The organism is Streptomyces sp. NPDC058877, from assembly GCF_042742855.1.
GTDB lineage: Bacteria > Actinomycetota > Actinomycetes > Streptomycetales > Streptomycetaceae > Streptomyces.
Map to the genome: position 1 here is coordinate 1 of NZ_JBHYMF010000022.1, position 57,671 is coordinate 57,671.

Below are 57,671 nucleotides of genomic sequence, written 5' to 3' on the forward strand. Positions count from 1 at the left end.
TCATCCTCGGACAACACCAGCTCGGCCATCGGCCGCCCCATCTTCGCCATGAAGACAGCCTACTAATTCAACGAACTAATGGCGCAGGACACTAGATGCAGGCCAAACAAGAGGCCGAGTTCCAAGAGTTCGTCAGAGCACGGTGGTCCCGTCTCGTGCGGACCGCGTATCTGCTCACGGGTGACGTGCACCACGCCGAAGACCTGACCCAGACGGCGCTGGCCAAGGCCTACCGCTCATGGCGGCGCGTCTCCCGCAGCGACAGTCCGGAGGCGTACGTCCGGCGGATGCTGGTCAACTGCAATAGCGACCGGTTCCGCAAGCGGCGGGTCGTGGAGGCCCTGACCGCGGCGCCGCCGGAGACGGCCGGGCACGAGGAGGCCGTCTTGCAGGCCGACGAGCGCACCGCCCTGATCACGGCGCTGGCCGGACTGCCGCCGAGGCAGCGGGCGGTGGTCGTCATGCGCTACTGGGAGGACCTGTCCGAGACCGAGGTGGCCGAGGTGCTCGGCTGCTCGCCCGGCACCGTCAAGAGCCAAGCCTCCAAGGCGCTGGCGAAGTTGCGTACGCATCCGGGGCTCGGGCGGAACGTGGACGAACCCGTCCGCAGCCGAGTGCCGTCCGGGCAGGAGGTCAGCAGATGAACGAGGAACCGAAGCAGCAACGGTCGGGAGCCGACGAGGACTTCGAGGAGCAGCTGCGCGAGCTGCTCGCCGAGGGCGCGAACACCATCCGGCCCGCGCCGGCGCCGTATCCGGCGATCCGCCAGCGGGGCGCGACGGAGCGGCGGTACCGAGCGGTGGCGGCCGGGGCGGTCCTGGTGATGCTGGCGGCGGTGCCGGTGGGGGCGTACGCGCTGGCCGGCGGGGACGCGGGCGGGGACACGGCGGGGCCGGCACCGGAGGTCAGCGCCACGCTGCGGACGCCGGCGACGCCCGCGCCGACGCCGTCCTCGTCGCCGTCGGGGCCCGCGCGGCCGACCACGGAGGACCAGCTCCTCGACGGGATCACCTTCGAGGAGGCCGTCGACGGCCTGGAGAAGTGCCTCGCGTACGACCGGTCGCACGCGGGCGGCCCGTCCGACGCATTCCGCACGGACCTGGGGACGGCAGAGGAGTACCGGATCATCCTGGCGATGAACAGCACCGGTGACTCCAACGCGCCCGGCAACGGCACGTACGTCGTCGCGGTGAAGGAACCGCCGAAACAGACCCGGCTGATCTGCAACATCAAGAACGGCAGGGCCGAGGGCCTCAACACCAGCACGGGCTCCGACGGCCCACCGGACGCCGGCCCCGTGAGGTCCGACATCAACGGCGGCAAGCTCCACCAGCAGTCGTTCCTCGACCGCGGCAACTGGAAGCTGCCGTTTCGATGGGGCGTCATCGGCACGGTCGAGCCGTCGGTGGCCCGGGTGACCGTCTCCTACGGCGGCGCCACCAGCCGGGCCGCCCTGGACCACGGCTGGTTCGTCGCCTCCGGCGTCCTGGAGCGACAGGTCACCAGGGCCCCGCACATCAAGGGGTACGACGCCGAGGGCACGTTGGTCTACGACTCCGACGAGGACAAGTACTACGCGAAGCAGTTGCCGTAACGCCGTCCGGCCGGGGCGCCACACGGGGGTTGGCGCTCCGGACCCGGGGTGCTCCCGGTGCGCCCGGACCCACCACCGCGCCACCGCGGCTGCCCGCTCCGCTGGTGCCGACCTCCCGCTCGTCGCCCCGACGCGGCTACGGGCCGGAGGCCAACCGGCGCCAGCAGGAGACCGATCCGATCGACGGCCCGGACGTCCTGCTCGACGCCGTCGTCGACCCCACCCGCTCACAGGTGCGCCCTGCCGGGCCAGAGGATCGGTCACTCCCAACCAGTGCCCTCCATGCACGCCAGGTCGGTGGCCGTCAGGGTGATCGCGCTCGTCTTCCCGTCCTCGGCGATCCCGTACTGTGCGCTCACGGACCAGCCGCGCTGCTTGAGGATCGCGTGGGCCTCGCCGATCACACCGTCCAGGTTCTCGCGCTCCCTCAGGCCTCCGGACTGCTGCCAGTCGCGTGCGCGCAGCTCGCCCACCACGGCCTTGAAGCGTTCGAAATCAAGCGGGGCCTTCTTGTCCCCGATGCCCCTGAAAGCGACGGAGCACGATGGCGGCGAGCCGGCTGGAGCGTCCTCGAACGGACGCGCGTACTCGTGGTCATGTGCCGGAACGCCCGCGCCCGCGGCCGAGCCTTCGAGATCGGTGCGTACGACCTCTTTCGGGAGCGGTCCATCGCCCTTGGGCCGTGGCGACGCTGACGCAGGAGCTGCGGTCCGCTCAGCGCCCGTGTCGCTCTCGCCGCAGCCCGCGGCCCCAAGCGCGATGACGGCCATCGCGACGACGGCCCGTCTCCTCCTGCCCACAGTGGTCCCCTCCCAGGTCACAGGGTCATGCGCCCTCGTGATCAGAGGAGGAGTGTGCCACGGTGCGTCGACGAGGAGTCCAGGGCTACCCGGCAGAGCCCTCCGTCGGCGGGGCGCCCCTTGGAAGGTGGGCCTGAGGGCCTTCCCGTCGGCGTCTCGCCGCAGGCGGCTCGTGAACCCGTCTCGGCAGAGGCGTTCCCATGAGGTGACCGCCCCGGCGGGCACCTTCTGGCTGATCATGAAACCCTGCTCCGAGCAGACGAGGCGGGGCCGTAGGGCTCCTACGAGCATGCCGATGACCAAGCGGGCGTCCCCGACGGAGTCGACGCAGTCAGGCAGCGTCATGGGGCTCGAAGCGCTGACGATCTCGACCTCGGACCACGGCTTCCGGGCCGTGGCGCACGCCCCGCTCCTCATGTGGCTGGCTGATCAGCAGGGCGGATGACCCGTCGACGCCGGCCTCAGTCAGAGGGCCCAGTTGGACTGGTTGCCCCGGTGAAGACGGGGAGTGGGGCCGTGCCGCGCCGGTACGGGTCGACTGCGGTGTAGGCCACTCCAGGTCGTGGCCGTCCAGTCCGAATGCCACCGAGCACGGCCGGGGGCTGTGGCTCATCGGGTGGTAGTGCCGGAGGCGTTGGGCGTTGGCCCAGTCCTGTGTGGAGATCACTGCTGAGCTTCCTCGTCCTCTGCGGAGTCGGAAACCCTGAAGCCGTACTTCCCGGGCGAAGCGGGAGGCTGTGTGGATGCGGATGGCGGACTCGACCACGGTGCCGTCCGCTGCACACGTCGTCCGGTGCGGTTCGACCACGGCTTCGCCGGGCGGCAGATGCAGGAGCTCCACTTCGTCCGCAGCGGGTGCGCGGACGAAGAGTGCCTCCTTCGTCGGTCGGGTTCGTAACCCGCGTCGTAGCGGACTCGGTTCGAAGCACCGAGTGAACCCAAGGGGGGGGATGCGCCCTCGCCCGACCGCGGGCTACTTCCGGCCTGGGGTCCACTTCATGCCGAGCCGGTAGGCGCGGGAGATCTTGTCCTGGACGCCGGGGCCGTCCGCCGGAGTGAACCAGCGCACCTCGCGGCCGATGACGAGTTCGCCTTTCTGGCGCTTGATAAGGGCGATGGCGCAGGCGTTCGCTTGCGGCGGGCATTCGTCCAGCACGACCCGGAAGCGGTCGCCGCGGTCGGAGGTCAGGGTCACCACGGCGTCGAGGCCGCGGAAGTCGCCGGAGCCTTCGTAGATGTAGACGAAGAGCAGGAGCTTCTGGAACTCGGCCTGGTGGTCCAGATTGATGACGAGGTTCTCTCCCGTCTCCCGGGCCCCGGTCCGGTCGTCCGAGTCGAGGGCGACGTAGGGGAAGCGGTCCACCGCGCCGAAGGCGTTGCCCAGTGCCTGCACCACGGTCTTGGAACCGTCGGTGCAGCGGATCATGCAGCCGAGGTCGAGGTCCACCGTCCTGGCCGAGGCCGCGCGCAGCGAGGCCCGGATCCGGCCGAACAGACCACGCGCCTCGCCGGCCGCCTGTCGGGCGGCGTCCTGCGGCGAGGTCCAGTTGAGATTGACCTTGATCAGCCCCGAGGTCACGCCGTGCTTGGCCAGAGAGACGGTGGGGGTGGCCTTCGTCAGGTCCACGGTGGCGGGCTGGGTCATGCGGCACCTTTCGTGGGGACGATCCAGGGAGCCGGGCTGGTTGCCGACCATACCGGCGGAGTGCGGGACGTCGCAGAGAATCGGTCGTTCGGTTCTCTGCACCTGTGTTACGACTGCCGGGACGGGCTGGAGGTCGTACACGCCGATGTTCCCGGCCGGTGAATCGGCCGCCGATGTTCGGCGAGAGGAGGGGCCGTCGGCCGGGCGGCGGAGCCGGCGGGACCCGGAGGACACGCGTGTCGGCGAAGCCGGTAACGACTCGCGGAGGGGGCGGCGCCGTACTGATCCCTGGGACACCGCCGATCGTACCGCTGGAGCTTTGGAATGGGCCGAGCGCGGCATCCGCGAGGCTGAGGCCTCGTCACCGTCGACACCGCTCTGGTCGCCCCCTCGCGGACCGATACGCATGAACTGGTCGGCTCGCCGACGCCGTCACCCTGCGCCGTGGCCACTTCACCGCCCTCCCCGCCCTGCTGACCTACCAGCAGCTTTGCGCTGCATCCGGGACCGCCGCATGGTGGTCGGCCGGGCGCGCGAAGACGCTGCCGCTTCTTCGCGCCGATGCCGATCAGGCAGGCCCGCGCGGTGGCCAGGCCCTTGTCGACGTCCTGCTGGACGACAAGGACATCAACGCCGTCTGGCGGGTAGCTCACGAGCGCGGCGCCCAAGACGGCCAGTGGCCTACCCTCGCCGACCAGTCCCGCCCGACCCGCCCCGAGGACCGCCCCTTCCATCCACCTCCGACTCGCAGCCCGCCTCACCCGCGAGACCGGGAACCTCGCCTACGAACAGCTCGGCAGCCCGCTCCTGAGCATCCGCGACTGCCACCGCCGCCTCGGCACGCCGGACGTCTTCATCACGTACGCCACCGGCCTGCGCGCCGCCCACAAGCGCAAGCGGAACCTGACGCGGCTGATGGACGAGCACGGGCTGCCGGGCACGTGACGGAGACGGTCGTGCCGCTGGGCGCCTCTGGGCAAGGCGGTACAGGACGGTCGAGGACCTGCATAGACTGCCTCCCGGTCCACGTACGTCCACCGCGCGGACGTGCGGGGTGCGGACCGCGAGGGGGAGGCGTGACGCCATGGAACCGCTGAGGGACGACGACCCGAAAGAGATCGGGGGCTTCGCCCTCGTGTGCCGGATCGGCTCCGGCGGTATGGGCCAGGTGTTCCTGGGCGAGTCCGCGGCCGGCCACCAGGCCGCCGTGAAGGTCATCAAGCCCTCCGTGCTCGACGAGGACACCCGGGCGCGCTTCCTGTCCGAAGTGGAGAGCCTGCGCACGGTCTACGGGCCTTTCGTCGCGGCCTTCGTCGGTGCGGACGCGAATGCCGACCAGCCCTGGCTGGCGGTGGAGTACGTCCCCGGGCCCGATCTGCGCACCCTGGTCGCCGACCGGGGGCCGCTGCCGCTCGCCGAGACGGCGAGTCTCGGCGCCCTGCTGGCGGAGGGGCTGGGAACGGTTCACGACGCGGGACTGCTCCATCGTGACCTGAAGCCGCAGAACATCCTGCTCTCCCCCTACGGCCCCAAGGTGATCGACTTCGGTCTCGCCGTACTCGCCGAGCGCCGCACCACCCTGACGGCCACCGGCTTCGTCGTCGGCAGCGTCCTCTGCATGCCTCCGGAGCAGGCCCGCGGCGAGCAGCAGCTGGACCGGTCCGCCGACGTGTACGCACTGGGTGCGGTGCTGCTCTTCGCCGCGACCGGGCACTACCCCTACGAGGGGCCGACGTGGCAGGCCGTCGCCCTGAAGATCGACGATCCGGCGACCGCACCCGATCTGACGGATGCTCCGCCGGAGCTCGTGCCGCTGATCACGGACATGCTGGCACTGGATCCGGACGCCCGGCCGAGTCTGCCCGAGGTCACCGACCGGCTGGTGGGCGTCATCCGCGACCAGGGGCTGACCGCCCTCCAGGCCAAACGCCGTCTCACCGACCTGACGCCCGAGATCAGTGTGCCCCAGCTTCCCGCACCGGCCCCGCAAGCTCCGAAGGAAGCCGCCGCACCCCCCTACACGCCTGCCGTCATCGACGAGGCGGCGGTCGAGGACGACGAGCAGGAGTCCCCGAGTACGTCCCCCGGAGCCGGGCAGCCCACCACGGAGCGGGATCGTGACGAGGAGGACCAGGACGCCGGCCCCGCCAGCCGCGGGGAGACCGCGTCCTCGCCGCCGGACACCCGCCCGCGCCCACGTGCCCGAGCAGCCGCCGTCCGGCCCACCGCGCCCCTGAGGATCGCCGAGGAGATCCGCGCCGCGTACGCCCGCGAGGCCGGCTTCTGAGCAGGCGCGGCCCAGGGGACCGATCCCGTACGTCCCCCTTCCTCCCCGTGACAGACTTGCCGTGGCGAGAGCGACGACACACGGAAGACGAAGGGGCCGCGAGTGACCGACCAGGGGGCGACGCAGGACGAGACCCGGTTCCCGCCGGGCGCACAGATCCTCGTGCGGGACGAGGAGTGGCTGGTCCGCAACACCACCACGACCGACCACGACGGGGAACGGATCGAGGCGGTCGGCGTCTCCGAGTTCGTGCGGGACGAGGAGGCCGTCTTCTTCAGCGGCATCGACACGGTGGAGCTCCTGGACCCGGAGAAGACCGTGCTCGTACCCGACACCTCCTCGTACTTCCGGCGCAGCCGTCTGTTCCTCGAAGCCGCCCTGCGCAAGACGCCGCTGCCGCAGACGGAGCGGGGCCTCGCCCTCGCCGACCGCTTCCTCCTGGACCCGCTCGTCTACCAGCAGCGTCCCGCCGAGCTCGCCCTGTCCCTGCGCAACCTCCGCCCCCGGGTCCTGATCGCCGACGTCGTCGGTCTCGGCAAGACCCTGGAGATCGGCCTGACCCTCGCGGAGCTCATCCGCCGGGGCCGGGGCGAGCGCATCCTGGTCGTGACCCCGCAGAGCATCCTGGAGCAGTTCCAGCACGAGCTGTGGACGCGTTTCTCCATCCCGCTCGTACGGCTCGACTCGCTCGGCATCCAGCGCGTCCAGCGCGAGCTTCCGGCGGGGCGGAACCCGTTCACGCACTACAAGCGCGTGATCATCTCCGTGGACACCCTCAAGAACATCGGGCAGTACCGGCACCACCTGGAGCGGATCCGCTGGGACGCCGTCGTCATCGACGAGTCCCACAACCTGATCAACCCGGGCAGCCAGCGCCGCGCACTCGCCGAGATCCTCGCACCGCGCACGGACGCCCTCCTGCTCGCCAGCGCCACCCCGCACAACGGCGACAAGCGGTCCTTCGCCGACCTGATCTCCCTGCTCGACCCGGCGGCCATCGCCGACCGCGACCGCTACGACCCGGCCCAGGACCTCGGGCACCTCTACATCCGCCGCACCAAGATCAGCCCCGAGGTCCGGGACGAGATGGGCACCGAGTGGCCGGACCGCGGCCCCACCGTCTCCCTGCCCTGCACGGCCACCGAGGCGGAGGAACGCGTCTTCGCCGAACTGGCCGAGCACTGGATCCCCGCCCCGCCCACGAGCACGGAGTTCGGCACGGCCGGCCAGGACCCCGTCTCGGTCGCCGTCGAACCGGTCTTCGCCTACAACCTGCTCAAGACGTTCCTCTCCTCGCACGTCGCCCTCGGCGAGACGGTCACCAACCGCATCGCCTCCCTCACCGAACGGGTCCGCAAGACCGAGGAGAAGGGGCTGCGACCCGACCCGGCCATCGCCGTCGAACAGGCCGCCCTCGCCCGCCTGAGGGAGATCGTCTCCACCATGGGCGACGGCACCACGCCCGGTGACTCCGCCAAGCTCGACGCCCTTATCGCCCAACTCCAGGAGATCGGTGTCGGCCCCCGCTCCACCACGCGAGCCGTGGTCTTCTCCGAACGCGTCCGCACCCTGACCTGGCTCGCCGAGGTCGTCCCCGCCCGCCTGGGCTTCCCGGTCGCGGCCGACGGCACCTCGAAGGCCGTGGCCGTGATGCACGGCGGCCTCAGCGACGAGGAGCAGGGCAAGGTCCTCGAGGCGTTCGGCCTCGCCGACACCCCCGTCCGGCTGCTGTTCACCGGTGACGTCGCCTCCGAGGGCGTGAACCTGCACCGCCAGTGCCACCACCTCGTCCACTACGACATCCCGTGGTCCTTGATCCGCATCGAGCAGCGCAACGGCCGCATCGACCGCTACGGGCAGAAGCACGAGCCGCGCTTCCACGCGCTGATCCTCACCACGGCCGTCCCCGGCGCCAAGGACGACCGCACGGTCGCCGAGAAGCTGCTCCGCCGCGAGGAGGAGGCGCACAAGCTGGACGGCACGGCCGAGGCCGTCTCAGGCCTCTACCGGGCGGAGGAGGAGGAACGCCGGCTCATCAAGGAGCTGGTCCGCGGCGGCACGGTCGAGGAGTTCCTGGACTCCGTATCCGCCGACGACACCGCACTGGCCGACCTGTTCGGCCAGGTGGACACGATCACCGAGCAGGAACTGCCCGCCCGCGCCGAGCTGATCTCCCTCTTCGACGGCGACACGGCCGACTTCGTCTCCACCGCCCTCGACGAGGTGTACCAGGAACGCGCCGAGGACCTGATCGGTCTGGCGTCGGGCACCGACGCCAAGGGCGGAGCCTACTTCTCGCTCTCCCCGGCCCAGGCGCCCGACCTGCTCCACCGCCTCAAGGCCCTGCCGCCCTCCTACCTCAGGGAGCAGCGCGTGGCCGAACGGATGCTGGTCACCTCCGACCGCACCCTCGCGCAGCGCAAGCTCACCGAGGCCAGGGACAGCAGTACCACGATGTGGCCGGACGTCTCCTTCCTCACCGACATCCACCCGGTGGTGGAGTGGCTGACCGACAAGGTCCTGGTCGAGTTCGGCCGGCAGGAGGCCCCGGTCATCACCACCCCGCACGTCGACGGACCGGTCTTCCTCGTCCAGGGCATCCACTCCAACGCCCTGGGCCGCCCGACCGTGGTCCGCTGGATGGCCGTGACCGGCATCCGGCCCGACGGCACCGGCACGCCCGAGGTACGCCCCATGGCCGACGCGCTGCGCGACGCGAAGGTCGGCCCGAGACTCGCCCGCACCGGAGACCCGCGGGACCTGGACCGGCTCCAGGCCCTCGTCCCGGCCGCCGTCGCCGCGGCCAGGGAACACCTTGACGCGGGCCGGGCCGCATGGGAGGAGCAGATCAGCGAGCCGCTCGCCGCCTACCGCGACCACGTCGCCCGGTGGCGCGCCGACTCGCTGCTGCCCGGGGTCACCGGCCGCCGCGAGCGCCTCGTCGAGGAGACCGCCGACGAACTGGCCCGGCTCCTCGACCAACTGCACACCACCGGCCGCCCCCTGCTGCGGGTCCTCGCCGTACTCGACCGCCCCGGCGCCCCGGACGCCTCCGCAGCCGAGCCGGCCATGCCCGAGGCCGGCCTGCCGGCCTCCGCTCCGGCCCCGGACACCGAACCGGAATCCGAACCCGACGCCGCCCACCCGTCCGACGCCCAGGCGGAGAACTGACGTGACGTACGACTCGCTGGTCAACCACGGCGACTACCTCTCGCCGCACTACCTCGCCGAGGTCCTCCCCAAGGACCTCAAGGCGAAGGACGGCCTCCTCACCCGCTGGGCGGCCTTCGAGGAGACCGAACGCCGACGCCACGCCGACGCCGTCGCCGACGCCGCCCGCCAGGGCCTCGGCCCCGACTCCGTACCGCCGCGCGTCCGCACCCCCCGCGAGGGCCTGCGGGCCCTGCACGGCCCCTACTTCGCGGGCCGCGCCGCACTCGCCCAGGACGCGGCGGCGCTCGCCGAACCCGACGCGCCCGAGCCCGAGGGCTGGCGCAAGCGCTACACCGAGAGCCACCTGGACACCCTGCGCGCCCTCGGCTACGCCGACGCCCACGAGCAGACCGTGACCGTCCACCGCGCCGACCGCGAGTACGCCGTCCAGGCCCTCCACGCCGAACCCGGCCTGCTGGCCGTCGCCTGCGGCTGGACCACCGAACCCGACGCCGCCCTCGACCCCGACGACGCCGGCCGCCTGCTCCACCCGGTGGAGACCGAGACCTCGGCGCCCGACCTGCTGGACGCCAAGGCCGTCACCGACTTCCTCTTCACCTGCGACACCCCCCCGCGCCACGTGCTCCTGCTCGTCGGCGGCGTCATCGTCCTCGCCGACCGTCTCGCCTGGCCCGAGGGCCGCTACCTGTCCGCCGACCTCGACGCCGCCCTGCACCGCCGTGACGACCGCCACGGCGGCGAACTCGACACCCTGGCGGCGCTCTTCGGCGCCGACGCGCTGCGCGTCCCCGCCGAGGGCGGCACCGCACCGCTCGCCGCCTTCCTCGACCGGTCGGGCAAGCACGCCGTCGGCGTCTCCACTGAACTCCGCGAGGGCCTGCGCCTGAGCGTCGAGTGGATCGCCAACGGGGTCCTGGACCGCCTGCGCGATCCCGAGAACGGCGTCACCCCCGCCGAACTCGACGACCCGGCCCGCCTCGCCAAGGAACTCAGCCGAGAGTCGCTGCGCTACCTGTACCGCATCCTGTTCCTGCTCTACGCGGAGGCCAGCCCCACCCTCGGTATCCTGCCCTCGGACTACCCCGAGTACGAGCAGGGCTACGGCCTCCAGCGCCTCGGCGACCTCGTCCTGCGCGACCTCGTCGGCGAGCGCTCCCGGCGCGGCTTCCACCTCTACGATTCGCTCGACCTGCTCTTCGAGAAGGTCGAGAACGGTCACCGCCGCTACGGCACCGAGCCCGAGGACCTCGCGGCACAGACCGCGGCCCGCGAGGCGGCGGAGGCCGAGAACGAGGCGGCGGCGCTGCTCGCCGCCGGCACCATCACCCAAGCCGAGTACACCGACCGGGTCCGCGAGGCCGACCGCGCCCGCCGCGCCGCCGCCCGCTCCACGAGCGCGGGCCTGCGCTTCGAGGCCCTGCGCTCCGAGCTGTTCACCAAGGAGGCCGTCCGCCTCATCTCGGACGACCAGATCGAGAACCGCGCGTACCAGGGCGGCGAGGGCGAGAAGCGCCGCCCCTTCCTGGACACCCGGCTGCGCAACGAGACCCTGCACAAGGTGCTGCGCCGTCTCATGCTCACCAAGGGCAGGGGACGGGAGCGCGGCGGCTTCATCTCGTACGCCCAGCTCGGCATCAACCAGCTCGGCGCCGTGTACGAGGGCCTGATGTCCTACACCGGCTTCATCGCCGAGGAGGAGCTGTACGAGGTCGCCAAGGGCGGCGACCCCTCGGGCGGCAGCTGGATGGTCCCCGCGTCCCGCGCCGGGGACTACGAGGACGCCGTCTTCGTCAAGCGGACGAACGAGGAGACCGGCCGCCCCGAGCGGGTGTCCCACCCCAAGGGCTCCTTCGTCTACCGGCTGGCCGGCCGCGACCGCCAGACCTCCGCCTCCTACTACACCCCCAAGTCCCTCACCGAGGTGACCGTCGAACTCGCCCTCCGGTACCGCCTGGACCAGGAGGGCACCACCACTCCGGCGAAGGAACTCCTGGAGTGGAAGATCTGCGAACCGGCCCTCGGCTCGGGCGCCTTCCTCAACGAGGCCATCGACCAGGTGGCCGCCGAGTACCTGCGGCGCCGCGAACGCGAGCTCGGCCGCCGGGTGGACCCCGAACTGCGGCAGATCGAGCTCCAGAAGGCCAAGGCGTACATCGCCCTGCACAACGCCTACGGCGTGGACCTCAACGCCACGGCGGTGGAACTCGCCGAGGTCTCCCTCTGGCTCAACTCCATGCACCCCGGCATGCGGGCCCCCTGGTTCGGCCTCCACCTGCGACGCGGCAACTCGCTCATCGGCGCCGGCCGCAAGGTCTACGCGCCCGACGTCCTGCCGGGTGGCGGGTGGCTGGCCAAGAAGAACACGCTCCCGCCGAAGGACCTGCCGTTCCGGGACGGCCCGCTCCCCGAGGGCGCGGTGCACCAGTTCCTGCTGCCCGCGATCGGCTGGGGCGCGGTCGCCGGCGAGTCCGAGGCGAAGAAGCTCGCCGAGAACGAGGCCAAGGCGCTGGGGAAGTGGCGCAAGGGCGTCCAGAAGGCCCCGAAGGCACCGAAGCCCTTCCAGGAGCGCGGCGACGAGCCCCCCGAGGCCCGGCAGAAGCGCCACGACCGCTGGCGCAAGGCGGCCGACAAGACCGAACTGCACCGCCTCCAGGGCGTGGCCCGGCGCGCCGAGTTCCTCTGGTCGCTCGTCGCCACCCGCCTCGAACTCTCCGAGCGGGCGGTGTCCCGCCGCATCGACGTGTGGGGCGCGGACTGGCTGGAGCAGTCGGCGGAGGCCGAGGACAAGCGGAAGGTCCTCGACGACCTGACCCGCCACGGCACGCCGTACTGGCGCCTGAAGACCGTCATGGACGCCTGGTGCGCCCTGTGGTTCTGGCCGCTGGACAAGGTCGGCGAACTCGACGGCACGGACCCGGTGTACGGCACGGGCGGGGCACTGGTCGACGAGTCGTCGGTGCCGGGGCTGCTGGGCGGCGGGCCGGCGGAGTCCATGGCTCGGGCCGAGCCGGTGGCGCCGGTGCGGCCGCCGTCCAGCGCCGCGCCGGGGGACCAGCTGTGGCGGATGGCCGGGCTGTTCGACGACCCGGACGGGGAACAGGGGGAACTGGGCGAGGACCTGGAGACCAGCTCGGTCAGGCGGAGCGCCCCGGCCTCCCGCAGGGCGCGCGGCGGTGGCCGGTCGCCGGAGCGGAAGACCGTGCCCCTCCAGAGCCTCGGTGACTGGCTGGACTTCCTGGAGGGCGTCCTCGGCACCGCCGACATGCCTGAGGAGTCGCTGCTCTCGGGCATCGAGAAGCTCGGCCCCGACGAGGCGCTGGAACTCCTTGCCGACGTGGAGGACCGCCTGGAGGGCTTCCTCGGCATGCGCCCGGCGACGCAGCTGCCGTTCCGCTACCCGTGGCTGAACACGGTCGAGGACATCGCGGGTACGACGGAGAAGGACATAAAGGCGGAGGACGGCCACGGCTTCTTCCACTGGGAGCTGCACTTCGCCCACGTGTTCCGGGGGCCGGGGGGCGGGTTCGACCTCCAGGTGGGGAACCCGCCTTGGGTGCGGCCGGAGTGGCTGGAGAGCCAGGTGCTGGCGGAGCTTGACCCCTGGTTCATGCTCGCCGAGCAGCCCTCGGCGACAGAGAGGAGAGAGAAGAAGGAGTCACTGCTGAGGGATGCCGGGTCACTCAGGTACTACCTGCGTGAGCTGGCAGCAATCAGCGGGGTCTCGGAGATGTTGGGGTCGCCTGCCGCGTATCCGGTTCTCGCTGGGACCCGCCCGGATCTGTATCGAGCTTTCATGAGCCGAGCCTGGAGCAACCTTGGCCAGGGTGGCATGGTTGGTCTCATCCATCCGGACACTCACTTCGGTGGGGTGAAGGACGGGCGGCTTCGCGGCGCGGCCTATCGGCACCTGCGGCTGCACGCTGGCTTCATCAATGTCGGAAACTGGGCCTTCGAAGCGAGCCGAAACACCGAGTTCGGTGTCCATATCTATGGAAGCCGTCACGAAGCGATCCGTTTTAGCAACCTCAGTCGCTTGTACGGGGTCGAGCCGCTGTTGGCGTCTCTGGACCACGACGGGGCGGGCGAGGTTCCTGGCATGAGGCACGCCGGTACCTGGGACTTGCGCCCGCATAAGGCGCGAGTGATTGAGGTCGACGGCTCCGTACTGGCGGAATGGCGACGGCTGACAGGGGACTCGGATATCCCTGAGTCGCAAGCTGCGTTGCTCCAGCCGACCACCACGCAGGAACAGGGAGCGATTGAGGCTCTTTCAGCTGTAGGTGTGAGGCTCGGGCAGCAGAAGCCGCCTGTCAGTCAGGGCTACAACGAAACGAACGGTAAGAAGGACGGGCTCATTGCCTGGTCCACGTCCCAGCCAGCCTCACTGTCCGAGTTGGTCCTCCAGGGGCCGCATTTCGGCATCGCTACGCCGATCAGCAAGCAGCCCAAGGTGCCGTGCAGGGGAAATCATGACTGGACCAGCTTCGATCTGACGGCGCTTCCAGCGGATGCTGTACCGCGAACGAACTACGTTCGGCCTGAGACGTGCTCGCTCAGGGAATTCGAACGCGCGCAGGACCGCTGGCTGGATCGATCGCGTCTGGAGACCGATTGGCAGCCGAGCGCTGAGGAGTGGGCGGCTCGCAGCAACGTGCTGACAGCGGACGAGCTCAAGTTGGATGAGGGGGAGCAGCGGGAGCTCCTGCGCCAGCGGTTGTGGTTCTTTCAGCCCTACACCCGGTTCTATCGGCTGGCGTGGCGCCGGATGATCCCGTTCAACACCGAGCGGAGTCTTTTCGCGAGCGTTGTTCCGCCTGGCCCAGCGCACGTGCACACCGTGCAGACCATGGCTTTGGGAGAAAACCGAGCCACCGCGCTTAACGCTGGTTTCTGGTTCTCATTGCCACTTGACTATCTGCTTCGCATCACAGGCCGCTCCGACCTCCAGGTCGCAGAAGCTCACAAGATGCCCTACGCCGACCCTGCCCACCCCCTCTCCAGCCCCCTCCTCCTCCGTACCCTCCGGCTCAACTGCCTGACCGACGCTTATGCGCCGCTCTGGGCCGAGCTGTACGACATGACGTGGCCGGGCTACGAGGACTGGGCGGTGGAGTGGCCAGACCTGGCGCCGCTCGCTGGCCGAATCAAGAAGACCTGGGAGTACGGCACCCCGCTCCGTACCGAGTACGAGCGCCGCGCCGCCCTCGTGGAGATCGACGCCTTGGTGGCGGTATGGCTCGGCATGAGTGCCGACGAGCTCATCGCCATCCATAAGGCGCGGTACGCGATCCTCGCGGACCGTGAATCGAACATGTGGTTCGACTTCAAGGGCCGGCAGTTGGCGCAGGACCCGTACGCCCACGGCCACGGCCAGACCAAGGAGCACTACGAGCACTTCCTCGCCTACCAGAAGAAGGAGCGGCCCGAGCCCTCCGAGGGCTACACCGCCCCCTTCTACAAGGCCAACCGTGAGGCGGAGATGCGTACGGCGCACGCGTACTTCTCCGCGCGGCTCCAGGAGGCCATCGGCAAGGGGAAGTGGACGCCTCCCACGGCGTGAACGACAGTGCCCCGCGCCGGGGTCCTCCTCTGGCGCGGGGCACTTGTCGTGAGGGTCAGCCCTGGGCTGCGTACGTGACGAAGTCGTTCCACACAGTGGGGGAGAGGGCGAGTTCAGGGCTCCGCTCGTCCTTGGAGTCTCGGACGTGGACCGCCTGAGTGCCCTTTGCCACCTCGACGCAGGCGTCACCGTCGGAACCGCTGTAGCTGCTCTTGAACCAAGCCCGTTCGTCGATGCTGCTCATAGCGCTCCTCGAAGTTGCTTCAGCAGGCTTCTTGAATCCTCGGAGGTGAGAGCCTGTGAACGCAGTTTCGCATACCGTTGGAGCATGATGCTGACCTCCTTCGGGTCCGAGATGAGCATGCCGCCACGCTGGCCTTCCGCGTAGCTGAACCATTTGTTGTCCGGAGACTCCAGGAGCATCAACGGCCCGTCGAACCCGGCGTGATCCGGCTGGTACCGAGGCATGATTTGCAACTCGACGTTGAACTGCAACGCCCGCTTCAGCAGGCTGTCGAGCAACTCCCGCGTCACGTCAGGGCCACCCGTGCCGCGCTCGATCAGCGCCTGCTCGATGATGAAGCTGAACGCGATCGGCGGCCTGCGCTCGAACAACTGCTGGCGTTCCAACCGCGCCGCTACCTGCTTGGCCACTTGCTCCTCGTCCTTCACTGGCGGCACGCTCTCGGTCACCGCTCGCGCGTAGCGCTCGGTCTGGAGCAGTCCGGGAATCACCCGGCACTCGTAGGTCCACAGGGTGACCGCGTGCGCCTCCAGCCGCGCCCACTGCCGGAACCAGCTCGCAAGCCCAGCCTGCCGTGACAGGTGCGGCGCCGCCTTCCGCAGCGCGCCGGTGTTACCGAGCACCGGTTCCGCGCGTTCCACGAAGTCGCGGTCCGCCATCCGCCGGCCCTGCTCGACCGAGGCGACCGTGTGTTTCGAGTAGCCGATCCGCACGCCGAACTCCTCCCGGCTCAGGCCCGCGTGTTCGCGTAAGGCCTGGACGACCGCGCCGAAGGTGCGCAGACTGTCCGAGGCGCCCGGCTCCGCGCCGCCCGCCGCCCCCGTACCGCCGTCCGTGCTCTCGTAAGCCACCGCCGGACACCTCCCGTGCCGCCCGCGCCGTACCGCTTCGACTCCGCCCATCGTCACGAACGGTGACGCGTACTGTCCATCGAACGTGCGCGTACGCTGACTCGGCGTACGCGCGGCGGCCCTGGTGGTCCGGCCCGTCGCGGCGGCACCTTGGGCACATGACAGCACCGTCCACCCCCGCCGCACACGCCGTGCCCGTCACCGTACGTGTGTTCGCCCAGCGCTTCAGCTCCACCCCGCGCGGCGCCCGGCTCGCCCGGCGGCTCGCTCTGCACCAGCTCGACGCCTGGGGCGTTCCGCACGGCAGCCCGACGTCCGACAGCGCCGCCGTGCTCGTCGCCGAACTCGCGGCCAACGCCGTCACCCACGGCCGGGTCCCCGGACGGGACTTCGAACTGGCCGTCAGGCTCCTCGGCCGGACCCTGCGCATCGAGGTCTCCGACACCCGGGGCGAGCGCCGCCCGCCCGCCCCGGGCGTGCCCCGTCCCGCGCCCCTCGCCGAGGACGGTTGGGGTCTGCTCCTGGTCGAGGCGCTCGCCGACCGGTGGGCCGTGCTCGACCGCGTTCCCGTCGGCAAGACCGTGGTCGCCGAGCTGGACCTGACACACTGACTCCTCCGAGGGCCGGAGATCCCCGCCGGGTGCCGGGCGGTCGCGCTGACAGCCCCGGGCACCGTCTATAGGCTGAGTCGGGCACTGCGTCGGGCAGTGACAGGCGATGGAGGATGACGGGCGGTATGGCGGAAGCCGAAGGCGGCGGGCGGGGGCGGCCGAGAGTTCCCCGGGGCTATGCCGTGGCGGAGGACATCGAGCAGCCGGACTCGCTCCTCCTGCCGCTGGGGTCGCCGCTCGACATCGGCTCCGACGGCCGGCCGACCGGTGTCGAGCTGGAGCTCCCCGCCGACGAGGAGGGCGAGGAGCGCGGCGAATACCGGGACGCGGACGGTATCTCCGCTCCGTTCCGTCCCGAGAGCATCAGCATCCGCACCGAGACCACGACCGTCGACCTGCTGCTGTCCCGGCTGCGGGAGGGCATGCTCGACCTCGCGCCGGACTTCCAGCGTCGTTCCGGCATCTGGAGCGACCGCGCGCAGAGCCGGCTGATCGAGTCGCTGCTGCTGCGCATCCCGATCTCCAACTTCCACATGGCGCAGGGCGACGAGGACAGATGGGCCGTAGTGGACGGTGTCCAGAGGCTCACCGCGATCGCCCGGTTCATGGAGCCGAGGCTCACCGGCCTGGAGCCGTTGGCCCTCCGAGGCATGGACTACCTCTGGCAGTACGACGGCAGCACCTACCAGGACCTCACCGGACGGCTGAAGATCCGTCTGCGTGAGACCCAGCTCACCGTCCACATCATGCAGCAGGGCACTCCGGAGAAGGTCAAGTACAACGTCTTCTCCCGGATCAACACCGGTGGAATGCCACTGAGCCCACAGGAACTGCGGCATGCGCTCGTGAGCGGGCCCGTACGGACCTTCCTGGCCGACCTCGCCGAGGGCCAGGCGTTCGGTGAGGCCACGCGGTGGAGCGTGTCCGACGCCCGGATGGACGACCGCGAGATGGTGCTGCGCTTCCTCGCTTTCCGCATGACCAATCCGGCCGCCCACTCCGAGAAGGACTTCGACAAGTTCCTCATCGACTCGATGTACCGGATCAACACGCTCACCGAGGAGCGGCGGGAGCAACTGGTGCGGGAATTCCGGGTGGCCATGAGATGCGCGCTGGACCTGTTCGGCGAGCACGCGTTCCGTAAGTGGCGTGGAGGCAAGCGCAGTTCTCCCGCCATCAACAAGGCCCTGTTCGAGACGATCGCCGTCCATCTCGCGCTTCTCGACGATCAAGAGCGGGACAGACTGGTAGCGTCGCGGACACGCGTGCACACCAGGTTCTTCGAGCTCATGGACGACTGGGACTTCGACCGGTCGATCTCCGTGGGTACCGGAAACCCGGCGAAGATCCGCAAGCGTTTCCAGGAAGTGGCACGACTGTTCCGAGGGGTGGCCGAACAGTGATCGACCGATTGACGCTGCACAACTACAAGGCGTTCCAGCACGCCGAGATCTCCCTTGGCCCGCTCACCCTCCTCACCGGGCTCAACTCGTCCGGCAAGAGCAGTGTGCTCCAGTCTCTTGCGCTCCTGCGCCAGTCCCACGAGTCCGGTGACCTGGCGGTCGCCCCGCTGCTGCCCGAAGCGCGCCGGGCCGGACTCCGCACGAGCGTCGCCAACCAGGGCTTCCTGCTCAACGGCGAACTCGTCGGCCTCGGCACCGGAGAGGACGTCCTGCACGAGGACTTCACGGAGGACGAACCACGGATCAGCCTCGCCGTCGACGAGGGGCCCTACCACTACGGCTGGACCGCCGCGTACGAGGCCGAGCAGAACCTCCTTCCTCTGCTCGATGTCGACCTCCCCGACACGTCGGAGGGCGACCGCGAGCGGCCGACCGGGCCGGAGGCCGTCACCCCGGCCTTCTTCACCGCCCCCTTCCAGTACCTGCACGCCGACCGGATCTCACCCGCCGAGTTCTACCCGCGTGACCACCAGGTGGCCATCGGCCGCGGCTTCCTCGGCGTACACGGTGAGCACACCGTGAACTTCCTGCGGCATCATGCTGACGACACGGTTCCTGAGGGACCGCTGCGTCATCCGAAGGCGGTCTCGGACCTTCTGCTCGACCAGACCGCCGCCTGGATGGGTGAGCTGTGTCCGGGGGTGGACATCAAGGCCGACGCCATCAAGGGCACGGACGTCGTCAGCCTCTCCTATGGCTTCCAGGGCACGCTGGGCGCCACCCGGCGCCGCCGCCCCAGCAACGTCGGCTTCGGGCTCACCTACGTCCTGCCCATCGTCGTGGCCTGCCTGAGCGCCCGCCCCGGCGCCCTGGTCCTCCTGGAGAACCCGGAGGCGCACCTGCACCCGCAGGGCCAGACCCAGATGGCCACGCTCGCCGCCTCGGCCGCCGCGCAGGGCGCCCAAGTGATCATGGAGACGCACAGCGACCACGTGATCAACGGGGTGCGGCTCGCCGTCAAGCAGGGGCGGATCACTCCCGGGCAGGCGGTCTTCCACTACTTCCGAGGCGACGGCACCGGCGTGAACTTCGTCAGCCCGCGAGTCGACTCGGACGGCATGCTCGACCAGTGGCCCCCGGGCTTCTTCGACGAGCTGGAGAACACGCTCGACCAGCTCATCGGCTGACCCCCGCCGGGGAGGGCGGGGCAAGGCGCACAGATATCGTCGCGGAGGGGGAGACGTGCCGCAGCTGTTCCTGAACGAGAAGTCCTGTGAGACGACGGCCGACCCGGAACGGGTCAACCACGCCATGACGGAGCTGGTGAGAGCCGTCGTTGCGGTGGCGAGGGTGGACCGGCCCGGCACGGTACTGGTCGCCCGTGAGCCCGTGAACGCCCTGTGGCTGGCGAAGGACCACCCCATCGCCAGGTGGATCGGAAGCCCCGGGGCCAAGGAGCTGTGGCAACGGTTGCTGCTCATGCAGACCAAGTACCCACATGAGGACGCCTTCCCCGACGGGGAGACCTTCTCCGACGTCGCCTACACCCACGAGGGCGCGCCGGCGACCGGTCTCGGTGCCGCGCACCTGATGGGCGGTGCCGGTGTGTCCCTGCTGCTGGAACCCTGTTGGGACACGGACCGGATCACCCTCGAACGCGAGGAACTGCTCGACGACGAGGACAGCGGATCCGCGATCACCGACGTCGAGGTGCCGCACGCCGCCACCCGTGAGCACGTCAATACACACCTGCCCTGGATCCGCGAGGAGACGCAGGCTGCCCTCCGCGACGAGCTGAGCGGCATCCGTACTGGAGCCGAGCTGTGGGAACGGTGCCCGGACCTGTTCCCGCACCTGCGCTTCCTGCCGCATGTCGAAGCGCAGGTGCGCGAACTGAAGCAGTACTGGGTGCATCCGGTCCGCAAACGGCTCGCGGAGATGGATCGCGCGGTCCAACTCTGGGACGCCGACACCGAGCTCGACGGGCCGCAGTGGGGTTCCGTCGTGACTCCGGAGCACTCGACGCGCAAGCGCGACTACTGCAAGTTCGCCGACCTCGACGGTACGGAGCAGTACTTCGACACCCACTTGCGCTTCACGCCCGGCGCGGGGCGGCTCCACTTTCGGTTCCTGAAGGACACTCGCAGGGTCCACATCGCCCACATCGGACACAAGCTCGGCGAGTGAGGTGCCCGGAGCCCGCACGGCCGGCCCGGCTAACGTAGGCCAGTGACCGGCCGCTCGCCGGCCCCAGCAGCACCATCCGCACCAAGGAGGACCCGCGCGTGCGTCCCACCCTCGCCGCCGACCAGGTACGGGCCAGTCTGAGCCAGTACCTCGCGACGACGTACGCGCTGGCCGACGAGTCCACCCGCCGCGCCCTGGAGGGCTTCCTCGGCGACGCCGAGGACGGCATCTTCCGCGGCCCCTACCTCCGCGTCCGTACGCCGTTTCGGACCGCCGTGGGGGAGGACTGGAAGCGCCACCTGACCTGGCACCCCGACCTCACCCCGTACCGGCACCAGGAACGCGCCTGGGAGCGGCTGTCCACCCTGCACGGCCCGGCGCGGCCCACCTTGGTCACCACCGGAACCGGATCGGGCAAGACCGAGTCGTTCCTGGTCCCGGTCCTCGACCACTGCCTCCGCGCGCGTGAGGCCGGCCGGGAGGGCGTCAAGGCGATCCTGCTCTACCCCATGAACGCCCTCGCCACCGACCAGGCCCACCGGATCGGCAAGCGCCTCGACGACCCCAAGGACACCCGGCTGCGCGACGCGGGTGTGCGGGCCGCCCTCTACATCGGCGACAAGCCGTCCCAGGAGTTCAAGCAGGCCAACCCCGCGATCACCGTCGACCGGGACGAGATCCGCCGCACCCGGCCGGACATCCTGATCACCAACTACAAGATGCTCGACCTGCTCCTCCAGCGGCCCGAGGACCAGCGGCTGTGGCAGGACTCCCCGCTCGCGTACGTCGTGCTCGACGAGTTCCACACCTACGACGGCGCTCAGGGCACGGACGTCGCCATGCTGCTGCGCCGGCTCGGATCGGTCACCGGGCTCGCCGAACCCGGGCGTCCCCTGGGACCGGTCTGCCCGGTCGCCACCTCGGCCACCCTCGGTGAGAGCGGCCCCGACGACAGCGGCTCGGCAGCCGCCAGGCGGGGCGAGGCCGGGCGGCCCGGCATGCTGGAGGTCGCCGAGCAGGTCTTCGGCGTGCCGTTCCCGCCCGACGCGGTCATCGGCGAGGACCGGCGATCCGCCAGGGACTTCACCGGGGAGAGCGACTTCTCCCTGCCGTTCCCCTCGCCCCAGGAGGTCGACGCCCTCGGGGACCCCACCCGCGACTCCAGTGTTATGGACGACCTCGTCGCCGCCTTCACCGGTCTGAGCGGATCCACCCCGGAGGAGCTCGGTGCCGTGCTGCGCCGCCACCGGCTCACCGCCGCCGTCCTGGAGATCCTCGACGGCACCCCGAAGACCCTTGCCGAGATCACCGAGGTGCTGCCCCGCTACGCCTACCACTGGGGCATGGCCGTTCAGCAGCGGCCGGGCCTCGCCGCCCGGGCCCTCGCCCGCTACCTCGCCCTCCTGTCGTACGCCCGCGACCCCGAGCACCCCGGACGGCCCCTGCTGTCCGTCGAGATCCACCACTGGGTGCGTTCGGTCTCCCGTGTGCTGCGCGGCATCAGCGCCGCACGCGCCGAGTTCCGCTGGGACGACGAGCGGGTGACCTCCGGCGGCGCGCTGGCCCGTGCGGGCCGGACCCCTGACGCCCGGCCGTCACCGTACGACGGCGAGGGACCCGCCGAACCGCGCGCCGTTGCCGAGCTCGGCGCCGTCCCGGCCGACGACAGCGCACCGCCGCCCGCCCAGGTCTTCCTGCCGGCCGTGTTCTGCCGCGAATGCGGACGCTCCGGCTGGGCCGCGTACTCCCCGGAGGTCGACCCCACCCACCTCGACCTGAACGCCACGAAGATCCGCCGGGCCTCCGTCGGCCGCGACAAGCGCCGGGTGCGCAACATGATCGCCGCGACGCCCCGGGAGGTGCACGAGGCCGCCTTCGCCGCAGGACCGGACCGCCGCCGCGGCGGACCCGCCGTCATGGTCCTGGAGGGCGCCGACGGGCGGCTGCGTCCGCTGTCGCCCGAGACCGACTTCCTTCCGCCCGCCGACGGCGAGGGAGCGCGCCGGCCGGTGCCCCTGCACAACGCCGCCTTCGTCCACGCCGACCTCGACGGCGACCGGGCGGCCGAACGCGACCAGTGCCCGGCCTGCCGCACCTTCAACTCCATCCGCTACCTCGGCACCGGGCTCGCCGCGCTCGCCGCCGCCGCCGTCACCCAGCTCTTCACCGGCGGCGAACTGGACGAGAACCTGGGAGAGGACAAGACCCTCCTCTTCAACGACTCCGTCCAGGACGCCGCCCACCGCGCCGGATACGTCGCCAGCCGCTCCTACACCTTCTCCCTGCGCGCCCTGCTCGCCAGCCGCATCTCCGAGGACGAACCGGTCGCCCTGAACGACCTCGCCGCCGACCTCATCGCGGACGTCGTCGACAGCAAGGCCGTGCAGGCCGCCGTCATCCCGCCCGACCTGCACCTCGTCAGGGGCGTGGACACGTTGCTGTCCGGCCGCAGTCGTGGTTCCCGGGCCACCTGGGAACTGATCGCGCAGCGCCTGGCGTTCGCCACCGTCATGGAGTTCGGCCTGCGTTCCCGGCAGGGCCGCACCCTGGAACTCACCCGCACCGTCGCCGCCGACGTGCCCCTCGTGGACCCCGACGCCGTGGCGGACCTCGTCCACGAGCTCCTCCTGACCACCCCCGGCGAGATCGCGCTGCCCGACGGCTCGGCGCCCGGCCCCGACCGGTACACCGGATTCGTCCGGGGCCTGCTCGAACGGATGCGGATCCGGGGCGCCGTCCGGCACGCCTGGCTGGACCCCTGGCTGGCTCAGGCCGGGGTGCGCCGGTGGGCCATCTGGGGCGGGCGGGAGACCGGGATGCCGGCCTTCCCCCGCGGGGTCTCCGCCCCCGCCTTCCTGCTCGGCACCCCCAAGCAGGGCAGCGAGGACTTCGACGTCCTCACCGGCCGGCTCGGCTGGTACCAGGACTGGGCCGTGCGCGCCCTCGGACTGCGTCCCGAGGCGGCCGGAGTCTTCCTGACCCGGCTGCTGCCCGCGCTCGCCGAGACGGACGTCGTCTCCGCGCGTACCGCCCTCGACGGTGCCACCCGTGTCTACGGCCTCCAGCCCGGCCACATCCAGGTCCGCGTCCTCGCCGACGACACCCTGCCCGACGCCACCGCGCACTGCCCCCGGTGTTTCTGGGAACAGACCATTCACCCCGACCTCGCCGACCAGTGGCACGGGCAGCCCTGCCCGCGCTACCGCTGCGGCGGCACCCTCGGCACCGGCCGCGACCTCGACAGCGGACTGCGACAGCGGGACTTCACGGACGACTTCTACCGCCGCATGTACCGCGAGGCCGGCGTCTTCACCATCAACACCGCCGAACACACCGGCACCCTCAGCCGCGCCAAGCGGGAGGCGGTGGAGAAGGCGTTCCGCGAGGGCACCCGCGTCCACTACGCCAACCCGCAGGTGCTGTCCTGCACCCCCACCCTCGAACTCGGCATCGACATCGGCGACCTGTCCGCCGTCGTCCTCGCCTCGCTGCCGAAGGGACCGGCCAACTACATCCAGCGCGTGGGCCGCGCGGGGCGCTCCACCGGCAACGCCTACCTGCTCACCATGGTCGACCGCGGCCCGCGCGACCGCTACTACCTCGAAGAGCCCCGGCTCATGATCGCCGGAGAGGTCCTGCCGCCCGGCTGCTACCTGTCCGCCGCCGAGATTCTGCGCCGCCAGTACCTGGCCCACCTGCTCGACCTCGCGGGCGCCGGGAGACTTCAGGCGCCCGACGGGACGCCCCTGCGGCCCCTGCCCGGACGCGCCACCGAACTCTTCGGTGCCTCGGCGTGGCAGGCCGAGTTCGCCGAAGCGGCGCTGGCCGCCGGCGAACGGCTCGTACACGGCTTCCTGGACCTGTTCCCGGACTACGACGAGCGCCGCGGCACCGGGGTCAGCCCCCAGGCCCGCGCCGCCCTCGTCACCTATGCGACCGACCCCGGCGAGGACGGGCTTGGCGCCGCCCTCGACTCGGCGCGCCGACGCTGGGAGGACCGGCGCGCCGAGCTCCAGCGCAGGACCGAGGCCATCGACCGGGCCCACGGACTGCTCGTCGTCGGCGACCCCGACCACGAGCGGCAGGGACGTGAACTGCGCGCCGAGCGCCGGGACGTGGCCCGCGTCTCCCGGGAGATCAGCCGTACCACCGCCCACGGAGCCCTGGTCGACCTCGGCCTGCTGCCGAACTACAGCCTGATCGACTCGACGACCGAGCTGGAGGCCACGCTCACCTGGACGGAGAAGGCCGCCGACGAGTCCCGCACGAACCACAGCAAGACCCTGCGCCACAGTCGTCCCGCCCGCCTCGCCCTCTCCGAGTTCGCCCCCGGCAACCACTACTACGTCCAGGGATACAAGCATCGCGTCACCGGCCTCGACATCGGCAGCCCCGGACGCCCGGCCTGGCTCTGGTGGCGGGTCTGTCCCGACTGCGGCCACGTCCGCACCCACCGCGCCGAACAGGACGCCTCCCCCTGCCTCCGTTGCCGGTCCGCGGCCATCGGCGACATCGGCTGCCTGCACAAGGTCCTCGTACCGCGCCGCGTCACCTCCCGCGACGAACGCGACGACGTCCGCGTCCGCGACGACAGCGATGAGCGCGAGAGACGGCACTACACCGTCGTCCCGGCCGTGGACATCGACGCACACGACATCGAGCAGGCGTGGAAGCACGAACACGCCACCTTCGGATGGGAGTTCACCCGGCAGGCGTGGATCCGGCACATCAACGTCGGAGCCACCCGGGTGGACGGCGGCACCGACTCGGCCTTCGCCGGGCAGGAGGTCCGGCTCAACCCGTTCTGGGTCTGCGACGCGTGTGGCTTCGCCGACCCGGACGGCGGCCCCGCCGCCCACGACGCCACCGACACGGCGGCCCACGCCAGGTACCACCGGCCCTGGTGCCCACGACGGCGCGGCGGAGCCGAAGCCGCACGGCGAGGAGAGCGGGTGCTGCTCGCCCACGAGCTGCGCACCGACGCCCTGCGCGTCCTCATCCCCGCCGTCACCGCGCACACCAAGGAACGGCTCGCCTCCTTCAAGGCGCTGCTGCTGGCCGGAATCGCCCGCAGCTACGGCGGCGACCCCGACCACCTCGCGGTCGTCACCGACTCCATGCCCGAGGAAGGCGGCGAGAGCCCGCTGCGCCGTCACTTCCTCGTCCTGTACGACACGCTGCCCGGTGGCACCGGATACCTGCACCGCCTGGCCGGCCGCGACGGCCTGAGGGGCGTCCTCGACGACGCACGGCAGGTGATCGAGACCTGCGTGTGCGTGGGCCAGGGACGCCCCGCCTGCCACCGGTGCCTGCTCCGGCACGTCACCGACGGCGAGTACGAGCTCGTCAGCCGCGAGCACGCCCTCGACATGCTCGGCGAGCTCTTCGGCCGCACGTCGGACCGCTGGAGCGTCGAACCGGTGGCCACGACCCGGGACATCACCCTCGTGCACCAGGTGGAGAGCGAACTGGAAGCCCTCTTCCGGCGCGGACTGCTGGAATGGGCCGACCGGACGGACGACGTCAGCGTCCGTACCGCGCTCACCGCCGACGGCACCAGGGACACCAACCTGCGCTTCACCGCCCCCGACGGGACCGTCCGCGGCTGGCAGATGGAGACCCAGACCCCGCTCGGTTTCACCCGGCCGGACGTGGTCTTCCGCAGTACCGACGACGACCGGCGGGTAGCGGTCTACCTGGACGGCTACCGCTACCACGCGAGCCCCGACCACCTCACCGCCGAGGCCGACGCGGCGAAGCGCACCAGGCTCCGCGCCGAGGGCTGGCAGGTCTTCCAGCTCACCTGGGACGACGTACAGGCCTGGACGGGACGCTCCGGGCCCCAGACCGACCCCGTCTGGAAGCCCTATCCGAACACCGCCCAGAAGACCGCCATGGACGTCCACCGGCGCATGCACGCGGGGGACACCCGCGACCTCACCCGACTGGTGTGGGCCAATCCGGTCGAGACGCTGATCGGATACCTCACCGACCCGCACCCGGACGCCTGGCGCCGCCGTGCCCAGAGCGCCCTCGCGGGCTTCGCCGCGGTCTCGGCGACCAGCAGGGCCCTGGCCGACGGCACGGAGATCGGACGCCGGATCAGCGAGGCGCTGGACGGGCGACGGCTGGCCGGAGGGCAGGGCGCCGTCCAGGTCATGGCGACCCGGGACGCCTCCGGCTGCCCGCTCACCATCGCGCTCGACCTGCGCAGGGGACAGAGCGGGGCGGCCTGGACCGCTCTGACCGTCCTGGACGACGTTCCTGACACGGTCGCGGCCGACGAGGCCGCCCACCGCAGGCGCTGGCAGGCGTGGCTCTACTGGAGCAACCTGCTCCAGTTCCTCGACGCGGGGGAAGGGGACGGAGTCCAGCTCACCACCGGCATGCTGCCCGGATTCGACCCGGCCGAACTGGCGGTCACCGGCGGAGCCGGATGGCTCACCTCCCAGCGACGCGGGCACGAGCAGACACCGCAGGCCCCCCGGCCGTCGGCGGACCGGCAGGAGCCGGGGTCCGTCACCTCCATCGCGCCCGTCCGTGATCCCGGCTGGGACGAGGTCATCGAGTTCCTCGTCGACGATCCGGGGCTGGACGCGCTCGCCGACGCGCTCGCCGACCGGGGCGTTCCCGCTCCCGAGGCCGGTTACGAGCTGGGGGAGGCCGCCTGGCCCGCCGAACTCGCCTGGCCCGACCGGCGTGTGGGCGTCGTCCTCGCCCACCGCCCGGACCCCGGGAGCGACCGGGACATCGACGCCGAACAACGGGACGCGGCCTACCGCGACGCGGGCTGGCAGGTCCGTACCGCGACGGAATGGAACGCCGACACACTCGCGGCGCTGGTGCGCGGCGGCACGGACGGAACCACGGACGACCACGGGGAGAACGAGCGATGACGGTCACCAGCACGCCGCGGACGGGCGTGACGCTGCGCCTGCTCGACAAGGCGGACAAGGAGATCGTCAAGCTGGACCGCGCGGTCCTCGGGGCGTTCTACAAGTTCCAGCACGACTTCCGCCGCAACCCCGACGCCGGCGGCCTCGACCTCAAACAGCTGGAAGGCCACGACCGCCTCTGGTCGGCACGCGTCAACCGGGAGTGGCGGGCGCTGATGATCCGCCTCGGCGGTCACGACTGGCTGCTCGTCTCGGTCAAGCACCGCAGCCACGTCCACAAGAACCTGGACCGGTTCAACTACGGCATCAACCACATCACCGGCGCCATCGAGTACGTCGACCTCCAGGTCGTCGAGGAGAGCGTGCTGCGCCGCGGCCTCACACCGCCCACCGCTCCCGCCGCTCCCGTGTCGGCGCCTTCCTCCGCCCCCGAACCGGTCGGGCCGCAGCCGACGGAAGAACCGCTCTTCGGCGCCTACACCGACCAGCAGCTTGCCGACCTCGGTGTCACCGAGCCCCTCATCCCGATCGTCCGGAAGCTCACCACGGACGACGAACTGCTCGGCCTCGCCGAATACGCACCCCGCCACACCGGGGAGGTCCTCCTCCGGCTGCGCGACGGCATTCCGTACGACGACGTCATGGAACAGGTGACCGCGCCCGTCGCGGTGACCGAGCCGGAGCGGAGCGTCGGCTCCGACGACTGGCAGGCAGCTGTCGACCGCTCCCAGACCGTGGTGATCACCGACGACGAGGCCCTGCAGAGCATTCTGGAGGAGGGGGACTTCGGTCGCTGGAAGATCTTCCTCCACCCCACGCAGGAGAAGCTGGTCCACCGGCGCTACTCCGGCCCCGCCCGGGTCGGCGGCGGGCCGGGAACGGGCAAGACCATCGTCGCCCTCCACCGCGTCTGCCATCTGGTCGGCCAGCTTCCTCCCGGTCACACCAAGCCCGTGCTGCTCACCACGTTCAACCGGAACCTCGCCGCCGACCTGCGGGCCCGGCTGCTCTCCCTGGGCGGGCCCGAGGTGCTGGCACGGGTCGACATCGCCCACGTCGACCAGCTCGCCACCCGCATCGTCAGCGAAGCCGACCCCGGCAACGCGAAGCGTCGGATCGACGACACCTCAGCCCTCCGCGAGTGGCGGGAACTGCTGGTGGAGACCGGGGAGACCCGCTGGAACGCCGAGTTCCTCAGCGACGAGTGGAACCAGGTCATCCTCGGCCAGGCCGTGACCTCCCGGAGCGACTACTTCACCGCCCGCCGAGCGGGGCGGGGCCGCAGCGTCACCCGCGCCGAACGCGCCGGCATCTGGCAGCTGGCCGAACGCTTCACCCAGCGCCTGGAGACCAAGGGCCTGGAGACCCACCGTCAGGTCGCCGAGCGGGCCGCACGGCTGGAGATGGCCCGCAAGGCCCGCATCGACCGCCGCGCGGAGGAACGCGAGGAGCGGGGCGGCCTGCACAACCTCCACGTCGAGGCCGGCTCCGGCGCCTGGCTGCGCTACCGGTACCGGCACATCGTGGTCGACGAGGCGCAGGACCTCAGCGCCGCCCACTGGAAGATGCTGCGCGCCATGGTGCCGTCCGAGCCCGACGACATCTTCCTCGTCGGCGACACCCACCAGCGGATCTACGACAACCAGGTCACCCTCGGCAGCCTTGGCGTCCACATCCGCGGCAGGTCCTCCCGACTGACCCTCAGCTACCGCACGACCCGGGAGATCCTCCGCGACGCCGTACGGGTCCTGGGCGGCGCCGAATACGACGACCTCGACGGCGACACCGACACGCTCGCGGGCTACCGTTCGATCCTCCACGGCACCGAACCGTCGTTGCGCGGGGCACGGAGCTGGGACGAGGAGATGGACCTCCTCGTGGAGCAGCTTCGAGCCTGGCACGACGTGCCCAGGGAGGCCACGGCGATCTGCGTCCCGACCAACGACATGGTCACCCAGGTCGGCGACCGCCTCGCACGAAGCGGCATCGCATCCTCGGAGATCACCCAGGACGGACCGCGCGGCGACCAGGGAGTCCACATCGGCACGATGTACCGCTTCAAGGGACTGGAGTACCGCTGCCTGATCATCGCCGGAGCGGCCGAGGGGCTCGTTCCCCGGGCCTCCGTCGACGCGTGGCAGCACACGGACCCGAGCCGCCACCGGCGCGAACTGCACCGGGCACAGTCGCTGCTCTTCGTCGCGGCGACCCGTGCCCGCGACGCGCTCGCCATCACCTGGCACGGCGAACCGAGCCGCTTCCTCGCACCGCTCATCCCAGCGAGCTGAGAGAGGCCGCGCTCCCCGCGCCACATGGCGGGGCAGGCGGACGCCACGGGGGCGACGCGGCAGGCACGGTTTGCGGCATGGAGCTGCCTGATCTCCGACGGCATTCCTGGTTTCCGCACGGAACCGGGCCGCGCGGGCTTTGCGGAGTTCTCCGGGTGCGTGCCCTACTGCCACCCGCCTGACGAGGAGCGGACAGGCGGCCCCACAGTTCCCGTGGGGCCGCCCGGGCGACGTAGGCAAGGGCGATCAGACCGCCGGGTCGTGATCCACGAGCTTCAGGAGCTTGAGCAACCCACGTGTCGCGGCCAGCGCCGCGACATCCTCGGCGGGTGCGTCCACTGCCCAGTGGGCGAGGTCGTTGCGATAGTCCCGCACGGTGGTCAACCGCCGGCTGATGTCCTGCTGCTCGAAGGGCCACCGCAGCTTGCTCCAGCAATGGCCGTCTTCCACCAGGAAGACGTACTGGCCGAGGCTGAGGTGCTGTCCGCGCTCCATGGTCCTGCGGATCTCCTTCGGCAGTTCCTCGGTGGAGAAGTGCCTGATGAGGCGGCGCAGCCGCCTCTCCAGCTCCTCCAGGAGGATGAAGGGCTCTATGCGCTGCTTCAGCTGCCCCGCGAGGTCGGTCGAGGTCAGAATGCCGATCACCGTGTTCTCGCCGTCCACGATGATCGTGAAGCCGCTCCGCTGGATCCGGTCCATCCGATCGAAGAGGGCATGTTCCACGCGGGCGGTTTCGGGGTGCGGGTCCAGGGCGTTGGCCACCGTGGCCGTCCTGCCACCCAGCTGGGCCCGTGCGATTCCCTCCCAGGTGACGACTCCACGCAGCACGTCGTTGTGGTCCACCACGGGAAGCTGGGAGAAGTCGTGTTCGATCATCGGAGTGATCGCCTGGCTCAGCGCATCGCCCATCCGGACCGTGACGACCTCCCGGACGAAGGGAAGGTTGCCGATCCGCCAGGTCAGGTCACGGTCACGTGGGCCATCGGCTTTCGGAGGTGCCTGCTGGTCGTCTCCCCGGTCCTGATCGCGGATGCCTTCGCCGAGCCCTGTGGAACCCTCCGCGGACACGGTGACGAGGCCGTCCAACTGGACGTCGGTGAAGTGGGGGTCGACCCGGAGCCCGAGCCCCGCAAGGTGTTGGTCCACCAGATCGGTGACATCAGAGGTGCGCCGCTTCCACCCCCACAGGCCGATCAGGTCACGGGCGGTCAACTGCCGGGTACCGCTGTCCCGGACGTCGTTCACCAAGTCCTCCGGGCTGCCGGGCGGCTCGCCGTCACCCACGTAACCAGGATCTGTCCCCGTTTTGGCGAGGGCCTGCACGCGTGCCGCGGCGTCACGCCGACTCAGCTCGCTGACCGTGAGGAACGCCCCCATGCTGTCCCGCAGATCACCCCGAACGGCAGCTCGTTCAACGGCCGGCCGCACCCAGTCCGTCCTCCGCACGTGCCGGAAACCTGGCGGCGCCTCGGCCCGGTACTCGTACGGCCCGACCAGCAGGCCCAGGGCCACGACGGAGAGATGCTTGCGCGGCATGACGACGTAGTCACCGACCTCCATCGTGATGAAACGCCAGAGCTGACGCTTCCAGTTGTCGATGGTGCCGACCGCCTCGCCCGGGTACGCCCCGGCCAGTAGATCACCGATGTCGTCAGGGGAAGAGCAGCCGCTCAGGTCGCCGAGATCCTCCCAACCGACGATCACCAGGCCCTCGGAGAGCGCGATCTGCTCCCGCTCCCCCAACTGCCCGCCCCTTACCGTCCAGGCCCGTACCATGCCCGCCTCCCGTAACGTCCCGATGTGCACTCGAGTGTTCCTTGCCGAGCGGACTTGGTACAAGCGAGATCAGAAGCAGTCGTTCCTTCGCGAGCCCGTCCAAGAGCTTGGCGAGCGCCGGCGGGCGACGCTTCCGAGGAACGCGGCGTCGCGGGGCCGTCGACGCGGGGTGCGATTCGTGCACTCCATGGGGGATGTGGGCACCGTGCGCATGCCTGTCCTGAGTCCTTGCTGACAGGTCGCCGGAAATGGCTGTAGCCGCATCAGACCTCGATCACGGTCGCGCGTCCGCCGCACAGAGTGGTGAGGCCCTCGGGGTCGGAGGTGAGGATCGTGGTCGGCCCGGGCGCGGAAAGGGCGGTGGCGGCGAGCATGGCGTCGATGGCGTACGTGTGGCCGTGCAGGCCGATATCGGCGAGGAGGGCGGCGGCGTGGCGGGCGATCGGTTCGGTGATCGGCTCCACGACGAGTCGGGAGAGCGTCCACTCCAGGGCTGGGCGGTTGATGCGGGGGTGGATCACTTCGACGAGGCTGGCCGCAGAGGTGATCACGCGGAGGTCGTCGGCGCGTGCCAGGGCGAGCCAGGTGGTGACCGTGCGGTCGCGCAGGACAGCCTTCGCTAGCCCTTCGCTGTCGAGGACGAGGGTGCCGCCGGGGACCGCGGGGGAGCGGGTCACGCTGCGCTCGCCCCATGCTGGTTCTGCTCACGACGGGCCTGGGCGAGCTGGTCGCGCAGGGACTGGATCTCCTCGTCCATGACGGGGCCGTGTTCGGCCTCGGCGACGGTGATGAGTTCGTTGAGGTTGTCGCGTTCGATCTGGCGGGCGACGGCCGCGGCCACGTAGGCGGACAGGCCGGAGGGGCCGCTGCGGGCCTTGGCGGCTTCGGCGATGTCGCGCGGCATGGTGATCGAGTACTTGCCGGTGGGCTCGCTCATGCTACCCATCCTACCTTTCATCCTCTCAGGCTCAGGGTTTCTTTCCGGTCGGCATGGCTGCCGCAGGCGACGCGTTGACCTGGAGAGAGGCGGTGGACGCCATGCGGAGTTCAGCAGGCCAGGTACGAGGTGCGCCCCGACGATATGGGTCGAGGGCGGTGAAGCCCCGGTGGGGGCTGGCGGCCGACGACGGAGCGGATGTCAGGGCGCTGGCCGACGAGCTCGGGGCCTCGCTGGTCCGGGCCGTCAGGGAAGCCGCCGCTGACGACTTGGGCCGGGTGGCGAAGGGGCGTGGTGCGGCCCACATCAGCTGGTACGCCTTCGCGCTCGAATACCTGGAGGTGCGCTGCGGGCAGGTTTCCGCGAAGACCCGGAACGAGACCAACGACGCCCTCTGCTCCATGACCATGGCGATGCTCCGAAGGACGCGAGGGCGGCCGGATGACGAGCTGCTGCGGCGGGCGTTGCGGAACTGGGCGTTCGTGGCGCCCCGGCCCGACGCGCGCACCGCGCCCGCAGAGGTGCGGCTCGCTCTGGACTGGGGCGCCCGGGCTTCACGTCCCCTGGACGACTTGTTGGACCCGGTCGTGATGCGCGGTGTGCTGTAGGCGCTCCGGCTGAAGCAGGACGGCACGATCGCGGCTGCCGAAACGCAGCGGTGCAAGCGCACGACGCTCGTGAACTCGGTGCGGTACGCGATGGAGCTGGGCCGGCTCCGCGCCGATCCCCTGGCCGGCGTCAGTTGGCGCATCACCGAGACCGTCCAGCAGGTCGACCCCCGGGTGGTCGTCAAGCCCGCGCAGGCGCGGAACCTGCTCTGCGCGGTCTCCTACGTCGGTGGCTGTGAGCGGGCGCGGGGGCGGAGGCTGGTCGGCCTCTTCGCCGGGATGTACTGCGCCGGATTGCGGCCGGCCGCGGCCGTGGACGTCGCGTTGCAGGGGCGCGGCCTGCCTGAGGCAGGATGGCGGCGGCGTGGCCCTGCACACCACCCGCCCCTCCGTCGGCGAGACATGGACCGGCGGCGGGCGGAGCCACGACGAGGTCTGCGGAATGCGCAGGCAGCGGCGTCGAGGTCCTGCCGGCCCGCTACACAAGCGCCTCGAAGGTCGCCAGGACGTCACCACTTTGCGGATCGAGCATCCACCCCGCGTATATGGGTGAGTCGTCCCGGCGTGGGGTCCCAGGCGCGTCGCGCGCCCGGGGCCTTCCTCGCTGCGACCCTCAACTCCGGTGGTGTTCCCTCACTTGCGGGGGCAGTTTCGCTTGTCATGCCCGTGGTAGTCGCACACGCTGCACTTTCCGGCGTGGGGAGAGACGTCGCATGACCGCCTGTCGTGCCCTCCCTCGCCACACCAGGAGCAAGTGCGGGTCCCGCTCGCACTCATCGTCGTCCTCCGAGTTGTTCGCCGCCGGCCTTCGTTGCGAGGAAGTCTAACTTTGCGAACCTCGCCAGTTCGGTGTTTCGTCATACGAACGGCTTCTCGCGGCAGGCGAGTTCGCGTCTGAGCGGCTATCCCCTCGCCAGGCTCTTCAGCTCGACCTGAGACCCCCTGCCGACGTGGTTGCCCGCGCCACGTCGGCATCGCCTTCGTCGACGGCATCCATGGCCCCGCTCGCCGGAGTGCCGCATGCCGCGACTTGGCAGACGTCATCGCCGGGTTCTCATCTGCGGCGACGTCCCCGAGTCCTGCCCGCGGCTCGTCTGCGGCCCCCGACACGCGGCTGTTCCGAGCGACACACGCCCGCACATACGACAAGACCCCGCGCTCAGCGTTTCCGCTGATCACGGGGTCTGTGTGGCACTTCTGCGAAGTGCCCCCGGCAGGATTCGAACCTGCGCACACGGCTCCGGAGGCCGTTGCTCTATCCCCTGAGCTACGGGGGCGTTCGCTGCGTTCGGCGGCGACGGGTAGAACCCTACCAGCTCTTGAGGCGTGCCTGTGAACAGGTATTTCCGTGGCGTCACCGGGGGGTGGGTCCCCCGCACGGGTCAGAAGTGGGTAAAACCCGGACGCAGCCGCAAGGGGCGGCCTACTCTCGTTCGTGTGTCAGGCATGTCCGGTCGGGTGCTCGTTGTCGATGACAACAAGGTGATCCGTCAGTTGATCAGGGTCAATCTCGAACTCGAGGGGTTCGAGGTCGTGACCGCGGCCGATGGTGCCGAGTGTCTGGAAGTCGTGCATCAGGTCTGTCCTGATGTCGTCACCCTCGATGTCGTCATGCCGCGTCTGGACGGGATCAGAACGGCCGAGAGGCTGCGGGCCGACCCGCGGACCAGTCATCTGCCGGTGGCGATCATCAGCGCCTGTGGCGAGCACGAGGTCGGTGGGGTCGATTCCGGTGTCGACGCCTTCCTTGCCAAGCCCTTCGAGCCCTTGGACCTGGTGCGGCTGGTGCGGCAGTTGATGCACCGCGAGCGGCGGGAGCGTCCCGGAGCCGCCGGGCAGGACGGGGGAGAGGAGCCGGCCGCAGGGGATGCGCGCCCCGAGCGGGCTTCCCGGTGCGGCGAGTGGGACCACCGCCGTTCCGAGCGGGACCCCCGCCGCGTCGGAAGCGTGCACGGGGCGGTGTGAGGCCGGGGCTTCCGGACGTGGACGGCGGGTGCGCGCCCTGACCGGTGCCCGCATGGCGAAACCGGTTCGCGTTCCGCCCCCCCTCCTCCCCTAGGCTTGTCCTGTGACCCCCGCGGACCTCTCCCTCACCGTGCAGCACGCCGTGCGCAGTGCGGTCGACGACGGTGCGCTGCGGGTCGACGTCCCCCCGCGGGTCAAGGTCGAGCGGGCCAGGCCCGGCGGCACCGGTGAGTACGCCAGCAGCATCGCCCTCAGCCTCGCCCGGCCCGCCGGGCGCAGTGCCCTGGACGTCGCCGGGATCCTCAAGGAGCGGCTCCGCGGGAGCCCCGGGATCCTCGCCGTCGACATCACCGGCCCGGGTTTCCTGAACTTCACCCTCCGGCGCGAGGTCGGCGGTGATCTCGTACGGGTGATCCGCGCCGCCGGAACCGCCTACGGGCACGGCACCGCGCTCTCCGACGAGGTCCTCCGGTTCGCCGGGGCGGCGGAGCCGCGCGCCGAGGTCGTGACCGGTGTCGTCCTGCGGTTGCTGCGTGCGCAGGGGGCCGATGCCGCGTTCGGCGGCGAGGAGCGGATCCACGTGCGGCCCGGGGCGTACGAGCCGGACCTCCTCGGCGTCGATGCCGCCCGCTGGGGCCTGCTGCGGGCCGCGCCGGGGGACCGGCCCCTGGACGGGCCGCCCCTCCTCGTCCAGCACGAGCGCAATGCCCTCTTCCGGGTGCGGTACGCCCATGCGCGGGTGCGGCGACTGCTCGTCAACGGCGAACGGTTCCGGCTCGCCCCTTCGTACGAGACCGACGTCCACGCACCCGAGCTCTTCGGCGTCCTCGGCGACCACCCCGTCGTCCTCCTGGCCGCCGCCCGCCACCGCGCCCCCGATCGGGTCGCCCGGCACCTGGAGGCGGTCGCCGACGCGCTGCTCGCCTTCCAACACACCGTTCTGCCGTTCGGCGACGAGAAACCCTCGGCCGCCCACCGTTCCCGGCTCGCGCTCGCCGAAGCCGCCGGGACGGTGCTCGCCGGTGGCCTCTCCCTGCTCGGCATCAGCGCACCCGACCAGTTGTGAAAGAGTCGTCATGAGCCGTTCCGCCCACCCCGCCGGGCCCCGTCACGCCGATGTGCTGCCCGAGGGGCACTACTCCGCTCCGCCCGCCGACCTCAACGTCCTCGATCCCAAGGTGTGGGCTGGCAGCGTCACACGGAACGCGCGCGGTGTCGTCACCGTCGGCGGGATCGGCGTCGACGCCCTCGCCGAGGAGTTCGGCACCCCCGCGTACTTCCTCGACGAGACCGACTTCAGGGCCCGCTGCCGTGCTTGGGCCGCGGCCTTCGGCGAGGACGCCGACGTGTTCTACGCGGGGAAGGCCTTCCTCTCCCGGGCGATCGTGCGTTGGCTGCACGAGGAGGGGCTCAACCTCGACGTCTGTTCCGGCGGCGAGCTCGCCACCGCGCTCTCCGCCGGCATGCCGGCGGACCGCATCGCCTTCCACGGGAACAACAAGAGCGAGGAGGAGATCCGCACGGCCGTCGAGGTCGGCGTCGGGCGGATCGTCCTGGACTCCTTCCAGGAGATCGTCCGCGTCGCCCACGTCGCCCAGTCGCTCGGCAAGCGCCAGCGCGTGCAGATCCGCGTGACCGTCGGGGTCGAGGCCCACACCCACGAGTTCATCGCCACGGCCCACGAGGACCAGAAGTTCGGCATCGCGCTGGCCGGCGGGCAGGCGGCCGAGGCCGTGCGGCGGGCGCTGAAGCTCGACGGGCTGGAACTCATCGGCATCCACTCGCACATCGGCTCGCAGATCTTCGACATGGCGGGGTTCGAGGTGTCCGCGCGGCGCGTGGTCCAGCTGCTCGCCGAGGTCAGGGACGAGCACGGCGTCGAGCTGCCCGAGATCGACCTGGGCGGCGGCCTCGGCATCGCGTACACCTCCGAGGACGACCCGCGCGAGCCCCATGAGATCGCCAAGGCCCTGAGCGGGATCGTGACGCGGGAGTGCGAGGCGGCCGGTCTCGCGACGCCCCGGATCTCGGTCGAGCCCGGGCGGGCCATCGTCGGGCCCACCGCCTTCACCCTCTACCGGGTCGGCACCGTCAAGCCCCTCGAAGGGTTGCGGACGTACGTCAGCGTGGACGGCGGCATGTCGGACAACATCCGCACGGCCCTCTACGACGCGGAGTACAGCGTCAGCCTGGTCTCGCGGACCAGCGACGCCGAGCCCATGCTCTCCCGGGTCGTCGGCAAGCACTGCGAGAGCGGCGACATCGTCGTGCGGGACGCCTTCCTGCCCTCGGACCTGGCGCCCGGTGACCTGCTCGCCGTTCCGGCCACCGGCGCGTACTGCCGCTCGATGGCGAGCAACTACAACCACGCGCTGCGCCCGCCGGTCGTCGCCGTTCGCGACGGTGAGGCGCGCGTGATCGTCCGGCGCGAGACGGAGGAAGATCTCCTGCGTTTGGACGTCGGCTGATGAAATAGTCACGTGATGAAATCGACGTCTCAGGATCCGGACGGGGCGCTGAAACGCCCGTCCGGTGAGTGAGACTGGTTGCACCGTAGAGATCCGTAGGGATCCGTAGAGATACGACGACGAAGTAGTACGAGAAACGAGGTCGGATGATGCGTACGCGTCCGCTGAAGGTGGCGCTGCTGGGCTGTGGAGTGGTCGGCTCAGAGGTGGCGCGCATCATGACGACGCACGCCGACGACCTCGCGGCGCGCATCGGCGCGCCGGTCGAGCTCGCCGGCGTCGCCGTCCGCCGGCCCGACAAGGTCCGCGGGGGAGTCCCCGCGGAGCTGATCACCACCGATGCGACCGCCCTCGTCAAACGCGGGGACATCGACGTCGTCATCGAGGTCATCGGTGGGATCGAGCCGTCCCGCACCCTCATCACCACCGCCTTCGAGCACGGCGCCTCCGTCGTCTCGGCGAACAAGGCGCTGCTCGCCCAGGACGGCGCGACCCTCTACGCCGCCGCCGAGCAGCACGGCCAGGACCTCTACTACGAGGCCGCCGTCGCCGGCGCCATCCCGCTGATCCGACCGCTGCGCGAGTCCCTCGCCGGGGACAAGATCAACCGAGTGATGGGCATCGTCAACGGCACCACGAACTTCATCCTCGACAAGATGGACTCGACCGGTGCCGGTTACCAGGAGGCCCTGGACGAGGCCACCGCGCTCGGGTACGCGGAGGCCGACCCGACCGCCGACGTCGAGGGCTTCGACGCCGCGGCCAAGGCCGCCATCCTCGCCGGCATCGCCTTCCACACGCGCGTGCGCCTCGACGACGTCTACCGCGAGGGCATGACCGAGGTCACCGCCGCGGACTTCGCCTCCGCCAAGGAGATGGGCTGCACCATCAAGCTGCTCGCGATCTGCGAGCGGGCCGCCGACGGCGGGTCCGTCACCGCGCGCGTGCATCCCGCGATGATCCCCCTCAGCCACCCGCTGGCCTCCGTCCGCGAGGCGTACAACGCGGTCTTCGTCGAGGCCGACGCCGCCGGGCAGCTCATGTTCTACGGCCCCGGTGCCGGTGGCGCGCCGACCGCCTCGGCCGTGCTCGGCGACCTCGTCGCCGTGTGCCGCAACAAGCTCAACGAGGCCACCGGCCCCGGCGAGTCCGCGTACACCCAGCTACCCGTGAGCTCCATGGGCGAGGTCGTCACGCGGTACCACATCAGCCTCGACGTGGCCGACAAGCCGGGCGTCCTCGCCCAGGTCGCGACGGTCTTCGCCGAGCACGGCGTATCCATCGATACGGTGCGCCAGCAGGGCAAGGACGGCGAGGCATCGCTCGTCGTCGTCACCCACCGCGCGCCCGACGCCGCCCTCTCGGGGACCGTCGAGGCGCTGCGCAAGCTCGACACCGTCCGCGGTGTCGCCAGCATCATGCGTGTTGAAGGGGAGTAAGGACCCATGACCCACAAGGGCACCCACCAGTGGCGCGGCATCATCGAGGAGTACCGGGACCGCCTCCCGGTCACGGACACGACGCCGGTCGTCACGCTCCGCGAGGGCGGTACGCCGCTCGTTCCCGCACAGGTCCTCTCCGAGCGCACGGGCTGCGAGGTGCACCTCAAGGTCGAGGGCGCCAACCCCACCGGCTCCTTCAAGGACCGGGGCATGACCATGGCCATCACCAGGGCGAAGGAGGAGGGTGCGCAGGCCGTCATCTGCGCGTCCACCGGCAACACCTCCGCCTCGGCCGCGGCCTATGCGGTCCGCGCCGGCATGGTCTCCGCCGTCCTCGTGCCGCAGGGCAAGATCGCGCTCGGCAAGATGGGGCAGGCCCTCGTGCACGGCGCGAAGATCCTCCAGGTCGACGGCAACTTCGACGACTGTCTGACCCTGGCCCGCAGCCTCTCCGAGAACTACCCGGTGGCGCTGGTCAATTCGGTCAACCCGGTGCGCATCGAGGGCCAGAAGACCGCCGCGTTCGAGATCGTGGACATGCTGGGCGACGCCCCCGACGTCCACGTGCTGCCCGTGGGCAACGCCGGCAACATCACGGCGTACTGGAAGGGGTACCGCGAGTACGCCGCCGACGGCCTCGCCGCCCGCCGCCCGCGCATGTGGGGCTTCCAGGCCTCCGGTTCCGCCCCGCTGGTGCGCGGCGAGGTGGTCAAGGACCCGTCGACGATCGCCACCGCGATCCGCATCGGCAACCCGGCCTCGTGGGACTACGCGATCGCCGCGCGCGACGAGTCCGGCGGCTTCATCGACGAGGTGACGGACCGTGAGATTCTGCAGGCGTACCGCCTGTTGGCCTCCCAGGAGGGCGTCTTCGTGGAGCCCGCCTCGGCCGCCTCGGTCGCCGGCCTGCTGAAGGCCGCCGCGCAGGGCAAGGTCGACCCCGGCCAGACCATCGTCTGCACGGTCACCGGCAACGGCCTCAAGGACCCCGACTGGGCCGTCGCCGGCGCGCCGCAGCCGGTCACCGTCCCGGTCGACGCCGCGGCTGCGGCCGAACGCCTCGGCCTGGCCTGATCCCACCCCCCGGAGAGGGCGGCTGTCCTGATCGAAACCCGATCAGGAACGTACATAGGCGCACAGGTTGGCGCGCGACACGCATCGTGCGCCTCCTGTGCGCCCTATGTCGCCACAGAACCTTCCTTCGATAGGCTGTACCGGGCCCGTCCCGACGCATATGCGTGGTGTTGTTGCCGTTGTCGCCCTCCGTGGCCGAAACGGCCCCAGGGCCCCCGTGTACTTCTCTTGAAAAACCCGTTGTCGCAATCAAGGAGAGTCATCGAGCGATGGCCGGTCCAGCGTTCCGCGCCGCCGCCGTACGGGTGCGCGTCCCCGCCACCAGCGCCAACCTCGGCCCGGGCTTCGACGCCTTCGGCCTGTCGCTGGGACTCTATGACGACGTCGTCGTCCGGGTCGCCGACTCCGGGCTGCACGTCGACATCGCCGGCGAGGGCGCCGAGACGCTCCCGCGCGACGAGAGTCACCTGCTCGTACGCTCCCTGCGCACGGCCTTCGACCTGCTCGGCGGGCAGCCGCGTGGTCTTGAGGTCGTCTGCGCCAACCGCATCCCGCACGGCCGCGGTCTCGGTTCTTCCTCCGCCGCCATCTGCGCCGGCATCGTCGCCGCCCGCGCCGTGACCATAGGCGGCGACGCCCGGCTCGACGAGGCGGCCCTCCTGGAACTCGCCACCGAGATCGAGGGTCACCCCGACAACGTCGCCGCCTGTCTCCTCGGCGGCTTCACGCTCGCCTGGACCGAATCCGGCACCGCGCGGGCCATCAGGATGGATCCCTCGGATTCCATCGTTCCGGTGGTTTTCGTCCCCGGGAAGCCCGTGCTGACCGAGACCGCCCGCGGGCTCCTGCCGCGCACCGTCCCGCACGTCGACGCCGCCGCGAACGCCGGGCGCGCCGCCCTCCTCGTCGAGGCGCTGACCCGCCGCCCCGAGCTCCTGCTCGCCGCCACCGAGGACCGGCTGCACCAGGAGTACCGGGCTCCAGCGATGCCGGAGAGCATCGCCCTGGTCAACCGGCTGCGGGCGGACGGCATCCCCGCGGTCATCTCCGGCGCGGGCCCCACGGTCCTCGCGCTGGCCGAACACGGGACGGCCGACAAGGTCGCCCGCCTCGCGGGCGAGGGCTGGGCCGCGAACCGGCTCGACCTCGACGCGTCCGGAGCGAGCGTCCTGCCGCTCACGCCCTAGGCGTGGCGGCCGGGGCGCCGGGCAGCGCCTCGGACAGGAGATTGCCGGTGAGGGAGAGGGGGAATGTTTGTTGGAGCCGGTAGTGTTAACCTCAAGTCTGCACCCGACCTTTTTGTGGAGCGGTGCGGAGTGTCCCCTCAGGGACCACCCATTCTTCCGAGAGCCTCCCCAACTGCCTGAGCAGCCTGCCTGAGCAGTTTCGAGCACGCTCCGGAACCGGCACGACACCCCTCGCTCTTCAGCAGTGAGGGCCGAGCAGGGGGCGCTCGGGCCGGACCCACAGCACGTTTCCTCATCTTCCGCCGTACCCGGCGGGACCACCGCCCCGGACACGGTCCACGAACCAGGACCCTGCCGGACAGCACAACCGGTCGCCGAGCCAGATGGCCGACGTCCGCTCCAGGGAAGGACCCTTCGTGAGCGACACCACCGATCTGATGGGCGTGACTGCCGACAAGTCTGTCGACACCGCCGCGCCCGCCGCAGGTGCCACCGGCACCGCACGGCGCCGCCGCTCCGGCACCGGCCTCGACGGCATGGTCCTGGCCGAGCTGCAGCAGGTCGCGTCCGGCCTCGGCATCAGGGGCACCGCGCGGATGCGCAAGAGCCAGCTGATCGAGGTCATCAAGGAGGCGCAGGCCGGAGGGGGCTCCGCCGCCCCCGCCAAGACGGCCGAGGCCGCCGAGGCCAAGCCGAAGCGCCGCGCCACCTCCAAGGCCCGTACGGGCGAGGCCGCCGAAGCCGCCGCGCCCAAGACGGAGAAGGCCGAGAAGGCCGAGAAGCCCGCCGCCCAGCAGCAAATCGACATTCCGGGCCAGCCGGCCGCCGATGACGCCCCGGCCGGTGAGCGCCGCCGTCGCCGCGCCACGGCCCCCGCCGGCTCCCCCGAGGGCGAGGCCAAGGCCGAGACGGCCCAGGCGGTCAAGACCGAGGCCCGTACGGAGACCCGCGAGGTCAAGGCGGAGCCGCAGGGCGAGGCCAAGGCCGAGACCGCCGCTGACGGCGCCGAGGGCCGGGGTCGTCGTGACCGTCGTGACCGTCGTGACCGCCAGCGCGACCGCAAGGGCGACGAGCAGCAGGGCGGTGGCCAGGGCGGTCAGGGCGGCCAGCGCCAGCGTGGTCAGGGCCAGCAGGGTCAGCAGGGCGGCCAGCAGGCCGGTCCGCAGGACGACTACGACGACGAGGCCGGCGGCCGGCGCGGACGCCGCGGCCGTTACCGCGACCGTCGTGGACGTCGCGGCCGTGACGACTTCCAGGCCGGCGAGCCGCAGGTCGCCGACGACGACGTCCTGATCCCCGTCGCGGGCATCCTGGACATCCTCGACAACTACGCGTTCATCCGGACCTCCGGCTACCTGCCCGGCCCGAACGACGTGTACGTCTCCCTCGCCCAGGTGCGCAAGAACGGCCTGCGCAAGGGCGACCACGTCACCGGTGCCGTGCGCCAGCCGAAGGAGGGCGAGCGCCGCGAGAAGTTCAACGCCCTGGTCCGTCTGGACTCCGCGAACGGCATGGCGGCCGACTCCGGCCGCGGTCGCCCCGAGTTCAACAAGCTGACCCCGCTCTACCCGCAGGACCGGCTCCGCCTGGAGACCGACCCGGGCGTGCTGACCACGCGGATCATCGACCTCGTGTCGCCGATCGGCAAGGGCCAGCGCGGTCTGATCGTGGCCCCGCCGAAGACCGGCAAGACCATGATCATGCAGGCGATCGCCAACGCGATCACCCACAACAACCCCGAGTGCCACCTGATGGTCGTCCTCGTCGACGAGCGTCCGGAAGAGGTCACCGACATGCAGAGGTCGGTCAAGGGCGAGGTCATCTCCTCGACCTTCGACCGCCCGGCCGAGGACCACACCACCGTCGCCGAGCTCGCCATCGAGCGCGCCAAGCGCCTCGTGGAGCTGGGCCACGACGTGGTCGTCCTGCTCGACTCGATCACCCGCCTGGGTCGCGCGTACAACCTCGCGGCGCCGGCCTCCGGCCGCATCCTGTCCGGTGGTGTCGACTCGACGGCGCTCTACCCGCCGAAGCGCTTCTTCGGTGCCGCGCGCAACATCGAGGACGGCGGCTCGCTGACCATCCTGGCGACCGCGCTCGTGGACACCGGCTCCCGCATGGACGAGGTGATCTTCGAGGAGTTCAAGGGCACCGGCAACATGGAGCTCAAGCTCGACCGGAAGCTCGCCGACAAGCGCATCTTCCCGGCCGTCGATGTCGACGCCTCGGGCACGCGCAAGGAAGAGATCCTGCTCGGCAGCGACGAGCTCGCCATCACCTGGAAGCTGCGTCGCGTGCTGCACGCGCTCGACCAGCAGCAGGCGATCGAGCTGCTGCTCGACAAGCTCAAGCAGACGAAGTCGAACGGCGAGTTCCTGCTCCAGATCCAGAAGACCACGCCGGGAGCCAGCAACAACGACTGACGCGAGAGCTGCGTCACACGACGCCTGCGGGCACCTGGTCCGTAACCCCGTCGTGACCTGCGTGAACCACTGCGCCCACCGTGCCGAGCACGGTGGGCGCAGTGCTGTGCCCGTCCAAACCCCATCGGCCCCTACGCAACCCTTTCGGGTGCTCCGCCGTCACAGAAGGTGAATCCTGGGGGTGAGGAAAGCCGATGACGGAACAGAGCGAGAGCAGCCGCGGGAGCGGTGCGGGCCACGGCCGGCGCCGCAAGAGGCCCGTCCGACGGCGCAAGGGGCCGGTCCTGCTGGCGGGCGCCGCCGCGGTGCTCGTCCTCGGTGGTGCCGGGCTCGGCTACGCGTACCTCAAGCTCGATGCCAATCTGCAGACCGTCGACATCAACGCCCGGCTCGGCACCGAGCGCCCCGACGAGGTCGACGACGGCTCCCTGGACGTCCTGGTCCTCGGCTCCGACTCCCGCTCGGGCGACAACGGCGCCTACGGCAGGGACGAGGGCGGTGCCCGCTCCGACACCGCGATGGTCGTGCACGTCCACGAGGGCCACAAGGCGGCCGACGTGGTCTCCATACCCCGTGACACCCTCGTCGACCGGCCCTCCTGCACCGATGAGGAGGGAAATCCCGTCCCCGGCGAGCAGCGGGCCATGTTCAACACCGCGTACGAGGTCGGCGGTCCCGCCTGCGCCGTCAAGACGGTCGAATCGATGTCCGGGATCCGCATGGACCACTACGTCGAGGTCGACTTCACCGGCTTCAAGAAGCTCGTCGACGAGCTCGGCGGCGTCGAGATCACCACCACGCGGGCCATCAAGGACGACAAGAGCCACCTCGACCTGGCGCCGGGCACGCACGCCCTCGACGGCGAGCAGTCCCTCGGCCTGGTCCGCACCCGCAAGAGCGTCGGCGACGGCAGCGACCTGGGCCGCATACAGCTCCAGCAGGCCTTCATGAAGGCCTTCATGAAGCAGGTCAAGGGCATCGGCGTCCTCACCAACCCGACCAAGCTGTACGGGCTCGCCGACGCCGCCACCAAGGCCATCACCCCGGACTCCGAGCTCGACTCGATCCAGGAGCTGATGGGCTTCGCCAAGGGCCTCTCCGGCATCGACGCCGCGGACGTCCACATGGTCACCCTGCCCGTCGAGTACGACCCCCGGGACCCGAACCGGGTGGTCCCTCTGGAAGCGCAGGCGCAGCAGGTCTGGGAGGCCCTCAAGGACGACCGCCCGATCCCGGCGGCGGCGACCGAGGGGAGTGCCACCGGCCAGGCCGAGGGCGTCGTGCAGTAGCCCGGAGCGAGGGTCCGGGGAGGAGGGGCGCCCGGGCGCGGACCGGTGGCGCGGCCCGGAGGGGGCGTCCGGGAATACCTCCGGCTCGACCCCGGTTTGGGGAGATGCGGCCAGTCCTGGCAGACTGGTACGTCGGTCCCGGTTCACGTCGTCCGCAACCCGCGGCGGCGACCCGGCACCCTCCCGGAACTAGGAGACACCCTTGAAGCGCGAGATTCACCCCGAGTACGTCGAGACCCAGGTCAGCTGCACCTGTGGCGCGTCGTTCACCACCCGTAGCACCCTCACCGAGGGCACCATCCGTGCCGAGGTCTGCTCCGAGTGCCACCCGTTCTACACGGGCAAGCAGAAGATCCTCGACACCGGCGGCCGCGTGGCCCGCTTCGAGGCCCGCTTCGGCAAGGCCGGCTCCGCCAAGTAGCGAGCCCCTGCGCCGGTCCTCGGCCGCCCCGCTCGGGTGGCCGGGACCGGCGCTTTGCCGTCCCGTAGCAATTGACGAAAACCCAGGAGCCCCCGATGTTCGAGGCGGTCGAGGAACTGGTCGGCGAGCACGCCGACCTCGAGACGAAGCTCGCGGACCCGTCGGTCCACGCCGACCAGGCGAACGCGCGCAAGCTGAACAAGCGCTACGCCGAGCTGACCCCGATCGTCGCCACCTACCGGGCCTGGAAGCAGACCGGCGACGACATCGAGACCGCCCGCGAGCTGGCACAGGACGACCCCGACTTCGCCGCCGAGGTCAAGCAGCTGGAGAAGGACCGGGAGGAGCTCACCGACAAGCTCCGCCTGCTCCTCGTCCCGCGCGACCCGAGCGACGACAAGGACGTCATCCTGGAGATCAAGGCGGGCGCGGGCGGCGACGAGTCCGCCCTCTTCGCCGGCGACCTCCTCCGGATGTACCTGCGGTACGCCGAGCGCGTCGGCTGGAAGACGGAGATCATCGACGCCACCGAGTCCGAGCTCGGCGGCTACAAGGACGTCCAGGTCGCCGTGAAGACCAAGGGCGGCAACGGCGCCACCGAGCCCGGCCAGGGCGTCTGGGCGCGGCTCAAGTACGAGGGCGGGGTGCACCGCGTCCAGCGGGTGCCCGCCACCGAGTCCGCCGGCCGCATCCACACCTCCGCCGCCGGCGTCCTGGTCACGCCCGAGGCGGAGGAGGTCGACGTCGAGATCCACGCCAACGACCTGCGCATCGACGTCTACCGCTCCTCCGGCCCCGGCGGCCAGTCGGTCAACACCACCGACTCCGCCGTCCGCATCACCCACCTGCCGACCGGCATCGTCGCCTCCTGCCAGAACGAGAAGAGCCAGCTCCAGAACAAGGAGCAGGCCATGCGCATCCTGCGTTCCCGGCTCCTCGCAGCGGCGCAGGAGAAGGCCGAGGCCGAGGCCGCGGACGCCCGCCGCAGCCAGGTCCGCACCGTCGACCGGTCCGAGAAGATCCGCACGTACAACTTCCCGGAGAACCGCATCTCGGACCACCGCGTCGGCTTCAAGGCCTACAACCTGGACCAGGTGCTCGACGGCGATCTGGACACCATGATCCAGGCGTGCGTCGACGCCGACTCGGCGGCCAAGCTCGCCGCGGCGTAAGTTCCGTAAGCCCCACCCCGCACCACGGAGGACCAGCGTGAACCTGCTGCTTGCCGAGGTGGCCCAGGCCACCCAGCGGCTGGCCGACGCCGGCGTTCCCTCGCCGCGTTTCGACGCGGAAGAGCTCGCCGCGTTCGTGCACGGCGTCAAGCGGGGGGAGCTGCACAACGTCAAGGACGCGGACTTCGACGCCCGCTACTGGGAGGCCGTCGCCCGCCGCGAGGCCCGTGAACCGCTCCAGCACATCACCGGCCGGGCGTTCTTCCGCTACCTGGAGCTCCAGGTGGGGCCCGGAGTCTTCGTGCCCCGCCCGGAGACCGAGTCGGTCGTCGGCTGGGCCATAGACGCCGTGCGCGCCATGGACGTCGTGGAACCGCTCATCGTCGACCTGTGCACCGGCTCCGGGGCCATCGCCCTCGCCATGGCCCAGGAGGTTCCGCGCTCGCGCGTACACGCCGTCGAGCTCTCCGAGGACGCGCTCGTGTGGACCCGCAAGAACGCCGAGGGCTCCCGCGTCACCGTCCACCAGGGCGATGCGCTCACCGCGCTCCCCGAGCTGGACGGCCAGGTCGACCTGGTCATCTCCAACCCGCCGTACATTCCGCTCACCGAGTGGGAGTACGTGGCCCCCGAGGCCCGCGACCACGACCCGGAGATGGCCCTCTTCTCCGGTGAGGACGGCCTCGACACCATCCGCGGCATCGAGCGCACCGCCCACCGGCTGCTGCGCCCCGGAGGCCTCGTCGTCATCGAGCACGCCGACACCCAGGGCGGCCAGGTGCCGTGGATCTTCAACGAAGAGGCCGGCTGGGCCGATGCCGCCGACCACCCCGACCTGAACAACCGGCCGCGCTTCGCGACCGCCCGCAAGGCAATGCCATGACCGTCATGACGAACCACGCGTACGAGGAGGCCGGGAACTGATGGCACGGCGATACGACTGCAACGAGGCGACCGACCGCGCGACCGGCCTGCGCGAGGCCGCGTCCGCCGTACGCCGGGGCGAGCTGGTCGTGCTGCCCACCGACACGGTGTACGGGATCGGGGCGGACGCCTTCAGCAGCGAGGCCGTCGCGGAGCTGCTCACCGCCAAGGGCCGCGGTCGCAACATGCCCACCCCCGTGCTCATCGGTTCCCCGAACACCCTCCACGGCCTGGTCACCGACTTCTCCGAGCACGCCTGGGAGCTCGTCGACGCCTTCTGGCCCGGCGCGCTCACCCTCGTCGCCAAGCACCAGCCGTCCCTCCAGTGGGACCTCGGCGACACCCGGGGGACGGTCGCCATCCGGATGCCCCTGCACCCGGTCGCGATCGAGCTGCTCACCGAGGTCGGCCCGATGGCCGTCTCCTCCGCCAACCTCACCGGCCACCCGGCGCCGGAGGACTGCGACGCGGCACAGGGGATGCTCGGCGACTCCGTCTCCGTCTATCTCGACGGCGGTCCGACGCCCGGCATCGTCCCCTCGTCCATCGTGGACGTCACGGGCAAGGTGCCGGTGCTGCTGCGCGAGGGCGCGCTCTCCCCGGAGGAGCTCCGGAAGGTCGTACCCGACCTCGAGGTGGCCAGTTGACCGCCCCTGAGGGGCGTGGCATAGCGGGGCACGAAGGAAGCAACACCTTCCGCATCCTCCACGTCAGCACCGGCAACGTCTGCCGCTCGCCGATCACCGAGCGGCTGACCCGCCATGCCCTGAGCGACCGCCTCGGCGACCCCTTCAGCGGCGGCCTGATCGTGGAGAGCGCGGGCACCTGGGGCCACGAGGGCGCCCCGATGGAGGCCAACGCGGAGCTGGTCCTCGCCGATTTCGGCGCGGACCACACCGGCTTCGTGGGGCGCGAACTCCTCGACGAGCACGTCATCCGCGCCGACCTGGTCCTCACCGCGACCCGTGACCACCGGGCGCAGGTCATCTCGATGGGCCATTCGGCGGGCCTGCGCACCTTCACCCTCAAGGAGTTCACCCGACTGGTCCGCGCGATCGATCCGGCCACCCTGCCCGATCCGCGTTCCGAGGGAACGGTGGAGCGCGCCCGGGCCCTGGTCCGCGCGGCTGCGGCTCTACGCGGGTGGCTGCTGGCCCCTTCGGTGGACGCGGACGAGGTCAACGACCCGTACGGCGCCCCGATCACCTTCTTCCGCTCCATCGGCGACGAGATCAACCAGGCCCTCGACCCGGTGGTCACGGCGCTGACGGGCGTTTCGTCCCGGCGCTGATCCCGGGCGCCCCGGCAAGCGGGCGTCGGCTGGGGGGCGGGTGCGCAGGAGCGCGCCTACATTGGTGACATGTCGGTCACCGCACCCCCCGATGAGGAACTCGACGCCCTGCGCCGGCAGGACCCCGAGGTCGCCGACGTGCTGCTGGGAGAGGCCCGGCGGCAGGCCGACAGCCTGCAGCTGATCGCGGCCGAGAACTTCACCTCGCCCGCCGTCCTCGCGGCCCTGGGCTCCGCGCTCGCCAACAAGTACGCCGAGGGGTACCCGGGTGCCCGGCACCACGGCGGCTGCGAGTACGCCGACGCGATCGAGCGGATCGCCGCTGAGCGGGCCACCGCGCTCTTCGGAGCCGACCACGCGAACGTCCAGGCGCACTCCGGCTCCTCGGCCGTCCTGGCGGCGTACGCGGCCCTTCTCAGGCCCGGTGACACGGTCCTGGCCATGGGCCTGAACCACGGCGGGCACCTCACGCACGGCTCGCCCGCCAACTTCTCCGGCCGCTGGTTCGACTTCGTGCCCTACGGGGTCGACGCCGAGACCGGACTCGTCGACTACGAACAGCTCGCCGCGCTCGCCCGCCACCACCGTCCCAAGGCGATCGTCTGCGGCTCGATCTCCTACCCCCGTCACCTCGACCACGCGGTCTTCCGCGAGGTCGCCGACGAGGTCGGGGCCTATCTCATCGCGGACGCGGCCCATCCGATCGGCCTGGTCGCCGGAGGAGCGGCGCCCAGCCCCGTCCCGTACGCCGACGTGGTCTGCGCGACGACCCACAAGGTGCTGCGCGGTCCGCGCGGCGGGATGATCCTGTGCGGCGAGGAGCTGGCCGACCGGATCGACCGGGCGGTGTTCCCGTTCACCCAGGGCGGCGCCCAGATGCACACGATCGCGGCGAAGGCGGTGGCCTTCGGAGAAGCGTCCACCCCGGCGTTCACCGCGTACGCCCACCGGGTGGTCGAGCACGCCAAGGTCCTCGCGGCGGCGCTCGCCGCCGAAGGGTTCGCGCTGACCACGGGCGGTACCGACACCCATCTGATCACCGCCGACCCCGCTCCGCTCGGAGTCGACGGCCGCACCGCCCGTGCCCGGCTCGCCGCCGCCGGCATGGTCCTCGACACCTGTGCGCTGCCGCACGGGGAGGGCCGGGGCATCCGGCTCGGCACGGCCGCCGTGACCACCCAGGGGATGGGCTCCCCGGAAATGGCCCGGATCGCCGCGCTGTTCACCGTCGCACTGCGGGACGACCCCGGGGAGACGGCTCGGGTGCGCGCGGAAGTCCGCGAGCTGACTTCCCGATTTCCCCCGTATGGACGCTGAGCGAAGACCGCCTGCAACCGTTCGGACGACCCCGGTGTCTCAGAGCATGTGGACGGCACGGCTAGGGTGTGGGGCTGAGATGGCCAGCGATTCCTGTGGGGCAGCCCGTGCGTGATTACCTGCTGACACTCTGTGTCACGGCTGCGGTGACCTATCTGCTCACCGGGCCGGTGCGGAAGTTCGCCATCGCGACCGGGGCGATGCCGGAGATCCGCGCCCGCGACGTACACCGAGAACCGACTCCGCGGCTCGGTGGCATCGCCATGTTCTTCGGGCTGTGCGCGGGCCTCCTCGTCGCCGACCACCTGCAGAACCTGAGCAGCGTCTTCGAGCAGTCGAACGAGCCGCGCGCGCTGCTCTCCGGCGCCGCCCTGATCTGGCTCATCGGCGTCCTCGACGACAAGTTCGAGCTGGACGCGCTCATCAAGCTGGGCGCCCAGATGATTTCCGCGGGCGTGATGGTGGCGCAGGGCCTGACGATCCTGTGGCTGCCCATCCCCGGCGTCGGCACGGTCGCCCTCACCCCCGGACAGGGCACGCTCCTGACGGTGGCCCTGGTGGTCCTCACCATCAACGCCGTGAACTTCGTCGACGGCCTCGACGGCCTCGCCGCCGGCATGGTCTGCCTCGCCGCCGCGGCCTTCTTCCTGTACGCCTACCGCCTCTGGTACGGCTACACGATCGAAGCCGCCGCCCCCGCAACCCTGTTCGCCGCCATCCTCATGGGCATGTGCCTGGGCTTCCTCCCGCACAACATGCACCCGGCGCGGATCTTCATGGGCGACTCGGGCTCGATGCTGATCGGTCTGATCCTGGCCGCCTCCGCCATCTCCATCACCGGCCAGGTCGACCCGGACGCGCTGAAGATCTTCGAGGGTTCGACCCGCGAGGCCACGCACGCCGCCCTGCCCGTCTTCATCCCGCTCGTGCTGCCGTTGACCATCATCGCGATCCCGATGGCGGACCTGGTCCTGGCGATCGTGCGTCGCACCTGGAAGGGGCAGTCGCCGTTCGCCGCCGACCGCGGGCACCTGCACCACCGGCTCCTGGAGATCGGCCACTCGCACAGCCGCGCGGTGCTGATCATGTACTTCTGGTCGGCGCTGATCGCCTTCGGCACGCTGGCGTACTCGGTCCACTCGACCTCGATGTGGATCGTCCTGGGGGTCGTGGCACTGAGTGCGATCGGTCTGGTCCTGCTGTTGCTGCCGCGCTTCACGCCGCGTGCGCCCCGCTGGGCCGAGTCCGTGGTGCCGCCCCGCTACCGCCGCCGCAAGAGGGCTTCCGTCGAGCCGGCCGCGCCCTCCGGGGAGGCGGAGGAGGAGCAGGAGCCGGTGCCCGCCGGGGTCAACGGGGCGACCGCCCTCGGTCACCGTTCGCGCTTCCCCGACCGGAGTAAGGCCGGGGCGCGTGGTTGACGAAAACCCCATCGCGGTCCATTAGCAGACAAGGCACCCCGCTGTCGTGCACACACGCGCGGGGTAACCCTCATGTGTGACGGTTGGCACACCGTATGGGTAAAGACCTATTCAAATAGTTTGTGATACGGTTCACGAGACCCGGCGACAGTGCCGAAAGACCGTAGTGCGACGGTCCGTTGGCCCCGAGACCCACCTCGGACCGGGCTTACGCTCGTCCATGACGACACCATCGCCCCCTCCAGTAGCAAGCGGAGACACCGCCATGCCGTCGAACGACGCACGCATCCTCCTGCACACCGTTGTACCCACCGCAGCCGTCGGCGCAGTCGCCACGGTCATCAGCGGGGTGGTCGCCGGTGGCAAGGGTGCGATCGGTGCCGTCGTCGGCACCCTGGTGGTGATCCTCTTCATGGGGATCGGGCAGTTGGTTCTCCAGCGGACGGCGAAGTCGCTTCCGCACCTCTTCCAGGCCATGGGGCTGATGCTCTACACGGCCCAGTTGCTGGTGCTCTTCATCTTCCTGGCCCTGTTGAAGAACACCACGCTGTTCGACTTCAAGGCCTTCGCCTTCACGCTGCTCGCGACGACCGTGGTGTGGGTCGCCGCACAGGCCCGGGCCTACATGAAGGCCAAGATCACGTACATCGACCCCGGAAACACGGGGTCCAAGTCGTGAAGGGTAGGGCCGGGATAAAGCCGCGTTCGGCTTCCTGCTATCGTCCGGTGCCAACTGCGGCACTGCGGACGCGGGCATCCGAAACGGCGCCTGTCCCAGCGAGAGGCTCGATGCCGAACCGCCGCCCCCTTATCCGTAAGACCAGTCCAGTGCCGACCCGCGGCTGTGCGCCGCGCCGACACAACGAGGTTGCCGTACCTATGCGCCACGCTGAAGGAGCCCGCGGTGAGTGCTGACCAGACGCTTGCCTTCGACCCGGATTGCCACATCTTCAGTGGATGTGGCTTCCCGGCGCCGGGCCTGCACACGTTCATGTACGAGCCCATCGCCACGGTGGCCGGCATCGAGTTCACCAAGCCGATGCTGCTCGCCATCCTGGGCTCCATCGTGGTCGTCGGGTTCTTCTGGGCCGCTTTCAACAAGCCCAAGCTGATCCCCGGCAAGATGCAGATGGTCGGCGAGGCCGGTTACGACTTCGTGCGCCGCGGCATCGTCTACGAGATCATCGGCAAGAAGGACGGCGAGAAGTACGTCCCCTTCATGGTGTCGTTGTTCTTCTTCGTCTGGATCATGAACCTCTGGTCGATCATTCCGCTCGCCCAGTTCCCGGTCACGTCGCTGATCGCCTTCCCGGCGGCCCTCGCGCTGATCGTCTATGTCATGTGGGTGGCGCTGACCTTCAAGAAGCACGGCTTCGCCGGCGGCTGGAAGAACATCCTCGGGTACGACAAGTCCCTGGGCGCGATCCTCCCGCTCATCATGCTTCTCGAGTTCTTCTCGAACCTGATCATCCGGCCCTTCACGCACGCGGTGCGACTGTTCGCGAACATGTTCGCCGGTCACCTGCTGATCGTGATGTTCTCGCTGGCCACCTGGTACCTCATGAACGGCCTGGGCTTCGTCTACGCCGGCGCCTCGTTCGTGATGGTCCTCACCATGACTGCCTTCGAGCTCTTCATCCAGGCCGTCCAGGCGTACGTCTTCGTCCTCCTGGCCTGCAGCTACGTCCAGGGCGCGCTCTCCGAGCACCACTGAGCCGCACCAACCCCGTAGCTCCACCCCGCACCCATCAGTCGTCCGGTGGCCAACCCCCATCGGGTCATTGAACAGAGAAGGAAGTAACGGCATGTCCGCTGCTCTCGACATGATCAACCTCGCCGCCGAAGGTGGCAGCGCCAAGACCAACGTCGTTGGCAACGTCGCCTCGATCGGTTACGGCCTCGCCGCGATCGGCCCCGGCGTCGGCGTCGGCATCATCTTCGGTAACGGTACGCAGGCGCTCGCCCGCCAGCCCGAGGCCGCCGGTCTCATCCGTACGAACCAGATCATGGGCTTCGCCTTCTGTGAGGCGCTCGCCCTCATCGGCATCGTCATGGGCTTCGTCTACCAGTAAGCCGGACCGACTGCCCGATTCTTTTTACGGAAGGCACTGATGTGAACGCTCTGCTTCTTGCGGCGGCGGAGGAGCCTCAGCCTCCTCTGATCCCGCATCTCGACGAGCTCGTCATCGGCCTGATCGCCTTCGTCATCGTCTTCGGCTTCCTCGCCAAGAAGCTCCTCCCGAACATCAACAAGGTTCTGGACGAGCGTCGCGAGGCCATCGAGGGTGGCATCGAGAAGGCCGAGTCGGCCCAGATCGAGGCTCAGAGTGTGCTGGAGCAGTACAAGGCCCAGCTCGCCGAGGCCCGCCACGAGGCCGCGCGTCTTCGCCAGGAGGCGACGGAGCAGGGCACCGCGATCATCCAGGAGATGAAGGCGGAAGGCCAGCGCCAGCGCGAAGAGATCATCGCTGCCGGTCACGCGCAGATCGAGGCCGACCGCAAGGCCGCATCCGCCTCGCTGCGTCAGGACGTGGGCAAGCTCGCCACCGACCTGGCCGGCAAGCTGGTCGGCGAGTCCCTTGAGGACGCCGCCCGCCAGAGCCGCACGATCGACCGCTTCCTCGACGAGCTCGAGGAGAAGGCCGAGGCTGTCCGATGAACGGAGCGAGCCGCGAGGCACTGTCCGCCGCACGCGAATCCCTCGACGCGCTGACCGACAACACCCCGGTCGACGCGACGAAGCTCGCGGACGAGCTGGCCGCCGTCACCACGCTGCTCGACCGCGAGGTGTCGCTGCGCCGGGTCCTGACCGACCCCGCCCAGTCGGGTGAGGCCAAGGCCGAACTCGCGCAGCGACTCCTCCGTGGGCAGGTGGGCGGCGAGACCGTCGACCTGGTCTCCGGCATGGTCCGCTCCCGCTGGTCGCGCTCGCGCGACCTGGTCGACGCGAGCGAGGAGATGGCGAACACCGCCGACCTCACCGCGGCGCAGAAGGCGGGCGCGCTCGACGACGTCGAAGACGAGCTGTTCCGGTTCGGCCGGATCGTGTCCTCCAGCAACGAGCTCCGCTCCGCGCTGACGGACAAGGGCGCCACGGCCACGGCCAAGGGCACGCTGCTCCGCAGCCTGCTCGGCGGCAAGGCCCACGCGACCACCGAGCGCCTGGTCGTCCGTCTGGTGACCCAGCCCCGGGGACGTAGCCTGGAAGCGGGACTCGAGTCCCTGTCCAAGCTCGCCGCGGCGCGTCGGAACCGGATGGTCGCCGTCGTCACCTCGGCGGTGCCGCTGTCGGACCAGCAGAAGCAGCGCCTCGGCGCCGTGCTGGCCAAGCTGTACGGCCGCGAGATGCACCTGAACCTGGACGTGGACCCCGCGGTCCTCGGCGGGATCACCGTGCGGGTCGGCGACGAGGTCATCGACGGTTCCATCGCGGAGCGCCTCGGCGAGGCGACCCGTCGACTGGCCGGCTGACGGCAGCCAACAGAACAAGGCATCACCGCAACACCGCAACACCAGCGGCCCGGTTGGGCCGTGCAGAGATTGCAGAAGATTCCTGGGGGTCGGCCCCCAGACCCCTTAAGAAACTTCGGGCCCAACAAGGAGAGCAGGGAACCCAGATGGCGGAGCTCACGATCCGGCCGGAGGAGATCCGGGACGCACTGGAGACTTTCGTCCAGTCGTACCAGCCGGACGCGGCCTCGCGCGAGGAGGTCGGCACGGTCAGCCTGGCCGGCGACGGCATCGCGAAGGTCGAGGGTCTTCCCTCGGCCATGGCGAACGAGCTGCTGAAGTTCGAGGACGGCACCCTCGGTCTCGCGCTGAACCTCGAAGAGCGCGAGATCGGTGCGATCGTCCTCGGCGAGTTCAGCGGCATCGAGGAGGGACAGTCGGTGCAGCGCACCGGCGAGGTCCTCTCCGTCGGTGTCGGCGAGGGATACCTGGGTCGCGTCGTCGACCCGCTCGGTAACCCGATCGACGGTCTCGGCGAGATCGCGACCGAGGGCCGCCGCGCCCTCGAACTGCAGGCGCCGGGCGTCATGCAGCGCAAGTCGGTCCACGAGCCGATGGAGACCGGCTACAAGGCCGTCGACGCCATGACCCCGGTCGGCCGTGGTCAGCGTCAGCTGATCATTGGTGACCGCCAGACCGGCAAGACCGCCCTGGCCGTCGACACGATCATCAACCAGCGCGACAACTGGCGCTCGGGCGACGTGAACAAGCAGGTCCGCTGCATCTACGTCGCCGTCGGCCAGAAGGGCTCCACCATCGCGTCCGTGCGCGGCGCGCTGGAGGAGGCCGGTGCGCTCGAGTACACGACGATCGTCGCCGCCCCGGCGTCCGACCCGGCCGGCTTCAAGTACCTGGCGCCGTACACCGGCTCGGCCATCGGCCAGCACTGGATGTACGAGGGCAAGCACGTCCTGATCGTCTTCGACGACCTGTCGAAGCAGGCCGACGCCTACCGCGCCGTGTCGCTGCTGCTGCGCCGCCCGCCGGGCCGTGAGGCCTACCCGGGTGACGTCTTCTACCTGCACTCCCGCCTCCTCGAGCGCTGCGCCAAGCTCTCGGACGAGATGGGTGCCGGTTCGATGACCGGTCTGCCGATCGTCGAGACGAAGGCCAACGACGTCTCGGCCTTCATCCCGACCAACGTCATCTCCATCACCGACGGCCAGTGCTTCCTGGAGTCCGACCTGTTCAACGCCGGCCAGCGCCCGGCTCTGAACGTCGGCATCTCGGTCTCCCGAGTCGGTGGCTCCGCCCAGCACCCGGCCATGAAGCAGATCGCCGGCCGCCTCCGCGTGGACCTGGCCCAGTTCCGTGAGCTGGAGGCCTTCGCGGCCTTCGGTTCGGACCTGGACTCGGCCTCCAAGGCGCAGCTGGAGCGTGGTCAGCGCATGGTCGAGCTGCTCAAGCAGGCTCAGTACCAGCCGATGCCCACGGAGAACCAGGTCGTCTCGGTCTGGGCCGGCACCACCGGCAAGATGGACGACGTCCCGGTCGCCGACATCCGTCGCTTCGAGGCCGAGCTCCTGGCGTACCTGCGCCAGAGCCACTCCGGTCTCATGACCTCCATCCGTGAGGGCAAGAAGATGTCGGACGACACCCTGACGGCCGTCGCCGACGCCATCGCGGAGTTCAAGAAGCAGTTCGAGACCTCTGACGGCAAGCTGCTCGGCGAGGACGCTGCCGCCGTCAACGTCTCGAAGTGACGACGGAAGGGACCTGACTCATGGGAGCGCAGCTCCGGGTCTACAAGCGTCGCATCAAATCCGTCACCGCGACGAAGAAGATCACCAAGGCGATGGAGATGATCGCCGCCTCGCGCGTCGTCAAGGCACAGCGCAAGGTGCAGGCGTCGACTCCGTACGCGACCGAGCTCACGCGGGCGGTCACGGCGGTGGCCACGGGTGCGAACGACAAGCACCCGCTGACCACCGAGGTGGAGAACCCGAGCCGTGCCGCGGTCCTGCTCCTCTCGAGCGACCGCGGTCTGGCCGGCGCCTTCAACTCCAACGCCATCAAGGCGGCGGAACAGCTGATCAAGAAGCTGGAGGGCGAGGGCCGCACGGTCGACATCTACGTCGTCGGCCGCCGTGGCGTCGCGCACTTCAACTTCCGTGAGCGCGCGCTGGCCGACACATGGGCGGGCTTCACGGACGAGCCGACCTACGCGGACGCCAAGAAGATCGCCGCACCGCTGATCGAGGCGATCGAGAAGGACACGGCGGAGGGTGGTGTGGACGAGCTCCACATCGTCTACACCGAGTTCGTCTCGATGATGACCCAGACGGCGGTCGAGGCCCGGCTGCTGCCCCTGAGCCTCGACGAGGTGGCGAAGGAGGCCGGCGAGCCGGAGACCCTCCGCCCGCTGTACGACTTCGAGCCGTCGGCGGAGGACGTCCTCGACGCCCTGCTGCCGCGCTACGTCGAGAGCCGGATCTACAACGCGCTGCTCCAGTCGGCTGCTTCCAAGCACGCCGCCACGCGCCGCGCGATGAAGTCGGCCACCGACAACGCGGGAGACTTGATCAACAACCTCTCCCGACTTGCCAACGCGGCCCGCCAGGCCGAAATCACCCAGGAAATCAGCGAGATCGTCGGTGGCACCGCAGCCCTGGCCGACGCGACCGCGGGGAGTGACAAGTAATGACGACCACTGTTGAGACGGCCGCCGCCACGGGCCGCGTCGCCCGGGTCATCGGCCCGGTCGTCGACGTGGAGTTCCCCGTCGACGCGATGCCGGAGATCTACAACGCCCTGCACGTCGAGGTCGCCGACCCGGCCGAGGAGGGCGCGAAGAAGACGCTGACCCTCGAGGTCGCGCAGCACCTCGGTGACGGCATCGTCCGTACCATCTCGATGCAGCCCACCGACGGTCTGGTCCGCCAGGCCCCGGTGACCGACACCGGCGACGG

43 protein-coding genes, 1 tRNA gene and 1 pseudogene (1 of these 45 running past the window's edge) are annotated in these 57,671 nt (G+C 70.5%); 36 read left to right on the plus strand and 9 right to left on the minus strand.

Translation table 11 applies throughout. From position 1 onward, the window contains the following. Positions 1 to 95: 95 nt before the first annotated feature. On the plus strand, positions 96 to 644 hold the full coding sequence (locus ACFW2Y_RS07850; RefSeq protein ID WP_384875082.1) for a SigE family RNA polymerase sigma factor: 549 nt from the start codon (positions 96 to 98) through the stop codon (positions 642 to 644). Next, positions 641 to 1,594 carry a hypothetical protein gene (locus tag ACFW2Y_RS07855; protein ID WP_384875085.1) on the plus strand — a complete coding sequence of 318 codons (954 nt, stop codon included), beginning with the start codon at positions 641 to 643 and terminating at the stop codon, positions 1,592 to 1,594. The genes ACFW2Y_RS07850 and ACFW2Y_RS07855 overlap by 4 nt, the downstream gene beginning before the upstream one ends. A gap of 260 nt (positions 1,595 to 1,854) precedes the next feature. Here ACFW2Y_RS07855 and ACFW2Y_RS07860 read toward each other — a convergent pair whose 3' ends face one another. Continuing rightward, positions 1,855 to 2,070, minus strand: a complete 216-nt coding sequence (locus ACFW2Y_RS07860) for a hypothetical protein (RefSeq protein ID WP_384875088.1) — start codon at positions 2,068 to 2,070, stop codon at positions 1,855 to 1,857. A 619-nt stretch (positions 2,071 to 2,689) separates the two neighbouring features. Here ACFW2Y_RS07860 and ACFW2Y_RS07865 point away from each other — a divergent pair. Further along, a complete protein-coding gene (locus tag ACFW2Y_RS07865; protein ID WP_384875187.1) occupies positions 2,690 to 2,839 on the plus strand; it encodes a hypothetical protein in 150 nt (49 codons plus the stop codon). Between the two features lie 339 nt (positions 2,840 to 3,178). Here the strand turns inward: ACFW2Y_RS07865 and ACFW2Y_RS07870 are convergent. Continuing rightward, a pseudogene (locus ACFW2Y_RS07870) lies at positions 3,179 to 3,235 on the minus strand (hypothetical protein); the annotation flags it as partial. A gap of 132 nt (positions 3,236 to 3,367) precedes the next feature. Further along, positions 3,368 to 4,039 carry a hypothetical protein gene (locus ACFW2Y_RS07875; protein WP_384875091.1) on the minus strand — a complete coding sequence of 224 codons (672 nt, stop codon included), beginning with the start codon at positions 4,037 to 4,039 and terminating at the stop codon, positions 3,368 to 3,370. A gap of 1,084 nt (positions 4,040 to 5,123) precedes the next feature. Between ACFW2Y_RS07875 and ACFW2Y_RS07880 the strand changes: the two genes are divergently transcribed. The 3 genes from ACFW2Y_RS07880 (at position 5,124) to ACFW2Y_RS07890 (ending at position 15,060) form a co-directional block, all read left to right on the plus strand. After that, entirely contained in the window at positions 5,124 to 6,326 is a 1,203-nt protein-coding gene (locus ACFW2Y_RS07880; protein WP_384875093.1) for a serine/threonine-protein kinase, read from the plus strand. 102 nt (positions 6,327 to 6,428) lie between these two features. Beyond that, positions 6,429 to 9,497, plus strand: a complete 3,069-nt coding sequence (locus ACFW2Y_RS07885) for an SNF2-related protein (protein ID WP_384875096.1) — start codon at positions 6,429 to 6,431, stop codon at positions 9,495 to 9,497. Position 9,498: 1 nt separating this feature from the next. After that, complete coding sequence (locus tag ACFW2Y_RS07890; RefSeq protein WP_384875099.1) at positions 9,499 to 15,060, plus strand: class I SAM-dependent DNA methyltransferase; 5,562 nt, start codon at positions 9,499 to 9,501, stop codon at positions 15,058 to 15,060. A gap of 55 nt (positions 15,061 to 15,115) precedes the next feature. Here ACFW2Y_RS07890 and ACFW2Y_RS07895 read toward each other — a convergent pair whose 3' ends face one another. Together ACFW2Y_RS07895 and ACFW2Y_RS07900 are read right to left on the minus strand one after the other, a co-directional pair. Then, positions 15,116 to 15,304 (minus strand): DUF397 domain-containing protein, encoded by a 189-nt coding sequence (locus tag ACFW2Y_RS07895; protein ID WP_384875100.1) that lies wholly within the window; start codon positions 15,302 to 15,304, stop codon positions 15,116 to 15,118. Beyond that, a complete protein-coding gene (locus ACFW2Y_RS07900; RefSeq protein WP_384875103.1) occupies positions 15,301 to 16,155 on the minus strand; it encodes a helix-turn-helix domain-containing protein in 855 nt (284 codons plus the stop codon). Before ACFW2Y_RS07900 ends, ACFW2Y_RS07895 begins: the two co-directional genes overlap by 4 nt. A gap of 158 nt (positions 16,156 to 16,313) precedes the next feature. On the opposite strand from ACFW2Y_RS07900, the gene ACFW2Y_RS07905 reads away from it, so the two are divergent. From ACFW2Y_RS07905 to ACFW2Y_RS07930, 6 genes are all read left to right on the plus strand, one after another. Then, complete coding sequence (locus tag ACFW2Y_RS07905; protein ID WP_384875105.1) at positions 16,314 to 16,766, plus strand: ATP-binding protein; 453 nt, start codon at positions 16,314 to 16,316, stop codon at positions 16,764 to 16,766. Between the two features lie 125 nt (positions 16,767 to 16,891). Next, entirely contained in the window at positions 16,892 to 18,169 is a 1,278-nt protein-coding gene (locus tag ACFW2Y_RS07910; protein ID WP_384875107.1) for a DUF262 domain-containing protein, read from the plus strand. Next, positions 18,166 to 19,356 carry a DUF3696 domain-containing protein gene (locus ACFW2Y_RS07915; protein WP_384875109.1) on the plus strand — a complete coding sequence of 397 codons (1,191 nt, stop codon included), beginning with the start codon at positions 18,166 to 18,168 and terminating at the stop codon, positions 19,354 to 19,356. Before ACFW2Y_RS07910 ends, ACFW2Y_RS07915 begins: the two co-directional genes overlap by 4 nt. Before the next feature lie 55 nt (positions 19,357 to 19,411). Beyond that, complete coding sequence (locus tag ACFW2Y_RS07920; RefSeq protein WP_384875112.1) at positions 19,412 to 20,356, plus strand: hypothetical protein; 945 nt, start codon at positions 19,412 to 19,414, stop codon at positions 20,354 to 20,356. A 98-nt stretch (positions 20,357 to 20,454) separates the two neighbouring features. Further along, positions 20,455 to 27,252: a DEAD/DEAH box helicase gene (locus ACFW2Y_RS07925; protein ID WP_384875114.1), complete on the plus strand. Its 6,798-nt coding sequence runs from the start codon at positions 20,455 to 20,457 to the stop codon at positions 27,250 to 27,252. Continuing rightward, the gene (locus ACFW2Y_RS07930; RefSeq protein ID WP_384875117.1) at positions 27,249 to 29,540 is read left to right on the plus strand and encodes a UvrD-helicase domain-containing protein; all 2,292 of its coding nucleotides are present in this window, start codon (positions 27,249 to 27,251) and stop codon (positions 29,538 to 29,540) included. The genes ACFW2Y_RS07925 and ACFW2Y_RS07930 overlap by 4 nt, the downstream gene beginning before the upstream one ends. Positions 29,541 to 29,786: 246 nt before the next feature. Here ACFW2Y_RS07930 and ACFW2Y_RS07935 read toward each other — a convergent pair whose 3' ends face one another. From ACFW2Y_RS07935 to ACFW2Y_RS07945, 3 genes are all read right to left on the minus strand, one after another. Then, on the minus strand, positions 29,787 to 31,346 hold the full coding sequence (locus ACFW2Y_RS07935; RefSeq protein ID WP_384875119.1) for a CBS domain-containing protein: 1,560 nt from the start codon (positions 31,344 to 31,346) through the stop codon (positions 29,787 to 29,789). A 233-nt stretch (positions 31,347 to 31,579) separates the two neighbouring features. Continuing rightward, positions 31,580 to 31,993 (minus strand): type II toxin-antitoxin system VapC family toxin, encoded by a 414-nt coding sequence (locus ACFW2Y_RS07940; RefSeq protein ID WP_384875122.1) that lies wholly within the window; start codon positions 31,991 to 31,993, stop codon positions 31,580 to 31,582. Next, positions 31,990 to 32,253: a CopG family transcriptional regulator gene (locus tag ACFW2Y_RS07945; protein ID WP_384875124.1), complete on the minus strand. Its 264-nt coding sequence runs from the start codon at positions 32,251 to 32,253 to the stop codon at positions 31,990 to 31,992. Before ACFW2Y_RS07945 ends, ACFW2Y_RS07940 begins: the two co-directional genes overlap by 4 nt. A 158-nt stretch (positions 32,254 to 32,411) precedes the next feature. Here ACFW2Y_RS07945 and ACFW2Y_RS07950 point away from each other — a divergent pair, with 158 nt between their 5' ends. Next, positions 32,412 to 32,861 (plus strand): hypothetical protein, encoded by a 450-nt coding sequence (locus ACFW2Y_RS07950; RefSeq protein WP_384875126.1) that lies wholly within the window; start codon positions 32,412 to 32,414, stop codon positions 32,859 to 32,861. A 1,205-nt stretch (positions 32,862 to 34,066) separates the two neighbouring features. On the opposite strand, the gene ACFW2Y_RS07955 is transcribed toward ACFW2Y_RS07950, so the two are convergent. Next, positions 34,067 to 34,138: transfer RNA gene (locus ACFW2Y_RS07955), tRNA-Arg, on the minus strand. Positions 34,139 to 34,307: 169 nt separating this feature from the next. Here ACFW2Y_RS07955 and ACFW2Y_RS07960 point away from each other — a divergent pair. The 23 genes from ACFW2Y_RS07960 to atpD form a co-directional block, all read left to right on the plus strand. Continuing rightward, positions 34,308 to 34,826 (plus strand): response regulator, encoded by a 519-nt coding sequence (locus tag ACFW2Y_RS07960; protein WP_384875184.1) that lies wholly within the window; start codon positions 34,308 to 34,310, stop codon positions 34,824 to 34,826. Between the two features lie 103 nt (positions 34,827 to 34,929). Continuing rightward, the gene (nrtL, locus tag ACFW2Y_RS07965; RefSeq protein WP_384875128.1) at positions 34,930 to 35,892 is read left to right on the plus strand and encodes an ArgS-related anticodon-binding protein NrtL; all 963 of its coding nucleotides are present in this window, start codon (positions 34,930 to 34,932) and stop codon (positions 35,890 to 35,892) included. A 10-nt stretch (positions 35,893 to 35,902) separates the two neighbouring features. Next, entirely contained in the window at positions 35,903 to 37,294 is a 1,392-nt protein-coding gene (lysA, locus tag ACFW2Y_RS07970; protein ID WP_384875131.1) for a diaminopimelate decarboxylase, read from the plus strand. A gap of 146 nt (positions 37,295 to 37,440) precedes the next feature. Beyond that, entirely contained in the window at positions 37,441 to 38,733 is a 1,293-nt protein-coding gene (locus ACFW2Y_RS07975; protein WP_384875133.1) for a homoserine dehydrogenase, read from the plus strand. Between the two features lie 6 nt (positions 38,734 to 38,739). Beyond that, on the plus strand, positions 38,740 to 39,810 hold the full coding sequence (gene thrC / locus ACFW2Y_RS07980; protein ID WP_384875136.1) for a threonine synthase: 1,071 nt from the start codon (positions 38,740 to 38,742) through the stop codon (positions 39,808 to 39,810). A gap of 269 nt (positions 39,811 to 40,079) precedes the next feature. Next, a complete protein-coding gene (thrB, locus tag ACFW2Y_RS07985) occupies positions 40,080 to 40,997 on the plus strand; it encodes a homoserine kinase (RefSeq protein WP_384875139.1) in 918 nt (305 codons plus the stop codon). Between the two features lie 416 nt (positions 40,998 to 41,413). Continuing rightward, the gene (gene rho, locus ACFW2Y_RS07990; RefSeq protein WP_384875142.1) at positions 41,414 to 43,420 is read left to right on the plus strand and encodes a transcription termination factor Rho; all 2,007 of its coding nucleotides are present in this window, start codon (positions 41,414 to 41,416) and stop codon (positions 43,418 to 43,420) included. Between the two features lie 194 nt (positions 43,421 to 43,614). Further along, positions 43,615 to 44,709, plus strand: coding sequence for an LCP family protein (locus ACFW2Y_RS07995; protein WP_384875145.1), 1,095 nt, complete (start codon positions 43,615 to 43,617; stop codon positions 44,707 to 44,709). Between the two features lie 202 nt (positions 44,710 to 44,911). Next, positions 44,912 to 45,130 carry a 50S ribosomal protein L31 gene (gene rpmE, locus ACFW2Y_RS08000; RefSeq protein WP_030321069.1) on the plus strand — a complete coding sequence of 73 codons (219 nt, stop codon included), beginning with the start codon at positions 44,912 to 44,914 and terminating at the stop codon, positions 45,128 to 45,130. A gap of 95 nt (positions 45,131 to 45,225) precedes the next feature. After that, positions 45,226 to 46,302, plus strand: a complete 1,077-nt coding sequence (prfA, locus tag ACFW2Y_RS08005; RefSeq protein WP_384875147.1) for a peptide chain release factor 1 — start codon at positions 45,226 to 45,228, stop codon at positions 46,300 to 46,302. Positions 46,303 to 46,339: 37 nt separating this feature from the next. After that, positions 46,340 to 47,185, plus strand: a complete 846-nt coding sequence (prmC, locus tag ACFW2Y_RS08010) for a peptide chain release factor N(5)-glutamine methyltransferase (RefSeq protein ID WP_384875150.1) — start codon at positions 46,340 to 46,342, stop codon at positions 47,183 to 47,185. 40 nt (positions 47,186 to 47,225) lie between these two features. After that, a complete protein-coding gene (locus ACFW2Y_RS08015; protein ID WP_384875153.1) occupies positions 47,226 to 47,873 on the plus strand; it encodes an L-threonylcarbamoyladenylate synthase in 648 nt (215 codons plus the stop codon). Next, positions 47,870 to 48,517, plus strand: a complete 648-nt coding sequence (locus ACFW2Y_RS08020; protein WP_384875155.1) for a protein-tyrosine-phosphatase — start codon at positions 47,870 to 47,872, stop codon at positions 48,515 to 48,517. The genes ACFW2Y_RS08015 and ACFW2Y_RS08020 overlap by 4 nt, the downstream gene beginning before the upstream one ends. Before the next feature lie 69 nt (positions 48,518 to 48,586). Then, positions 48,587 to 49,834: a serine hydroxymethyltransferase gene (gene glyA, locus ACFW2Y_RS08025; protein ID WP_384875158.1), complete on the plus strand. Its 1,248-nt coding sequence runs from the start codon at positions 48,587 to 48,589 to the stop codon at positions 49,832 to 49,834. A gap of 107 nt (positions 49,835 to 49,941) precedes the next feature. Then, positions 49,942 to 51,252, plus strand: coding sequence for an MraY family glycosyltransferase (locus ACFW2Y_RS08030; RefSeq protein ID WP_384875160.1), 1,311 nt, complete (start codon positions 49,942 to 49,944; stop codon positions 51,250 to 51,252). Between the two features lie 265 nt (positions 51,253 to 51,517). Beyond that, entirely contained in the window at positions 51,518 to 51,931 is a 414-nt protein-coding gene (locus ACFW2Y_RS08035; protein WP_384875163.1) for a hypothetical protein, read from the plus strand. Positions 51,932 to 52,156: 225 nt separating this feature from the next. Next, positions 52,157 to 52,966 (plus strand): F0F1 ATP synthase subunit A, encoded by an 810-nt coding sequence (gene atpB / locus ACFW2Y_RS08040; RefSeq protein WP_384875165.1) that lies wholly within the window; start codon positions 52,157 to 52,159, stop codon positions 52,964 to 52,966. 91 nt (positions 52,967 to 53,057) lie between these two features. Beyond that, positions 53,058 to 53,324 (plus strand): ATP synthase F0 subunit C, encoded by a 267-nt coding sequence (gene atpE / locus ACFW2Y_RS08045; RefSeq protein ID WP_024761915.1) that lies wholly within the window; start codon positions 53,058 to 53,060, stop codon positions 53,322 to 53,324. A 41-nt stretch (positions 53,325 to 53,365) separates the two neighbouring features. Then, positions 53,366 to 53,911, plus strand: a complete 546-nt coding sequence (locus ACFW2Y_RS08050) for a F0F1 ATP synthase subunit B (RefSeq protein ID WP_123455414.1) — start codon at positions 53,366 to 53,368, stop codon at positions 53,909 to 53,911. Further along, a complete protein-coding gene (locus ACFW2Y_RS08055) occupies positions 53,908 to 54,723 on the plus strand; it encodes a F0F1 ATP synthase subunit delta (protein ID WP_384875168.1) in 816 nt (271 codons plus the stop codon). The genes ACFW2Y_RS08050 and ACFW2Y_RS08055 overlap by 4 nt, the downstream gene beginning before the upstream one ends. A gap of 146 nt (positions 54,724 to 54,869) precedes the next feature. After that, positions 54,870 to 56,465, plus strand: a complete 1,596-nt coding sequence (gene atpA, locus ACFW2Y_RS08060; protein ID WP_384875171.1) for a F0F1 ATP synthase subunit alpha — start codon at positions 54,870 to 54,872, stop codon at positions 56,463 to 56,465. Positions 56,466 to 56,485: 20 nt separating this feature from the next. Next, positions 56,486 to 57,403: a F0F1 ATP synthase subunit gamma gene (locus ACFW2Y_RS08065; protein ID WP_384875174.1), complete on the plus strand. Its 918-nt coding sequence runs from the start codon at positions 56,486 to 56,488 to the stop codon at positions 57,401 to 57,403. Next, on the plus strand, positions 57,403 to 57,671 hold the start of the coding sequence (gene atpD, locus ACFW2Y_RS08070; RefSeq protein ID WP_384875176.1) for a F0F1 ATP synthase subunit beta. It continues 1,174 nt past the right edge of the window; 269 of the gene's 1,443 nt are visible here — the first part of the coding sequence; its start codon is at positions 57,403 to 57,405; the stop codon falls past the right edge of the window. Before ACFW2Y_RS08065 ends, atpD begins: the two co-directional genes overlap by 1 nt.

Coding starts and splice junctions, on each gene's coding strand:
- atpE (WP_024761915.1), top strand. CDS start 53,058: ATGTCCGCTGCTCTCGACATGATCAACCTCGCCGCCGAAGGTGGCAGC.
- ACFW2Y_RS07945 (WP_384875124.1), bottom strand. CDS start 32,253: ATGAGCGAGCCCACCGGCAAGTACTCGATCACCATGCCGCGCGACATC.
- ACFW2Y_RS07930 (WP_384875117.1), top strand. CDS start 27,249: ATGACGGTCACCAGCACGCCGCGGACGGGCGTGACGCTGCGCCTGCTC.
- ACFW2Y_RS07895 (WP_384875100.1), bottom strand. CDS start 15,304: ATGAGCAGCATCGACGAACGGGCTTGGTTCAAGAGCAGCTACAGCGGT.
- thrB (WP_384875139.1), top strand. CDS start 40,080: ATGGCCGGTCCAGCGTTCCGCGCCGCCGCCGTACGGGTGCGCGTCCCC.
- ACFW2Y_RS07850 (WP_384875082.1), top strand. CDS start 96: ATGCAGGCCAAACAAGAGGCCGAGTTCCAAGAGTTCGTCAGAGCACGG.
- ACFW2Y_RS07960 (WP_384875184.1), top strand. CDS start 34,308: ATGTCCGGTCGGGTGCTCGTTGTCGATGACAACAAGGTGATCCGTCAG.
- ACFW2Y_RS07905 (WP_384875105.1), top strand. CDS start 16,314: ATGACAGCACCGTCCACCCCCGCCGCACACGCCGTGCCCGTCACCGTA.
- ACFW2Y_RS08065 (WP_384875174.1), top strand. CDS start 56,486: ATGGGAGCGCAGCTCCGGGTCTACAAGCGTCGCATCAAATCCGTCACC.
- ACFW2Y_RS07975 (WP_384875133.1), top strand. CDS start 37,441: ATGATGCGTACGCGTCCGCTGAAGGTGGCGCTGCTGGGCTGTGGAGTG.
- thrC (WP_384875136.1), top strand. CDS start 38,740: ATGACCCACAAGGGCACCCACCAGTGGCGCGGCATCATCGAGGAGTAC.
- lysA (WP_384875131.1), top strand. CDS start 35,903: ATGAGCCGTTCCGCCCACCCCGCCGGGCCCCGTCACGCCGATGTGCTG.
- ACFW2Y_RS08015 (WP_384875153.1), top strand. CDS start 47,226: ATGGCACGGCGATACGACTGCAACGAGGCGACCGACCGCGCGACCGGC.
- ACFW2Y_RS07855 (WP_384875085.1), top strand. CDS start 641: ATGAACGAGGAACCGAAGCAGCAACGGTCGGGAGCCGACGAGGACTTC.
- ACFW2Y_RS08035 (WP_384875163.1), top strand. CDS start 51,518: ATGCCGTCGAACGACGCACGCATCCTCCTGCACACCGTTGTACCCACC.
- ACFW2Y_RS07875 (WP_384875091.1), bottom strand. CDS start 4,039: ATGACCCAGCCCGCCACCGTGGACCTGACGAAGGCCACCCCCACCGTC.
- glyA (WP_384875158.1), top strand. CDS start 48,587: ATGTCGGTCACCGCACCCCCCGATGAGGAACTCGACGCCCTGCGCCGG.
- atpA (WP_384875171.1), top strand. CDS start 54,870: ATGGCGGAGCTCACGATCCGGCCGGAGGAGATCCGGGACGCACTGGAG.
- ACFW2Y_RS07995 (WP_384875145.1), top strand. CDS start 43,615: ATGACGGAACAGAGCGAGAGCAGCCGCGGGAGCGGTGCGGGCCACGGC.
- ACFW2Y_RS07910 (WP_384875107.1), top strand. CDS start 16,892: ATGGCGGAAGCCGAAGGCGGCGGGCGGGGGCGGCCGAGAGTTCCCCGG.
- prfA (WP_384875147.1), top strand. CDS start 45,226: ATGTTCGAGGCGGTCGAGGAACTGGTCGGCGAGCACGCCGACCTCGAG.
- ACFW2Y_RS07880 (WP_384875093.1), top strand. CDS start 5,124: ATGGAACCGCTGAGGGACGACGACCCGAAAGAGATCGGGGGCTTCGCC.
- ACFW2Y_RS08055 (WP_384875168.1), top strand. CDS start 53,908: ATGAACGGAGCGAGCCGCGAGGCACTGTCCGCCGCACGCGAATCCCTC.
- ACFW2Y_RS07865 (WP_384875187.1), top strand. CDS start 2,690: ATGACCAAGCGGGCGTCCCCGACGGAGTCGACGCAGTCAGGCAGCGTC.